This is a genomic window from Acinetobacter sp. WU_MDCI_Abxb74 (assembly GCF_025513915.1).
Taxonomy (GTDB): domain Bacteria; phylum Pseudomonadota; class Gammaproteobacteria; order Pseudomonadales; family Moraxellaceae; genus Acinetobacter; species Acinetobacter calcoaceticus_C.
The window spans coordinates 1-57,671 of sequence record NZ_JAHPRP010000005.1; the positions used below are offsets into that span (position 1 = coordinate 1).

The window sequence follows — 57,671 nt, forward strand, 5'->3', positions numbered from 1 at the left end:
GGTTTCCCATGTGAGAGTAAGTCATCGCCAGCTCATTATTCTAAAACACCCTCAACTGATGTTGGGGGTGTTTTTTTGTGTGGAAAGTAAACTGGAAATACCATGAAAGATTAAAGATTTATGCTATAAATAATTAAAAATTAATCTTTTAAATGCTGATTATAAGGGAAAAGTATCTATGGTAATTTACGGTGATGTAGGTTCGGGTAACTGTTATAAGATTAAACTAGTACTTTCCTTATTAAATATTAAGCATGTTTGGATTCATATTGATATTTTAAAAAAAGATACTCAAACAACAGAGTTTTTATCCTTAAACCCTAATGGAAAAATACCTGTATTAGTTCTGGAAGATGGACGTGTTTTGAGTGAATCGAATGCTATTTTAGGTTACGTAGCTGAGGGAACAAAATTTATTCCTAGAGATCCGTTTATTAAAGCCAAAATGTATCAGTGGATGTTTTTTGAGCAGTATAGCCATGAACCTTTTATTGCAGTTGCACGTTTTATTAATAAATATTTAGGTTTACCAGAAGATAGAAGAACCGAATATTATAATTTACAGCCAAAAGGGCATAAAGCATTATCTATTATGGATAAAGTATTAGCGGAGCACGACTATCTTACAGGACCACAACTCACTATTGCTGATATTGCGCTATATGCTTATACACATGTGGCTGATGAAGGTGGTTTTGATTTAAATTTATATCCCAACATTCAGGTATGGTGCCAAAGAATTCGAAAATATTCAGGTTATGTAGGTATGAGTTAATTAAAAAAGAACTCACAGGGAGTTCTTTTTAAGTATGAGAGAAATTTCGAGTTTTTCTGGTTTAGAAGTGAGCTTCTAAACCTACATATGGTCCTTTAAACTCAAACTTAAGATCGTTGTTATCGTAGTCATCTAAATCGATATTGAGTACGCGATAGCCTGCTGTTAAACCAAGATCAATGAGTAGATTATCTGCAAATTTATATTTTACTTCTGCTGATGCATCTGTGATTCGTGCATCGTCAAAGTTTGTATAAGTTGCTTCACCTTTAGCACTTAAGCCCGTAAATGGAAGTTTTACTTCACCAGACAAATAAGCAATAGGGTATGTTTTATCAATATCCACACGCTTGCCTGTATACGCAGTGATATCACCATTTAATACAGTTGCACCAAGTCCCGCATCTACACTCACAATATTGTCTAGTAATTCATAATAGAGAATAAAATCGCTATGATCTAAATCAACTTTATAATTAGCTTGACCTAAGGTTTCTGATTTAGTTTGAGTATCTAAATTTACATAACGAATTTTTGCATTTGGAATAAATGGAATCGGGTGTTCTACTGACAATGAGAGCTGAGCACTGCCTTTTTGATCTAAATCTTGATCATTAGGGAATTGAGAAGACATATTAGCTTTACCATCATAAAACCAGTAGCCTACGTCTCCTTTTACTCCAACAAAGTCTGCTTGAGCAAAGCCACTTAAGCCCATCCCGAGCGTTAATAAAGATATTTTTAATATTTTCACTTTGAACATCCGCATAAAAGAAATCTTTAAGCGCATGATATAGACATCTTGCTACAGATGCATTGATAAAAAACATGAGTCTGAAGCGTATATTGTTAATAATTTTTATAGTTAAGGAAAATATTAATTATTTCATATAATTAATATTTTTCTTTTAATTTGGATTATATAAACCCTTTACCGATTTTAGTATAAATTTTGTCATCTAAAAAAATAGGTATTATCAAATCCAATTGAAAATTGAAGAACAAATTAATGGATAAGTTGAGTAATTAAATAGGATTTTTTAGGAATTGGAAGAAAATATCATTGAACAATATTGAGTGCTTATATGCTTTAAGCGTAAAGATTAGCTGAAAAATAACCAATTGTGATAAAAACTCAGAAAATTCGTAAAATTTCTGACGGAAATTACAGTAAAAAGAAATAAAAACAGGTATTGTTCAGCTATATAGGAGCAAAAAATGGACAAAAATCTTTAAGGAAGAATTTTCTATTTTTGCTTGTTTGAAATGAAAATAAAAATACTCACAAGGTGTCTTTTATTCTCAATCAAACACAAAAGTATTCTTTTGGTTCTTTTTTTGCATGCGGAATAACAATCAACAATAGCAGTAAAAATAAGCAATCTTTTAACATTAGGTGTTCTATGACAGATTCTCGTGAAAACTGGACGTCACGATCTGGTTTTATTATTGCAGCCGTTGGTTCGGCTGTAGGCTTAGGTAATATTTGGCGCTTTCCATACGTTGCTTATGAAAATGGTGGTGGTGCGTTTCTTATTCCCTATTTATTAGCACTCATTACTGCTGGTTTACCTTTACTATTTTTAGATTATGCGGTTGGTCATCGTAGTACTGGTTCACCTCCTAAAGCGTATCGTGCCTTATTTAAAGGTGGAGAAACATTAGGATGGTGGCAGGTGTGTGTCTGTATCATCATTGGTTTGTATTATGCAAGCGTTCTGACGTGGGCAGGCAGTTACGTTTACTTTTCTATTGGTCAAATGTGGGGAAGTGATCCAGAAGGTTTCTTCTTTAATACTTATTTGCAAACCTCAAAAGCGACTGGTTTTGATCTACAGTTTGTAGGTCATTTATTCTGGCCGATTGTGGGGATTTGGGCACTTACTTTAATCATTCTTTATGGTGGCGTGAAAAAAGGTGTGGAATTATCAAATAAGATTTTCATGCCTTTATTATTCATTTTATTTACTATTTTAGTGGTTCAGTCATTGCGTTTACCAGGTGCAGCTCAAGGTTTGAATGCATTCTTTACGCCAAACTGGTCTGCAATGATGGATTATAAAGTTTGGTTAGCCGCGTATGGCCATACTTTCTTCTCACTATCTGTTGGTTTCGGGATTATGGTGACTTATTCATCTTATTTGAAACCGAAAACCAATTTAACTGGTTCTGGCTTAATCGTTGGTTTTGCTAATGCGTCAACAGAGATTTTGGCAGGTATTGGTATTTTTGCAGCGCTTGGCTTTATGGCACATGCGGCTGGTACTGAAGTTAAAGATGTAGTGAGTGGTGGGATTGGGTTAGCATTTATTGCATTCCCTAAAATTATTTCAAGTTTAGGTACAGGCGCCGATTTATTTGGTTTCTTATTCTTCTCTTCACTTTTCGTCGCAGGTATTTCTTCGATGGTCAGTATTTTGGAAGTGCCTATTGCAGCAATGCAAGATAAGTTGAAATGGGGCCGTAAAAAAGCTGTAACAATTATTGGCGGCGGTAGTGCGCTTGTATCGATTATCTTATTCTCAAGTGTAAACGCAATTAAACTTGTTGATATTGTTGACCACTTTATTAATAACATCGGGATTATTGGTGGTGCATTACTATCGATTATTAGTATAGCTTGGTTTAAGCGTTCTGCGTTGATGGAACTTCGTGATCATGTGAACCGTATCTCAACCATTCAATTGGGTAAGGGATGGGATTTTACTCTAACGGTCATTACGTCATTAATCTTGTTAACCACACTCAGTATGACTGTTTTTAATTTGATCAAAAATGGCTATGATACTTATAGTATGAGTTTGCAAGGTGTATTCGGCTGGGGCAGTGTGATTTTCTGTGCGGTCGTTGCAATCGCGTTAAGCAAAATGAAAGATCGCTAGGAGAATAGAATAATGAATACTTCAGCAATCGTAATGATGGTAATTTCGATGGTGTTTTTATGGGGTGGATTAGCTTTATCCATTCTGCATTTGTCGAAACATCCTGAAGAGTTAGATGATGTTTTAGAAGAGGTAAAAGATCAGCATACGCTTTGATACTGATCTAATAAAAAGCAGGCTCGAAGCCTGCTTTTTTTATGCGATTTTTTGAATTTTACAATAATAGAATCCATCACCAGACTGTGCTTGTGGTAGCAACTGTCGACCGTGAGTTTGTTCAATTCCCCAATCAGCTACAATCTTGATCTCTTTTGCATCTGTATGTTCAGCAAAAAAAGCCATCATTTGTTGCTCATTTTCGACTTTTAAAATCGAACAGGTAATATAGAGCAGCGTGCCTCCAACTTTAAGCTGTTGCCACATGTGCTCCAAAATCTGCTTTTGTAAATCGGCAGTTTGAGCAATATCTGTAGATTGGCGTAACAGACGTATATCAGGATGGCGGCGAATAACGCCTGTTGCAGAGCAAGGTGCATCTAGCACAATACAGTCTACTGGCTGTGCTGGAACCCATTCGGTTGCATCTGCTGCTAGAATTTCTGTATGGCTCTGATCAAGTGCTAAACGATTTAAATTTTCAGTCACACGGACTAAACGGTTAGAGTCCTGATCAATAGCAATCAGTTGTGCTGGCTTAAATTTTTCGAGTAAATGAGCTGTTTTTCCACCTGGTGCTGCACAGGCATCAATCACAGTTTTATTATTTAAGTCTGGCAAGAGTTCTGCACAAAGTTGAGCGTGTTCATCTTGTACAGAAACCCAGCCTTGTTCAAAACCAGGTAAGTGAGTAATTTGAACAGATTGTTCAAGGACGATACCTGCTTCAGATAAAATACACGCACGTGCTTGTATGTCTAAACTTTGTAGTTTGGCTAAATAAGCATCTCGATCAATATGGCGTTGATTAACCCTTAACGTTAAAGGAGCAATTTGTTTTAAAGATTGGCAAAGAGATTCGGTTTGTTCTCCCCAATCTTTTTTTACACGTTTATAAAGCCAACTCGGTAAGCCATGCGCTTGTTGTAAACCTTGTTGAAACTCATCTTCACGAGTAGCTCGACGTAAAATCGCATTAACAATGCCGCTGAGTGCGGGGAACCCAAGTTGTTTGGTAGCATCTACTGTTTCTGAGATCGCAGCGTGTGCGGCAATACGCGTGCATAAAATCTGGTAAAGACCCACATACAGACAAGTTTCAACAGTCTCATTATTTAATGGCTTACTGAGTAAAGGTAAGCTAATTGATTTAAGAGCAAACCATTGACGTAATGTTCCTAGAACAAGTTCATGAAATAGCGCACGGTCTCGTTCTGCGACTTGATTAAGCTGTGTATTTAAAATACTGGCAAGAGAGTGACCTTGCTGAACTTTTAATAGAGTCTGGACGACTTGAGCACGTAAGTTAAAACGTGACGAATGAGAAAAGGCCTGACTCATGGCAGAATTTGTCCTACATGAAGTTTCTGGGTTTGTGCAATTTGTTGGGCATTCATTGCTTTGCCGCCTGGCCATTGCACACTGGTCAGACAAATAAACGAGTCTTGACCACACGCAATATGTACACCTTGCTTATCAATTAAAATAATTTCACCAGCTTGGGCATTTGATTTAGTCTGAGCTGAAATTGTTGAGTTCCAGATACGTAGAGCATTGTTTTCATCAAGCTGAATGAAGGCAACTGGCCAAGGGTTGAAGGCGCGAATGTTTCGGTCAAGTTGAACAGCATCAATTGACCAGTCAATTCGAGCTTCCGACTTTACTAATTTATGTGCATATACCGTTAAGCTTTCATCTTGAACTTCGCGTTCTGCCAGATATTTTTGTAATGTTGCTTCTGATTCTAAAACTGCACAAATTGCTGATGCACCTTGAACAGCTAATTTGTCGTGTAGGCTGCCTGAGGTGTCTTCGTTAGTGATTGGACAAAAGGTCTTATACATCATATCGCCTGTATCTAAACCGGCAGCCATTTGCATAATCGTAATACCTGTTTCTTCATCACCTGTTGCAATCGCACGTTGAATTGGTGCGGCACCACGCCAACGTGGTAATAATGAACCGTGGATATTTAAACAGCCATATTTAGGTGTATCGAGCACAGCTTGTGGAAGAATCAAACCATAGGCAGCGACTACCATTACATCTGCACCTAAAGCTGCAAGTTCTTGTTGAGCTGCAAGCCCTTCTTCTGTAGACGCTTTAAAGTGAAGTGGCTGATAAACTGGAATATCATGCTCAAGGGCAAGCTGTTTTACGGAAGATGGTGTTAATTTTTGTCCGCGACCAGCTTTACGGTCTGGTTGGGTATAAACCGCGATAATTTCATGGGAAGTTTTTAATAAAGCCGCCAATGCTGTTGCAGCAAATTCAGGGGTGCCAGCAAAAATAATTTTCACAAATGCATTCCAAAAAGAGTTTGTGGGTAGTATACGTGAAAAACGATTGAAGCCCTAAACTCATAGCTATTGAGGCGTTTGGTTTTTAAATAGTGAACAAAAAATTATTCAAAAATTTTTATTGATAAAAAAAGGTTATGAAAAAATAAAAAATTATTCATGGAAGTTTTGCCAAATATTGACTGACTATTACTGTTCTTGGCTTTCAGAATATTATTTGCTTCTATAGAATGGAGAAAGATCAAATTATGATGATGAGTCAATATTCCGACTGATCTAACGCTATATCAGAATCATTCAGCCAGAGTGGGAGAAATTTCGCTCAAGCACAACTTGTTGGAAATACTAATGCCTGACTATCGTTCAAAAACATCGACACACGGAAGAAATATGGCTGGCGCACGTGGCTTATGGCGTGCAACAGGAATGAAAGATGAGGATTTCGGCAAACCGATTATTGCGGTGGTCAATTCATTTACTCAATTTGTTCCGGGCCATGTACATCTTAAAGATCTAGGGCAGCTTGTTGCAGCAGAAATTCAGGCATCAGGTGGTGTTGCTAAAGAGTTCAATACGATCGCAGTAGACGACGGGATCGCAATGGGGCATGACGGCATGCTTTATTCTTTACCATCACGTGATTTGATTGCTGATTCAGTAGAGTACATGGTGAATGCGCATTGTGCTGATGCTATGGTCTGTATTTCTAACTGTGACAAGATTACTCCGGGAATGCTCATGGCTGCGATGCGCCTGAATATTCCTGTGGTTTTTGTGTCTGGTGGACCAATGGAAGCAGGTAAGGTCAAATTCCGCGGTAATGAAAAAGCGATTGATCTTGTTGATGCAATGGTTGTTGCAGCTGATGAAAGTTATACAGACGAAGAAGTTGAAGAGTTTGAACGTTCAGCATGTCCAACCTGTGGTTCATGTTCAGGTATGTTCACTGCAAACTCAATGAACTGTTTAACCGAAGCGTTAGGTTTATCTTTACCAGGTAATGGTTCGATTGTCGCGACACATGCTAATCGTAAAAAATTATTCTTAAAAGCAGGTCAGCTTATTGTTGAATTGGCTAAGCGCTATTACGAACAAGAAGATGCAAGCATTTTACCTCGTTCAATTGCAACAAAGGCTGCATTTAAAAATGCCATGACGCTTGATATTGCAATGGGTGGATCAACCAATACCGTTCTACACTTATTGGCTGCGGCAAGTGAAGCGGAAGTTGACTTTACTATGGACGATATTGACGAGTTATCACGTCGCGTGCCTGTATTGTCTAAAGTAGCGCCTGCGAAACAAGATGTTCATATGGAAGATGTACACCGTGCAGGTGGCATTATGGCCATTTTAGGTGAACTTGATCGTGCGAATTTACTTGATGTATCACTACCAACAGTCCATGAGAAAACGTTAAAAGATGCGTTGGACAAGTGGGATATTATTCGTACTGAAGATGCAGACGTATATGAGTTCTATCGCTCATCTCCAGGTGGTGTACCAACACAAGTTGCATTCTCTCAAAATCGTTACTATGCAACTTTAGATGGCGATCGTGAAAAAGGCGTTATCCGCAATGCAGAACATGCATTCTCTAAAGATGGTGGTTTAGCTGTGCTATACGGCAACATCGCTCTTGATGGTTGTATTGTAAAAACTGCGGGTGTAGATGAATCTATTCTAAAATTTACCGGCACAGCGCGCGTGTTTGAGAGTCAAGATGCTGCTGTAGATGCAATCTTAGGTCATGATATTAAAGCTGGTGACGTCGTTGTTATTCGTTACGAAGGCCCACGTGGTGGACCGGGTATGCAAGAAATGCTTTACCCAACCAGCTATCTTAAATCGAAAGGTTTAGGAAAAGACTGTGCATTAGTTACAGATGGCCGTTTCTCTGGTGGTTCATCAGGTCTTTCGATTGGACATGTTTCGCCAGAAGCTGCTGAAGGTGGTGCAATTGGTTTGGTTGAAGATGGTGATACCATTGAAATTGATATTCCAAACCGTACCATTCACTTAAATGTTGATGATGCGACTATGGCGCACCGTCGTACAGTTCAAGAAGCGAAAGGCTGGCATCCAAAAGAAGAACGTAAACGTAAGGTATCAAAAGCGTTAAAAGTTTATGCAATGCATACAACAAGTGCAGCAAAAGGAGCTGTACGCGTTCTCTAAAATATTCAATTTTAATAATTGAGTAGAAAGCATGCACCTATCAACACGATGAATTGCTATCATGTTGAGGGTGCATTTTTCATGTCTGGTAAAAAAAATTAGCTTGTAGAAAAAGGTGTTTTTAGATCATTCTATGGGATTGACATAAAATGGTGATAAAATCTTCACCTACGCAGAAACTTGCTAAAAACATGGCTTATTTTCTGCGTGATCTTAGGTGGTCATACTTTCAATCTTGACTACTGTTATACCTTGACTATGATCAAAGCAATCTTTGATCTCGCTTAGGATTTATTTTTTAGAGGCACTATTCATGTCACTGCTACGCCGTTGGTTTGACCCTATCCGATCGAGTTGGTTTTACCAAAAACCGTCTCGTCAAGCGGTGTTACCCACGGAAAATGGTTTAAGTATTTATTTACGACTTGATGATGTATATAGCTATTTAGCTGTTCAGCAATTGTCTCAGCTCGATGAAATTTTAAGTGATGAGCTCAAACCTTTAAAAATTATTATTTCCCATACGGCTTCTGAACCTCCGAACAGTATGTCGCATGAAGAATGGCAAAATTATTGTTTAAATGATGCCAAAATATTGGCCAAACAACACCGTTTTGCTTTTGATGAATTTCCCGAAATCCCAAGCCAAGAATCTTTAAAACAAGCCGCTGTCATATTAAAAAGAACCCCATTACAAGGTCAGAATTTCTTACATTTATTAGAAGATATTTTTCACATGCTTTGGCAGCAACAATATGGAAAGCTGCGTACTTTACATGCCATGGCGGTTAAACATCAGCTTCCTCAACATTTTTCAGAACGTATTTTTACGGATGAGCCTGTAACGGCGGCATATTTTGAGTTTGGTGGACGTAAATATCATGCAGTAGATGATTTATTGCGTTTAACCCGTCGTCTAAAACAGCAAAAACTGCTTACAGGCAATCCAATTTTTTTAATTAATCATATCGAATGGCGTGAACATTTGATTAATGATGCTGAGGCACTGACTGAGATTCAGACACTTCATCCTGAACTCGATATATATATTGCTTTAGAAGATCCGATGAGTTGGCTGTTACTTGCCTATATTAAGGAAGAACTGGCTGATTATTACGACATTCAATTAAAAGTTTACCCTTTAAGCTATCAAGGCCGAGACTGGTTTGATTGGAGTTTGGCAACACGTGTTTCTAAACGAACAGATGTAGCTTTTACCCCTTTTTGTCGTCCTACAGAAGAAAGTACGCTTGAAATGGCAAAGCTTTTCTATAGTGTGCCGGAAAATCAGCAAATCGATACGATATTTAGTATTTTGCAAGCAGTCTGGACGAAAGGAAAAGACTTATCTTTCCAAAAGCATTTCCAAGAATTACAGCAACAGTTGGGAATTGAGCAGTTAACCGAACAGGATGTACCATCTGTTCTAGCGCAAAATGATGCACTTTGCAAAGATAAGCATCAGCCTGATTTACCAGTTTTAGAGTTGCGTATTAATGATCAAAGCTATGTCTTTAATAGCTTGTACAGAGTTTGGATGATTGAAAGTATTTTTAGCAATGTATTAGAAGAAAAATATAAAACGGCCTCAACTTCTAATTGAGGCCTTCTCCTAAAAACAAGAATAGGGCAAAGCCTGTTTTTTCCGTAGCATAACCTTGTAAGGAATCGGAGATAAACAGTGACTTTTTTAGCAATTATTATGGTGGTGTTTGCCTTTGCTGGCATGATTAAAGGTATGATCGGTTTAGGTTTGCCTGCTGTATCGATGGGCCTACTCACTATAGCAATGAGCCCATTTCAAGCAGCTTCACTTCTGATCGTTCCTTCAATGGTGACCAATGTCTGGCAGCTTTTTGCTGAAGGTCATGTCTGGTCTTTTATTCGCCGTTTCTGGACTTTGCTCGTCGGTATTGTGGTTGGGTCAATATGGAGCTTTTTACCTACTTTAAATCAAAGCCATGGGCACAGTAGTGAGATTTTGTTGGGCTGTATGCTAGCTTTATATGGGGTGTATGGCCTATGCGTTAAAAAGCTTCCGCACTTAGGGACGTATGAGCGTTGGTTATCTCCTGTGATTGGGTATATTGGTGGAGCAGTCACTGTCGCAACTGGAGTCATTATTATTCCTGTCGTACCTTATTTGCAGTCTTTACATTTAAAACGTGATGAATTAGTACAGGCTTTGGGGCTGACTTTTACGGTATCAACTATTTGTCTGGCAGTCTTTTTACAGCATAACCCTATGTCAGGAATAACACTGGATTATCGTTTATCTTTCGCGGCTTTATTGGCGGCATTAGTAGGAATGTGGATAGGTAAAAAAATCCGCTATCGACTCAATGAGCAGATATTTCGCCGTATATTTTTTATAGGTTTAATGTCGTTGGGAATATATATGATTTTGCACTAACGTCCGTCTTCTTGAGGACGATGTTGTAGTAAAAACTTGGAAAACAATTGATAGCTTTGAGGGAGTTGAGCAAAATTTTGGGTGGCTAATAACAATTTACGATTTGCCCATGCTCCGAGTAATTGAATTGAATGGAAACGATAGCCAGGTTGCAAGCGTTGAGTAGCACGGGCTGGCATAATGGCAATTCCAACTCCCTTAGCAACAACTTCTGCAATTGCGCCAAAATTAGGTAAACGTAAACGATACTGTATGTTAAAACCTAATAGCTTGGCTTGGGTTTCAATGGATTGTTGCAAAGAGTGATGCGGCATAAGGCCAATAAAGCCATAGTTCAAAGCATCTACCAAATTCAGTTCTTGGTATTGTGCTAAAGCATGTTCGGCGGGGCAGATCAAAACCAAAGGATCACTAGCGAATTCTTGTGTCTGTAAATGCCGAGTGTCAAAAAAGCTTGAAACGAGCCCTAATCTGGCCACACCTTTAGTTAATGCTTCTATAATTTCGGAGCTTTCAGCTTCATGTAAATCGATATTAATTTCGGGATGAAGTACCAGATATCGAGGCAAGAGAGGGGGTAAATATTCACTTTGTGCCGAGGAGTTACACCAAAGCGTCAATGATTCTGGAGCTTTTTGTCTAAAGCGCTGCATTTCTTGTTCTAGTTGATCTTTTTGTGCCATAAGCTGACGAGCATGTTCGACAAAGGCATGTCCAGCAGATGTTAACTCGAGGCCAGTGGTATGGCGAATAAATAAAGGTGTATCAAAATATTGTTCGAGTTTTTTAATGCGTTCGCTAGCAGCTTGAAGGGAAATAGCAGAACGGTTAGCACCTTTGGTCAAGCTACCTGTAGAGACAATATGAAGAACCAGTTGTAAATCGAAAAAATCAAAACGCATAATAGGAACGTATTGAAATACAAAAATTCATCATACTAAAAACTGGAATAGAAAGGTGGTGAAAAATAATAATAAAAAAGGCAACGGATGCTGCCTTTAGGAACTCAAGTTTTATCTTTTAAACTAAATAACCAGTTCAAAATAATGGCTGCAAAAGTTGCTGTACCAATGCCGCCTAAATTGAAATTACCAAACGTCAATTCAAAGTTTCCGGCACCTAAAATAATTGTTACAGAAGCAACAATCAGGTTTTTATTGTTAGAAAAATCGACTTTATTTTCAATCCAGATTTTTGCACCAGCAATGGTAATTAAACCAAACACGACAATAGATGCACCTGTTAAAACAGCATTTGGGATGGTACTAATCACTGCACCAAATTTTGGAGATAAACCCAAGAAAATTGCGAAGACGCCAGCAATAACAAAAACAATGGTTGAATAGACACGAGTGACTGCCATGACCCCAATGTTTTCGCCATAAGTCGTCATGCCCGGTGCGCCAACGCTACCAGAGAGCGTGGTTGCCAAGCCATCAGCGACAAATGCTTTGCCTAATTGTGGAGTTAGGTTTTCACCAGTCATCGCGCCTACAGCTTTAATATGCCCTAGATTTTCTGCCACTAAAATAAGAGCAACGGGTGCAATAATTAGCATGGCTTTAGTGTCAAAAGTAGGGTGTGAAAAACTTGGGATGCCGAACCATGCAGCTGCTGAAATCTGGCTAAAATCGATTGGTTTACCAAAACCTAAACCATTGGTCGTAATGGCATAAATCACGTAGGCCAAAATTAGACCGACCAATAGAAGTAGACGTTGTAATAAACCGCGTGTAAATACAGCAATGCTCCCCATACAAAGTACGGTAATGAGTGCCATCCACATTTCAAAAGGTTGGCCTGCAACACCTTTAATGGTAACGGGCGCAAGGTTTAAACCAATGATCATTACAATGGCGCCAGTAACGACAGGTGGCATGAGTTTTTCAATCCAGCGTGTACCAGTGAGCATCACAATAAAACCGATGAGGGCGTAAAACACACCACACGCTACGATTCCACCTAACGCCATAGACAGATTTGGATTTGCGCCAGAACCTGTAATATGCCCAGTTGCTGCTGCAACAACCCCAATAAAAGCAAAGCTTGAACCTAAATAACTTGGAACACGGCCACCTGTAATTAAGAAGAACAGGATGGTGCAGATTCCAGACATTAAAATGGCAAGATTTGGGTTAAAACCCATGAGTAATGGTGCTAAAACGGTTGCTCCAAACATGGCAAAAGCATGCTGGATACCTAAAATAGCACTTTGAACTGGTGGGAGATATTCATTGGTAGAGACCGGTCGGTGGTCAATATCACCTTGGTAAGGCTGCCATTTTGGAAACCAATTGGACATAAAATAAGCTCATTATTCTTTAATTGGTGCAATGATACTCTTTCTTGAGAATGCATTTAATCTCTAGAGAGAAGTATGTGAGTGAAAAATAATTATTTTTTAACGATTGGTATAATGCTATGAATTCTAAATATAAGGAATTAGTTATTTTTTTCTCATAAAGACTAATTTTTTGATTTTAAAAAAATATTCTAAAAAATAGAAAATCGAGGAAAATTTAAGAAAAATAGAGAATTTTGCAAGTAAAAAGCAGCACATCAAGATGTACTGCTTTGTCAAACGATCGGTAAAATCAGCTTAGCCTGTATTACGTAAACCAGCAGCAATACCTGCAATACTCACCATAAGCGCATGATCAACAGGTGTGTTTTCTGCCTGACGTTCAGCAAGATAATCGCGCCGACGTTTCATCAGTTCAGCCTGTAAAAGATGCAAAGGAAGTAAATATGGCTTACGAACCTGCATAGACTGATCAAGAACTTCATTATTACTCAGCAGTTTTGATTCATCTTTTAATGCAAGCAGGGTTTCAACAGCATCTTTTAAACGCTGGCGTAATTCATTGCCCAATATTTTTAAATCTTCATCTTCAGTCAGATGTGACTCGTAATAGAGCGCAATATTGGCGTCAGATTTAGACAATACCATTTCCAGCATATCAATGAGGGTCTGGAAATAAGGCCATTGCTGTAGCATTTCATCGAGTGTTGCTTTTTGCTGGTCTGCGATCACTTCATTAATAGCGGCCCCCGTGCCTAGCCATGCAGGTAGCATTAAACGGATTTGGGTCCATGCAAACACCCAAGGAATCGCACGTAAAGATTCAATACCACCACTGACTTTACGTTTTGCTGGGCGTGAGCCTAATGGCAGCATTTGTAATTCAAGCTCAGGTGTGACGGTACGTAAATATTTAACGAAGTGTGGATTTTCACGCACTGTTTGACGATATACCTTCACGGAGTGATCTGTCATACGGTTCATGATTTCACGCCACTCAGCTTTAGGTTCTGGCGGTGGGAGTAAGGTCGCTTCGAGTGTTGCTGCGGTATAGATTTCAAGGTTTTGCATGGCAATCCCTTCTAAACCGAACTTGAAGCGAATCATTTCACCTTGTTCTGTGACACGAATTGCACCAGAAATCGAACCAGGGGGTTGTGAAAATAATGCTTGTTGTGTTGGTGCACCACCACGACTAATTGAGCCACCACGGCCGTGGAATAGAGTCAACTGTACGCCGTGTTTTTGAGCAATTGCAGTTAGCTCTTCTTGAGCACGATACTGCGCCCAGTTAGCTGACATAAAACCGGCATCTTTTGCAGAGTCGGAGTAACCGATCATGACTTCGTGTTTACCCTGAATGTGCTGTTTATACCAATGCATATTGAACAGCGTGTTCATGGTAGTTGCAGCGCCATCTAAATCTTTTAAGGTTTCAAATAGGGGAACTACACGTAGAGGGTGCTGAATGCCAGCTTCTTTTTGCAATAACAATACAGCTAAAACATCGCTTGGATATTCAGCCATAGAAATAATATAGGCCCCTAAAGATTCAGGCGGTTGGTCTGCCAAAGTCCGCATGGTCGCAAATACTTCTTGAACATCTGGGTGTCCAATCAAACTGCCTTCAGGCTCATTAATATATTTTGGTAAAAGTGGTCGTTTGCTTTGTAGTTCCTGAATCAGGAAGTTTTGGCGCGCTTGTTCGGTCCACGATTCAAAGTTTCCTAAACCTAAATATTCGGTAATTGCTGAAATGGCTTGGCGATGACGACCTGATTCTTGGCGAATGTCGAGTTTAAGTAGTTCAATACCAAAACAGTTCACACGATAGATAAAGTCGAGCAATTGACCATTGGCAATTTCTGGTAGGTTACTGTCGATTAAAGAGCGGTAGCACAGCAAAAGAGGTTGTAAAAGTTCATCTTTGCTTTTAATGACATTGCTGTCGTCTGCTTCTAAGCCTTGCAAACGTTGAGCTAACCAGTGACGAGTCGCTTTTAAGCGTTCTCGTGTTGCACGTAAATACTCACGATAAGGTTCTGCATGCTGGTTACCAATGGCCTGAATCATTTCTTCAGAGCAGGTTTGAATTGAGAGTTCCCAACGCAAGTTTTCGATATCTCTTAAATAGAGATCGGCAGCTTGCCAGCGCGATAACCACAGCACTTCTTGTGTAATTTGATGGGTAACATTTGGGTTGCCGTCACGGTCTCCACCCATCCAAGATGCAAAACGCACTGGTGCAATGTTAAGGGGTAAGTTTTGTTGGCAATTTTCTTGAACCAACTCATTTAACTCTCGAATAAATTTAGGTACTGCATTCCAGAGCGTTTGCTCAATCGTCGCAAAGCCCCATTTTGCTTCATCAACAGGAGTCGGGCGGTGCTGCCTGATTTCATCGGTTTGCCATGCCGAACTAATTTGTTGCTTTAGGTTCGCAAGTGCACTTTGACGCTCACGTGGAGTGAGTTTTTGCTGATCAAGCTGTGATAGACAAGCATTAATATCATCATATTTCTGAATGAGTGTACGACGACTGACTTCAGTTGGATGTGCCGTAAGTACCAGCTCAATATCAAGATCACAAACTTGTTGGAATAGTTTTTCTGTTGAAATACTTTTATCTTTGAATTTTTCAAATAGGTGAACAAGAGGATTCGGAGAGTTGGCATCCGAATCGAATTCTGCTTGTCTACGGCTACGGACCACATGATATTGCTCGGCAATATTGGCAAAATTTAGGAAATGAGAAAAAGCTCGGGTAAGGGGAAGTAGTTCATCGTCGGGTAGATTTAAAAATAATTGTTCTAGTTGCTTTTGGGCTTCAGCTTGGCCATCACGTGCACCTTTAGCAAGGGCACGAATTTGCTCGATCTGATTAAACAGCTCTTGTCCTGCATGTTGCTTTAGGGTTTCACCTAATAAATTACCAAGTAAGCGGACATCCTCGCGCAGTGGCGCATCGATTTGCTGAACCATGCTATTTTCTCCTGTTCTTATCCTTATCGAATATAGCGTGATTAACAAACATTCCAAGCTTTGAGCGTAAGAAAATGTGAATTTTTGCTTAAAAAATAACATTTAATTTGCATGCGATGCTGTTAACGATGGCATGCACTCAGTACAACTTTTGGCAATGGTACTTTGGTTTAAGTCCGATATTTGAGCAGGAATAAAGCAATTGCATCTTGAATAATTTGCTCAAGCTCATGAGCATTTGGTACAGCAATGATCCCAAGTAAAACCTTCTGGTGGCGTACGCCAAGCAATAAGGACATAAGAAGCTCGGTTTGATAAGTAGGATTATCGGTTTTAATAAAACCTAATTGAGCCGCTTTTTGCAAAAACTCAGCTAATTGATTTTGCAGTCGGGTATGAGATGCATCAAAAAACTGTAGGGCGAGTGGACTTTGTTCTGCTGCAAGTTCAAATAAAACGTGTTCAAGTTTAAGTGCTTCAGGTGAGTAAATAATTTGCAAGGCGCGTGAACACACAATAAAGAGTGCTTGATAAAAGTCTGCCGATGCGTCTAATTCAAATTGTTTAGTACACAGTGTCTCTTCACAGGTTTCTGTAATCGCACAGATAAACAGGTTGGCTTTATCTTGAAAGTGATTATAAACCGTGAGCTTAGTGACTCCTGCTTCCTGTGCAATCTGGTTCATGCTGGTACCGTGATAACCAGATTTTAAAAAAATGGCTTTTGCTGCTTGCAGAACACGAGCACGTTTTTCTAGATCTTTGGGGCGACCACTTTGATTAACTGTTTGCACGAAATCCTCTAATAAAAATTTAAAAAAATAGCGATTTATAAGTTTTTCTTTAATTAGTATACCCGTGGGTATATTAATTAAAAAACAAACAATTTATGATGCAAGCATATTGTGCCTTAAAAAATCAGTTTGAATAAGAGCGATAAGATATGAATCTGTTAAAACCTCTCATCATGAGTATGGTGATTGTTTGTACGGTCACATTAATGGGGTGCAGTAAAGAGGCCCCCAAAACAGAAGAAATACCCTATGTGATGGTGGCTCAACCCTTGACCACGCTCAATGAACAAAAAAGCTATGCAGGGGATGTACAGGCCAGACAACAAACGGCTTTAGCGTTTCGAGTTGGTGGGCAAGTTACGGCACGTTACGTGGACGTTGGTGATCGAGTTAAGGTTGGACAAGTTTTAGCAAAACTTGACGTGGCAGATGCTCAGCTACAGTTAAATGCTGCTAAAGCCCAACTGGACAATGCACAGGCAGCAGCAAAAACGGCATCAGATGAGTTAAAACGTTTTCAGCAATTACTGCCAATTAATGCGGTTAGCCGTTCACAATATGACACAGTAAAAAATCAATATGACTCGGCGCAAGCAGCTTTACAGCAAGCTCGTTCTAACTATGAAGTTTCTGCCAATCAGACAGGCTATAACCAGCTAATTTCTAATAAAAACGGGGTGATTACTGCGCGAAACATTGAAATTGGACAAGTGGTTGCAGCGGGTCAAGCCGCTTATCAACTGGCAATTGATGGAGAGCGTGAAGTTGTCATTGGCGTACCAGAACAAGCGGTTGCCGAGATCAAGGTTGGTCAGGCAGCTTGGGTCACTTTATGGTCTAAACCGAATGATCGATTTGCTGGTTATGTACGCGAAGTTTCCCCAGCAGCTGATCAGTCTCGTACATTTACAGTCAAGGTTGCACTCAAAGAAGGTCAATCTGTTATTCAGCTTGGACAAAGTGCACGCGTATTTTTTAGCTCGACTCAAACCAATGTGATGAGTGTGCCACTTTCGAGTGTCTCAGCAACAGATAATCAACCTTACGTATGGGTTGTTAATGTGAATCAGACATTGCGTAAAGTACCTGTAACGATTGGTGCATATGGCAAAGATAGTGTGCCGGTATTATCTGGCTTGGCCCCAAATGATTGGGTTGTGATTGGTGGCGTACATTTGCTACGTGATAAACAGAAGATTCATCCGATTGATCGTGAAAACCGTGGGGTGAAAATTCAGGGAGCAACCCAGCCATGAAATTTAATCTCTCGGAATGGGCATTAAATAATAAAGGCATCGTCCTTTATTTTATGCTGTTGCTTGGCATTATCGGTGCGATCTCTTATTCAAAATTATCACAAAGTGAAGACCCGCCCTTTACCTTTAAGGTCATGGTGGTACAGACCTACTGGCCTGGGGCGACTGCCAAAGAAGTTTCTACTTTAGTTACGGACCGTATCGAAAAGGAACTCATGACAACAGGGCAGTATGACAAGATTATGGCTTACTCCCGTCCAGGCGAGTCATTAGTTACTTTTGTGGCTAAAGATTCACTTACTTCTGACAAGATTCCAGATGTTTGGTACAACGTTCGTAAGAAGGTGAATGACATACGCCATGAACTACCAAATGGTGTACAAGGTCCATTTTTCAATGACGAATTTGGAGACACTTACGGCAATATTTATGTACTGACAGGCAAAGACTTTGACTATGCACTTCTAAAAGAATATGCAGATCGTTTGCAATTACAGCTTCAACGCGTCAAGGATGTCAGTAAGGTCGAATTAATTGGTCTGCAAGATCAAAAAATCTGGATTGAGATTTCTAACACCAAAGCAGTACAGCTCGGTATTCCAGTTACAGCGATTCAAGAGGCCTTACAAAAGCAAAATAGTATGGCAAGTGCTGGCTTTTTTGAAACAGGCACAGACCGTATTCAGATTCGGGTAAGTGGTCATTTACAAAACGTTGATGAAATTAAGAAAATGCCTTTGCTGGTAGGTGATAAAACCATCCAGCTTGGTGATGTCGCTGATGTCTATCGTGGTTTTAGTCAACCTGCTCAGCCACGTATGCGTTTCATGGGTGAAAATGGCATTGGTATTGCTCTATCGATGCGTAAGGGTGGCGACATTATTGCCCTAGGTAAAAATCTCGACACAGAATTTGCCCAACTGCAAAAAACTTTGCCTTTAGGCATGAAGCTGCAAAAAGTTTCTGACCAACCTGTCGCAGTACAACGCAGTATTCAAGAGTTTATAAAGGTACTCGCTGAAGCAGTTATTATTGTCTTGTTAGTGAGTTTTTTCTCTTTAGGTTTTCGCACGGGATTAGTTGTCGCTTTTTCTATTCCTTTAGTTTTAGCAATGACTTTTGCAGGTATGAGTCTATTCGATGTCGGCCTGCATAAGATTTCACTCGGTGCTCTGATCTTGGCTCTAGGTTTGTTAGTCGATGATGCCATTATTGCCGTCGAGATGATGGCAATTAAGATGGAGCAGGGTTATAGCCGAATTAAAGCCGCCGGATTTACGTGGAAAACAACAGCATTTCCGATGCTCACTGGAACACTGATTACCGCGGCTGGTTTCTTACCCATCGCTACGGCTCAGTCTGGTACAGGTGAATACACTCGTTCTATCTTTCAGGTAGTCACGATTGCTTTGCTTGTATCTTGGGTCGCGGCAGTTTTATTCGTACCTTATTTAGGTGAAAAGCTATTACCCGATTTTACCAAAACAGGTCATCAGGCACCTTGGTATGTCCGTTTATGGGCGAGATTAACTAAAAAGCCGCAACCGCAAACTGTAGCCATTTCACAGGACCATCACTACGATCCTTATCAATCTAGCTTCTATTTACGTTTTAGGAAGATGGTTGAGTTTTGTGTGACCTATCGTAAAACCGTAATTGCGACAACGGTAGGTATTTTTGTGCTATCTGTGCTGATGTTTAAGATAGTTCCTCAGCAGTTTTTCCCACCTTCAAATCGTGCCGAGATTTTAGTCGATTTAAAACTTGAAGAAGGCGCTTCTTTAACAGCGACAGAACAAGCTGTGAAAAAGGTTGAAAAATTCCTGTCTAAACAAAAAGGTATTGATAACTATGTGGCATATGTCGGTACAGGTTCACCACGTTTTTATTTACCTTTAGATCAGCAACTGCCACAAGCCAGCTTTGCGCAGTTTGTTGTACTCGCATCATCACTTGATGATCGTGATGAAATTCGTCGCTCGTTAGAAACACAAATTAAACAACTACTTCCGCAAGTTCGTACTCGCGTGTCATTACTGGAAAATGGCCCACCTGTTGGTTATCCGTTGCAATATCGTGTGTCGGGTGAAGATCAAAATCAGGTACGTCAAGAAGCACAGAAAGTCGCTAAACTAGTTAGCGAAAATCCGAACACGACCAATGTGCATTTAGATTGGGGTGAGCCGAGTAAGATTATTTCAATTCAAATTGACCAAGATCGTGCTCGACAAATGGGTGTCTCTAGTCTGGATTTAGCGAACTTCATTAATGCATCAATTACAGGTAGTGCGATTGAGCAATATCGTGAAAAGCGTGAGCTTATTGAAATCCGTTTACGTGGCGATCAGTCTGAACGTGTTGAAGTGGCTTCACTGGCAAGTTTAGCTGTCCCAACGACCAATGGAACGACTGTGCCTTTAGCTCAAATCGCTAAAATTGAATATAAGTTTGAAGATGGTTTAATTTGGCATCGTAACCGCTTACCAACCATTACTGTTCGCGCAGATATTCGAACTCAATTACAGCCAGCTACAGTGGTAGGCGAATTAGCCGAATCAATGGATAAGTTACGTGCTGAATTACCAAGTGGCTATCTTGTTGAAGTCGGTGGAACCGTAGAAGAGTCTGCACGTGGGCAAAATTCCGTTAATGCGGGGATGCCACTTTTCTTGGCTGTGGTAATGACATTACTGATGATTCAGCTCAAAAGCTTATCTCGCGCGACCATTGTGTTATTAACAGCTCCGCTGGGTTTGATTGGTGTGGTTTTATTCTTACTTCTATTTAACAAACCGTTCGGCTTTGTGGCTATGTTGGGCACAATTGCGCTCTCTGGCATGATCATGCGCAACTCGCTTATTTTGATTGATCAAATTGAACAAGACAGGCAGGCAGGTCATCCAACATGGGAAGCGATTATTGAGGCGACAGTACGTCGATTCCGTCCGATTATTTTGACTGCCTTGGCTGCCGTTTTAGCAATGATCCCACTTTCAAGGAGTATTTTCTTTGGTCCGATGGCAGTTGCGATCATGGGTGGATTGATTGTTGCCACCTTACTGACATTATTTTTCTTACCTGCGCTCTACGCAGCGTGGTTTAAGGTGAAAAAAACCGCATAAAATACATAAATTTTTTGTGAATAAAGGTGCGAAATATTGAAAACTCCAATATAGTAGCACCTGTCTTTACACAAAAAATACAGGATTATTTCACTGCATAAAAAATAGGCAAAATGCAGTGAATTGAGGTGAAATACAGATGGGGCAAGACCATATCCAACAGCATCGCCGTTATATTGTAATTTCTTATGTATTCATGTTTCTTGCATTATTTACGGTTATTTTTGCGGCCTTTGCTTATTTGGTTGCGCGTAAAGTGGCTGTTGTAGATAATGCAGAAGTCTGGATTCATGCACATGCGCTATGGATTATGCGCAACGGAATTCTATTTCTTTGTATGGCAATTTTTGCTGTGGTCTGGTTTATTCCGCTCTTCTTTTTTGCATGGGACAGTAATCTTTGGGTAACTGCCTCTACGGTTGCTGGTGTAGTTTTTAGCGCCATTGCGTGGTTATTCCTATTAAATGCATGGTTAAAAGGCTTGTCTAAATATTTAAAAAATAAGGCAGTTTTTTAATATATCTATTTTTTAAACATTTTCCCCTTGTAAATTCGGCTAAAGCACCCCATTTAGTCGGCAATAGAGTATTGATAAAATTCCGTGAGGAGCACCGCCAAAAATGGCTAAACGTGATTATTATGAGGTTTTAGGCGTTTCAAAAACCGCAAGTGATGATGAGATCAAAAAAGCCTACCGTAAATTGGCGATGAAATATCATCCTGATAGAAACCCTGACAATGCCGAAGCTGAAGAGAAATTTAAAGAAGCTGCTGAAGCTTATGAAGTTTTATCGGACAGCGAAAAGCGAAGCATGTACGATCGCATGGGACATAATGCGTTCGAAGGTGGCTTTGGCGGCGGCGGCGGTGGTGGCTTTGGCGGATTTAGTGCAGAAGACATTTTTAGCCAGTTCGGTGATATCTTCGGTGGCGCATTCGGTGGCGGTGGACGTCAACAACGTCAACGTCGCGGATCAGATTTACGCTATGTAATGGAACTTACCCTTGAAGAAGCTGTAAAAGGGGTGAAAAAAACTATTACTTTTACTGCTCCAGCACCATGTGATGTGTGTGATGGTAAAGGTTCAAAAAATCCAAAAGATGTTGAAACCTGTAAAACTTGTCATGGTTCAGGACAAGTGCGTATGCAGCAAGGTTTCTTCTCTGTACAACAAACATGTGGTACTTGTCGTGGTCAAGGTAAAATTATTAAAAACCCTTGTCAGGCATGTCATGGTTCAGGTGTAGCTGATCGCCAGCAAACGTTGGAAGTTACCATTCCAGCGGGTGTGGATAATGGTGACCGCGTTCGTCTGAGTGGTAAAGGCGAAGCAATTCGTGATGGCCAATCAGGTGACTTGTACGTTGAAGTGGTTGTTCGCGAACACGAAATTTTCCAACGTGATGGTGCCGACCTTTATATGGATGTACCAGTGAGCATTGCTGATGCTGCACTTGGTAAAGAAATTGAAATTCCAACATTGGAAGGTCGTGTTAGCTTGAAGATTCCTGAGGGAACTCAAACAGGCAAATTATTCCGTTTACGTGGCAAAGGCGTTCGTCCAGTTCGTAGCAGCATGGTGGGTGATTTGCTTTGCCGTATTGTGATAGAAACACCTGTGAACTTGAATGCTCGCCAACGTGAATTACTTAAAGAGTTGCAAGCTTCTTTTGATGGTGAAGACAGTGCTTCTTCTCCAAAGAAAAAATCATTCTTTGATCGTTTGTTCGATTAATACTTGATTAGATAAGAAATTAAAAAGAAGGCGGATATTGATAAAATATCCGCCTTTTTATTGCGCTGATTCATCTTATTATTTTTATTCTACTTAAAAGAAAATTACTTCTGCTTACTCTGTAGGGTGAGCAACATCAATATCTTCAACACTTATAGTCGGTTCACTAGAAGCAAGAGTAGGTGCATTTTCGATAATTGATACTGCCGCAGCTTCTACACTGGCTTGAGTAAGTGATTGTATGGTTACTTTGGGAGTTTCAGCTGTTTTTTCTTCAATAATCGGATCAATATCTTCAACTTTAACGTCGGTATTGGCATCGCTTGCTACGCTCGTTTGAGCTGTAGGCGTTGCTGTTTGAGTATTTACGTTAGTCGTAATACGCGCTTTAGATAAGCTCTCTAATGTGTCCCCTAGCTGAATTGCAGGTTCTGCAAATGCCATTGAACTCATAATCCCCATTATCACTGTAAAGCCAATAACTCTCGAATGCATGCTGAACTCCTTATAGTCATCTTTTTTTCATTCGTGGCTGAGTAGTGTGCCGATCAATTCTTTAACTTTTGTGAAAACAGATTAAATTTCAGCTCATTTCAAAAAATAATTTTTACTTTTTATCGTGAGCAAAGAGTTTTGATATAGTAGACAAATTACGTAAAACAGAAGATTGGAAAGGATTATGTCAGCAGCTCCACGCATTGGTGTTTTAGGTGCAGGCGGTCGTATGGGCCGTACGCTTATTCAAGCAGTTCAACAGGCAGGCTATCAATTGGCTGCTGCGGTAGAGCGTCCAGAAAGTAGTTTGGTCGGCACTGACGCAGGTGAGCTTGCTGGTATTGGTTCAGTGGGTGTGAAGGTTTCAGGAAGTTTGGCAGATGTTCTGAAAGACTGCGATGTAATCATTGATTTTACCGCACCAGTTGCGACTGCTCAGCATTTGAAGCTTTGCCGTGAAGCAGGGGTTGCCATGGTCATTGGCACAACAGGCATGTCAGATGAGCAAAAAGCTGAGCTAGATGAAGCTGCTACTCACACACCTGTGGTTTATGCTGCGAACTATTCGGTTGGTGTAAATGTATCAATCAAGTTACTTGAGCTTGCAGCAAAAGTATTTGGCGATACAGTAGATATCGAAGTGATTGAAGCTCATCACCGTCATAAAGTAGATGCGCCATCAGGTACAGCGTTAATGATGGGTGAAGCGATTGCAGATACTTTAGGCCGTAACTTAAAAGAAGTTGCTGTTTATGGACGTGAAGGACATACAGGCCCACGTGACCGTCAAACGATTGGTTTCGAAACCATTCGTGGTGGTGATATTGTTGGCGAACACACTGTTATGTTCATTGGTGAAGGTGAGCGCGTTGAAGTGACTCATAAAGCCACTAACCGTATGAACTTTGCTGCTGGTGCAGTGCGAGCTGCGGCATGGGTTGTGGGCCGTGAAGCGCGTAAATATGATATGAAAGATGTTTTAGGATTGAACGACGTACAGGTTTAAAACCCTGTCCGTATTCCATGTGTAGCGAGAAAAAAAAGATAGAGCAGAACATGAATAAAAAACAAATTGCCTTGACCACTCTTCTTTGCTTGAGCAGCCTCTGGACGGGGGCTGCTTCTACGGAAAAAGCTAAACTCAGCTTGGACCGTAATAATATTAAAGTCTGGACTTATCAAAAGAATGATAATCCAGTCTTTCAATATAAAGCAGAAACGACATTTGATGTGCCACTCGAACGCGCTGTTGCAGTGATTTTAGATGTAAATCGTGCTGATCAGTGGGTACCTTATATGGGCAAGGTTCAGATGTTGTCTCAAGATGAGAAAAAGGGTGAATTCACACTCTACATGGTGTTGGATTTTCCGTTTCCTTTGAAAGATCGCGATGTCGTTGTAAAAGGAAAAATGAGCAAGGCTGCAAATGGCGTTGTGACAATTAAAAATACTGCAATTAGCGGAAATTACCCGATACAACCCGATGTGGTGCGCTTAACACGCTATGAAGGAGACTGGACATTCCAGAAACTTGTAAATAATAAGGTGAAAGTTACTACGAGTGGTTATGCGGACCCTGCGGGTGCAATTCCATTAAGTTTTGTGAATATGTTTGTTCAACAGCAGCCTTACCAGATGTTGCTGAAAATGAAGCGCGAAGTGACCAGTCCGATTTATGAACAACCGAAATTACCAGATATTTTAAAATAAATAACTTTAATAAAAAAGCGCCTGAAATCAGGCGCTTTTTTATTAATCTGAACATTGTTGCAAGGCGGGAGTGGGGCTGCTTTCGCGTTTGATTTGGAATAAAACCAATAACAAACCTAACCCAGCCAGTAAAGCACCAGCAAATGAAACTGCGCTATAACCCCAACCTAAATCGAGTACTAACGCACCTGCTGCTGCTCCTACTGCGTTACCGAGGTTAAACGCACCAATATTTACTGAAGAGGCAAGGCCTGGTGCTTCGTGAGCGACTGACATTACACGCATTTGCAAAGGTGGAACTAAAGCAAAAGTGGCTGCGCCCCAGATCACTAATGCAACGGCTGCTCCAATCTGGCTTTGTGCAAGAATTGGGAAAGTCACCATCATCACAATCAACAGAACCAAGAAACCAATTAGGGTTTTGTTGATAGATAAATCTGCAAAGCGGCCACCTAAATGGTTACCAATCGAGAAACCGACACCAATTAACATCAGCATAAAAGTAATGAAGATAGGTGAAGCATGGGTAAACTCAGTCAAACTTGGCGCAATATAGGTATATAGCGTAAACATTGCCCCCGCACTGAGTACTGTAGTGAGCAATGCAAGTATTACAGGCATGCGCTTTAATACTTTCAATTCAGCTTTCACATTTGGTTTTTGGGCAACCATACCTTGTGGTAGGGCTTTCCATAAAGCGAGCATGGTAATGATGCCAAGCACGGAGATCGCAAGGAAAGACATGCGCCAACCAATATTTTGCCCAACCCATGTTGCCAAAGGCACACCGCCAATGTTGGCAATGGTTAAGCCCATAAACATAGTGGCTACAGCACTGGCTTGTTTATGTGCGGGCACAATGCTTGCTGCTACAACAGAGCCAATCCCGAAGAAAGCACCATGGTTAAGGCTGGTGATGAGACGCGCACCTAATAAGCTCATATAACTTGGTGAAAACGCCGCTATCAAGTTACCTACCGTAAAGATCGCCATGAGAAAAATAAGTGCATTACGTCGTGCAAAACCACCAAACCACAAGGTCATGAAAGGTGCACCTAGCATTACGCCAAGTGCATAACCTGTAATTAACATTCCGGCCGTTGGAATTGAAATTCCTAAATCATTCGCGATATTCGGCAACAATCCCATTGGTGAAAATTCAGTGGTACCAATGGCAAAGGCACCAATGGCTAATGCCAATAAAGAAAACGCTGTATTTGATTGAGTATTCATGAGTTTAGTCCCAAACAGGTGCCCATGGCTCTGGGCTAACTTCACGACTGTTACGATCAAGTTCGGCAATCAGTTGCATTTCAGCCGAAGTTAACTCGATATCCTGTGCTTTTAAATTGCTCATCAGGTTTTCACGTTTAGTCGAAGATGGAATGACCGCAAAACCACGTTGCAATGCCCATGCCAGTGCAATTTGCGCTGTTGTTGCTTGATGAGCTGCTGCAATTTCAGCTAGAACTGGGTCTTGAAGCACCTTGCCGTATGCAAGCGTCATATATGAAGTGACATCAATATTCTTATCTTGTAAGAAGTTCACAAGTTTGTGGTTTTGAAGATAAGGACTTAGTTCAATCTGGTTGGTTGCAATATGCTCTGCGCCAATTGTGTCAATTGCTTGTTGGGTAAGCTCAATATTGAAGTTTGAGATCCCAATTTGTTTGGTTAGGCCTTGTTGTTTTGCTTCAAGTAAAAGCTGCATGATTTCGGGAATCGAAACGCCTAAGTCCGGTGCTGGCCAGTGAATCAAAGTTAAATCGACATGGTCAGTACGAAGCTTTTGTAAGCTTTCTTTTAAGCTTGGAATAAACTTATCTTGAGCAAAATTATCTACCCAGATTTTTGTAGTTAGAAATAAGTCCTGACGTGATACACCGCTTTCGGCAATGGCTTGGCCAATTGCTACTTCATTGTCATAAATTTGGGCCGTATCAATTGCACGGTAACCTACATCTAAAGCATTTTTAACAGAATCAATCACCGCTTGCTCTTTTAGACGGAAAGTTCCTAGACCAAAACGTGGGATATTCATGTATTCACCTGAATTTAAATAATTGTTTAACTTGAGGTGCATTTTGCTCGGATTATTGTTGCGAAAAAATAGATGAATAAGCAAAATATCTTTGATGATTAATCAATAATAGAATAAGCCATGAAATCAACAATTGAAGAACTTGTTGCCTTTATCACAATTATTGATACAGGTTCGTTTGTCGCTGCCGCAGAACATTTAAAACAGACACCTTCGGGGATTAGTCGATCTTTAACACGCTTAGAGACTAAGTTAGATGTCACCTTGTTAGAGCGAACAACACGTAAGTTGAAATTGACTCAAGAAGGGCAACAGTTTCTGGTAAAGGCTCGTAAAATCTTAAATGAGCTTAATGCAGCTGAAGAAGAACTACAAAAATCTGATCAGGGTACTGCGGGCCTCATTCGCATTGATTCGGCTACCCCGTTTGTTTTACACGTGATTGCACCATTAATGCATAAGTTTCGTGAGTGCTATCCAGATATTGAAATTGAGTTAAATAGTAATGATCAAGTGATTGACTTATTGCAGCATAAAACTGATGTAGCATTTCGATTTGGGGAACTTAATGATTCGAGTCTTCATGCAAAATTAGTTTGCAAAAGCCGTTTATATATTGTGGCAAGTCCGGATTATTTGGCGGTTAAAGGCACACCCACACAACCAGAAGAACTCGAACAACATGATTTGATTGGATTCACTAGACCTGCCTATATTAATAGCTGGCCGATTAAAGTCGGTGATGAATATTTCTTTGCACAATCAAAAATTAAAGCATCGAGTGGAGAGACGGTACGTCAACTTACCATTAGAGGGCATGGCATTGCGCGGTTATCTGAATTTGAAATTTGGAAAGATATTCAAGAAGGGCGATTGATTGCATTATTTGAAGATCAAATTGAACATCAATATCAAAGCATCCATGCTGTGTATTATCAACAAGAGCATCTACCAAAAAGAATCCGTTTATTCATTGAATTTTTGGCAGAACAGTTAAAAGATGGTTTTAAAAACGCTCTCTAAAATTAACATATGCATTACTTGGAAAATGAACTTCTAAAACTGGGGTGGTTTGCCCTTCTGATGAATGCTGTGCCAGAAAATAGCTTTTTTGCTGTTGGCGGCAACTAAAATATAATTTGGAATAAACCGAGTTCACCATCACAACTTCATTTGAGCTATTACGCTTATATTGATAATGAGAAATCGTACTGGTCTCATCATCAGTGCGCTGCTCCATTTTATAGTCTTGTTGATTCGTCATTTTTAAATAACCCTCAATCAGACTTTGGCAAACCGTATGTCTGTGCTGTTCATTTTTTGGTTGGGGTTGGCAACCTGCTAAAACAATAGTAGATAAAAATATAGCGTTTAATTTCATGATCTTGCTACTCTTTGAGTTGATTTCTATAGCGTAAAGGTGTTCTATAAACCAGTACAGATACAGAAATTTTTAAAAAAGCAGTACAGAATGACTTTTCAATATCAGGTTCTTGCCAATCAATTAGCACATCGTATTTATCAAGATGAGCTTAAACCCCATCAGAAGCTTATTTCTTTACGAGATTTTGCTCGTCAGCACAGTATTAGCTTAAGCACGGCAAAAAGTTGTTATGAATTGCTTGAGGCGAGGGGACTCATTTATGTAAAGCCAAAGTCAGGTTATTTTGTGGTGGCTCGCACCCAATCGAGTCCTATTCCTGATAGCCCAGATTTTTTGTCTTTACCTCGACAAGTCTCAAATCTGGAGTTGCATAACCAAATTCAAGAGGCTGCCTTACAAAGTCATCTTGTACCGTTGGGTTCGATCCAGTTGACGCCCCATTTCATTCCCGTGGAAGGCTTACGCCGCTCTATTCAACGTGCTTTAAAAAACTGTCAGCCACAAGACTTTCTCTACTGTAATAAACAAGGACATGAGCAATTAAGAAAAGCGCTTTCTGATCATTGGCGTGAAGATGGTATTTACATTGCTCCGGAAGAAATTTTTATTACCAATGGCTGTATGCCTGCTTTGTCTTTAGTGGTTCAGAAGCTCACTGAAGTGGGCGATAGTATCCTTATTCCTACACCTACCTATAATGGTCATTTACAGTTATTAGCAAGTTTAAAAAGACAGATTGTTGAGATTCCAGCAGATCATCGTGGAATCGATCTTGAGCGCTTAGAGTCATTGATGCAGCAGGGTTTGGCGAAGGTTTGTTTAATGACAGCTAACTATCAAAATCCTTTGGGATATTGTTTTAGCAATGCAGAAAAACAAAAGATTGCTGAATTAGCTGCAAAGTATCAGTGTTTTATTATTGAAGACGATATTTTTGGTGAGTGTGGTTACAGTAATGAACGCCCACTACCGATTCGCTATTGGGACCGTGAAGGCTATGTTATTTGGTGTGGGTCGGTTTCCAAGTCGCTGTCGAGCGCGTATCGGGTAGGGTGGTTTTGTTTAAGTGCAAAGCTACAGCATTTAAGACTTGAGCTGTTAGCAAGCAATATTGGTGTGAATACGCCCTTACAATTAGGTCTGGCAGATTTTATTTATAGCCGTGGTTATCGAGAGCATTTAGAACAGCTACGGCCCAATCTGATGCGACAAGTCGAGCAGTATCGTATTTGTATTTTAAGAGCCTTTGAAGGCCTTCCAATTGCTCTGAGCCAACCAGAAGGAGGCTATGCACTCTGGATACAGTTACCTAAGAATGTAGATACCTTAGCGCTGTATTACACTGCAAAAGCTGAAGGAATTACTGTGGTTCCAGGTCATGTTTTTGGTGAAGATGAACGTTATCGACATTTCATTCGTTTAAACGCTGGTCATGAATTAACAGCAGATGTCCGCCAAGCGATTAGTGACTTGGCAGACTGGTCACGGCAACAGATGAAAACAGTAAATTAGTTTTATTCTGCAAAGTCTGCTTTAAGCACAATACGGTAGCGTGCTTGACCTGAGTGTAAACGTTCAATTGCTTCATTGAGCTGTGACATTGGAAATAGCTCAATTTGAGGCGCAATTTGTTTACGTGCAGCGAACTTTAAAAGTTGACGCAGTGCGGCGGGTGAACCTGTGGGTGAGCCTGTTACTGACTTGGCACCGTCAATAAGCGAACCGACAGAAACTGGAACAGGTTCGAGCGTAAGCCCCAAGAAATGTAAAGAGCCGTTTGGTGCTAGTGTAGAAATAAAAGCGCGCCAATTTAAGGTCACATTCACGGTACTCAGCAATAAATCAAATTTACCTTTTTGTGCTTTTACCGCGTCTGTGTCGCGGCTATTCACCACATGATCGGCGCCCATTGCTTTGAGCTCTTCAGTTTTATCAGGATTAGAACTAAATGCTGTGATTTCACAGCCCCAAGCTTTAAGTAGCTTAATGGCCATATGACCTAAACCACCAATCCCAATTACGCCTACATGGTGTGTTGCCTGAATTCTGTGTTTGAGTAGTGGATCAAAAACGGTAATCCCGCCACAAAGTAAAGGGCCTGCACTTTCTGGGTCTAAATCATCGGGAAGGGGAATAATCCACTGCCAGCCTGCACGTACTTTATCGGCAAAGCCACCGGCATGCCCCACGATTGTTGCTACATTTTCACCCGTACAAAGGACTTGCTGGCCACCAATACATTCATCACATGCTTGGCAGCTTTCAGCGGTCCAGCCAATGCCCACACGTTGTCCAATTTGTAGACCTTTAGCTTCTGAGCCCAAAGCAACAATTCGTCCAATAATTTCATGGCCTGCAATAACAGGGTACACAGTTGAACGCCATTCATTGTTTAGAACAGAAATATCAGAATGACATAAACCACAATATTCAACTTTGACTTCAACCTGATGAGGCTGTAATTCACCTGCATCAAATTGGTAAGGAACCAGTTTTTCACCTGCCTGCATAGCGGCATAAGCTTGAATTGTATTATTGCTCATCGGAAACTCCTTAAGCGGATTTGAACCGTTATGGTGGGTTATGAAGCTTTAAATTGACAATTGTTTTCATGATCATTGACCATGCCCACTGCTTGCATAAAAGCATAACAGGTGGTTGGACCAACGAATTTGAAGCCATTCTTTTTGAGTGTTTTGGAAAGTTTTACGCTGAGTTCGGTTTGTGCTGGTGCCCGACGATAATCTTCAACATCATTTTGCTTTGGTGCAGCATCTACAAATTGCCAAAGCCATGTAGTCACATCACCGACTTGTGCTTTGAGTACTTGCCAAGCAATGGCATTATCACGAATGGCTTTAAGTTTGCCTAAGTGGCGAATTAAACCCGCATCGGATAATTTGAGTTCTAAAAAGTCATCTGTGAATGAGGCAATTTCTGCAATTGGGTGATTAAAGAAGTGCTCTCGGTAACTTTCTCTTTTTTTGAGTACGGTAATCCAAGATAAGCCCGCTTGCTGACCTTCCAGACAAAGCATTTCAAATAATCGTGCTTCATCATGTTCTGGTTTTCCCCATTCTTCATCGTGATAGGCAATATAGAGAGGATCGTTGGAGCACCATCCGCAGCGTTGAATTTTCATGATGATGCTCCTTATATTTATCTTAGAATTTTAAAGTTTAAATAACACCCATTCATTTGGGCGCGTATCCCAATAATACAGTTCAGCTTGAGTTAAGTCTTCAAACTTTAGCCAAAAGTCTTTGCCCACTTTATCTGAAAAACCGGTACTGATTAGCAGGGCATCGTCGCTGATTTCCATGATCCAGCCTTGATAGCTATTGCCATTTAAAATGATCTTTTGCTGATTGCCTGACTCGGCAAACTCTACTAAGCGATTGATCAGCGCTTCCGACATACAATGTTCCTAGCGTAAATAAGAATAAGGGTTAACAGCACCACGCCCTTTACCATCTAGATAAAGACCATAATGCAAATGAGGTGAAGTATAACGTGCATTGCCAGTATTGCCGACATAACCGATCAGATCACCTTTTTTGACATAATCACCAACATTTAGTCCACGTTTGTGACCATCTAGGTGAGCATAATAATGCCATGTTCCTGCTGGACCTAAAATCCAGATGACTTTACCACCGAGATTATTATTACGCAGATCTGCAACAAGCCCTTCGGTCGCACTGTACACTTTGGTTCCACGTGGAGCCAAAATATCAATTCCTTCATGACTACGGCCCTGACTGCGTGCAGCTCCCCACGTATCTTTTAACTCATCTCGGTCGACACCTTTCACAGGCACAGGAAGTCGATTTGCGAGTTGCATACTTTTAAGCTTGCTGACTTGAGCTGGTGAGAGTGGGGCTGGTTTTTTAGGTGCACTGGCACAGGCAGCCAATAGAAGAATTAAAAAACCAAGTGAGAAATGAGAAACAAATCGTCGCACAAAATACTCCCTGTCACAGCCATATCAAAATTATTTTGCTCACTATGTCACGAACGACTCGTCGAGATCAATTTTTTCATGGCTGTTGGAACGCCCTTGGCAACAGCTTGTTCTGGGCTCAGCCATTGTCCTTCGAGTTCAATTGCCAGATGTTCTTTTTGATCAGGTTCCACGTGGAACGTGTGAGCATTAAGTAGCCATGTAAAATGAGTGAAACTATGACTGATCTGAAAGCTTTGCGTTTGAGGTTGCAGTTTAAATTGCTGACTTAAGCTAAGACGTTCGTGTTCAATTTCTAAAATCGGTAAACAGAATAGACCACCCCACAAACCATGAGATTGTCGTTGTTGCCAGAACCATTCATCTTCACACTGGATGATAAGAACATCTGCTGTTCTAACAGGCGGTGTTTTTTTCGGTTTCTTAAAAGGTAATTCTTGTTCTAAACCTTGCTGGTAAGCTTGGCAATGAGCTTGCATTGGGCAATATAAACAAAGAGGCTTTTTAGGCGTACAGATGGTTGCACCCAAGTCCATAATGGCTTGAGTGTAGTCATGGTTGCGCTGAGTTGGACAAAGTTGCCCAGCTAATTTCCACATTTCACGTTCATGTTGGGGCTTACTTAAATCATCTTCAATAGCAAAAAAACGGGCTAATACACGTTTTACATTACCATCCATAATGACGCCGTACTGACGTAATCCCAAAGACATCAGCGCGCCTGCGGTAGAGGGGCCAATACCAGGTAGGGCAATCCATTCTTCTAGTGTTTCAGGAAACTTACCTTGCTGAGTGACAAGGCCAGCCGCTTTATGCAAATTGCGTGCACGAGCGTAATAACCTAATCCAGCCCAGTAAGGAGCTACTTCATCCCAAGTTGCATGGCCTAGGGCTTCTACTGTTGGAAAACGCTCCATAAAGCGGTCAAAGTATTGCAGAACTGTTTTTACCTGAGTCTGCTGCAACATGATTTCAGAAACCCAGACTTTATATGGATCATCTACGACTTGCCACGGCAAATCATGACGACCATGTTGATCGAACCAGCTTAAAAGGGCATCAGAAAAAGAAAATTCAGGCATGAACAGCTAAAGAAGAAAAGAGAGGGCTAAATTATAGCTGAAATTTTGATTAAAGCAGACAATGAACAAGAGAGTGTTAAAACAGAGATTACCTGATAATGAGCAATCTCTGTTTCAATAATAAAAAGGATTAATCCTTTTGTATGCCCCAACGTTGGTCAAGTTTCAACGGTTGGTTTTTATAGTATGGAATGACATGAATGTGGAAATGATCTGAATTTTGTCCAAACACTTCACCATCATTGAAGCTAATATGGAAACCGGCTGGTTGATGGCGAAGCTGTGTTTCATGGCGCGCAATTTCAAGAAGTGTAAGCAGGCCTTGATGTTCTTTAGAAGTGATGTCAAAAAAAGAACGAACATGGCGCAGTGGTGTTACCACACAGTGGCCTTTAGATAACGGATTAGAATCAGGTAAAATTACAGCAAATTCATTCTTATCAATGATGTCATATTCATCAAATTCGCAATACGGACATTTCTTGTCAGTCATTGTTGTATCCTCTCATGTTATTCCATTAAACCCCGAGTGCGGGAAATAAGACTAGGCTTTGCTCTAGCTCAACGGGAGTATAGTTATTGAAGTATGGTTTAAAAAATACAGTAAAAATATTGCAAAGTCATAAACATTTAAGGGAGCAAATGCGAAAAAACATTTGCTCCAAATTTGCTTCTTTTATTTTAAAGTACGATCTAACAAAGCGTACATTTTAGCAAGGCCTTGTTTTTCCGCTTCGCTATTGTAGCCAAGATCTACACCGTTCGCTTTAGCTTTTTCATCTGCAAGCGGGTTACTAAAGCCATGTTTAGCACCTTCTAAAACCACTACTTCGTGTTTAACCTCAGCAGCTTGCATCTCTTTTTCAAAATTAGCAACATCTTCTAAGGTGACCATACTGTCTAATTCACCATGTAGTACTAAAACTTCACCTTGAATGTTGCCTTTTTGAGCAGGTGCTTTAGGCGTTAATGTGCCATGGAATGTTGCAACTGCTTTCAGTGGAGCACCTGAGCGAGCGAGGTCTAACACGACTTTACCGCCATAGCAAAAACCAATAGCGGCAAGTTTTTCACTATTTACTTCTGGCTGAGCAGCTAGAGTTTGAAGCGCTGCATTGGCACGATCAGTAACTGTGTCTAAATTTTCAAATGTCTGCATCATCCATTCATAGGCTTGAGCTGCAGTCGTGGTTACTTTTTTATCGCCGTACATATCAATTGCAAGCGCAGCATAACCATGTTCGGCAAGCTCACGTGCACGTTGTTCGGTATATTCGTTACGACCCCACCACTCAGGACCAACAATCACACCCGCAACAGGTGTTTCACTATCTGGAGCCGCAAAGTAGCCAATTAAATGGCTGCCATCTGGTGCAGTATATTGAATTTCACGGGTTTTAATTGCTGTACTCATGACCTTAATCCTGAAATTTAAAGAGATTTAAACACGCTTGATTAAAGCATAAAAAGATAAAAGTGATATAAATAACTATGTAAGAATCTACATCAAAAGAAAAAGAGAAATATTTCAGCGCAATAAAAAAGAAGGAAACCAGTTCCTTCTTTTTATGGGGTGATGCTTAAACTTAAGTCCGGCCTCGGGAAATGAACCCAATTACAGCTAGAATTACAGCCACAACTAATAAAATCACGGCAAAGTCTTTAGATAGTCCTGCAACACCACCAAACCCTAATAGACTGGCAATGAGTGCAATCACTGCAAAAATTATCGCCCAACGGAACATATGTTGTTCTCCTTATTTTTTCATTGTCGTTTTACTATATAGCGTGTTTTTTGCAGCGAATGTGTCGTTTATGTGGTTGAAATGTATATTAAACAATCATTTTGTGATTCTAAAAATTTATCTTGTTTTTAGGCACGGCATACTTCAATGCTATACTTACACATTGTTTCATCTATTCAGCCGTTGAAAACTTATGTCTACCGAGACCTCACTTCGCCCATTATTTTGGAAAAATTACACGCTTGAGCAACTGACTCAGGCTGAGTGGGAAGCTTTATGTGATGGTTGCGGTTTGTGTTGTCTAGTAAAGCTTGAAGATGAAGATACCCATGAGGTGGCTTATACCAAAGTGGCGTGTAAGTTACTTGATTGCAGTACAGGAGGTTGTTCGGACTATTCCAATCGTCAGCAACAAGTACCGGATTGCTTACAGTTAACGGTTGAGTCTTTAAAAACAATTCACTGGTTGCCATCAAGTTGTGCCTATAAGCGTTTGAATGAAGGTAAAAATTTACCTTCTTGGCATTACTTGAATACAGGCTCTAGACAAAGTGTGGTGAAAGCGAAAAAGTCAGTTGCAGGACGTTGTATTTCTGAAGTTAATGTCCATGAGGATGATCTTGAAGATTATGTGGTACGTTGGGTTCGTTAATTGAATCTTCAAAAGACAGGTCTAATTACAGCGTATAATAAAGTAACACTTTTATTGTAAATTTTTTGCTCATCTCCGTTATATAACAATAAAAGCAAAAGGAGATAAAAATGATGAGACGATTAGCAGCCCCTTTATTATGTAGTAGTTTCTTATTGTTGATGGCCTGTGGCTCAAATAATACCAATTCAAAAGATCTAGAACAAAAAACCTCGGCTAAAACAGAACAATCTAATTCAGTCAAACCATCTTATCAGGTTGAAACGGTTGCACATTTTGATGAACCTTGGGCAATAACAAGTTTGCCAGATCAGCGTTTATTGGTCACTGAACGCCAAGGAAAATTAAAACTTTTTAATCCTAAAAATAAACAAATGTTGGATGTCTCTGGTGTTCCGACAGTGAATTATGGCGGACAAGGTGGATTAGGTGATGTGGTTTTACATCCTGACTTTGCCAAAAACCATTGGATTTATCTGAGCTATGCAACAAAAGGGCAAGGAGGATCTGGTGCAGTTATTTCACGCGCGAAACTAGATTTATCTAACCCCAAACAGCCAAAACTTACAGATGTGAAGCCGATTTGGCAGCAAGTACCCAAAGTTTCAGGTCAAGGCCATTATGGACATCGGATGCTTTTTGGTACGGATGGAAAACTTTGGGTGAGTTCAGGTGAGCGACAAAAGTTTGATCCTGCTCAAAACATGAAAAGTAATTTAGGTAAAATCTTGCGCTTAAATGAGGATGGTACAGCGGCCGTAGGTAACCCTTTTTATAAGCAAGGCGGGGTCACTGCTGAAATATGGTCACTGGGACACCGTAATCCGTTAGGAATGGCCTTTGATGCTCAAGGACAACTATGGGTGGTTGAGATGGGACCTAAAGGTGGTGATGAGCTTAATATCATCACAAAAGGTGAAAATTACGGTTATCCAATCGTTTCAAATGGAGACCATTATTCGGGTCAGCCTATTCCAGATCATCACACTCGCCCAGAATTTAAAGCACCTGAAATTGACTGGACTCCTGTAATCTCTCCATCGAGTATGATTATTTATCGCGGCCAACAATTTCCTGCATGGCAAAATAAAGCCTTAATTGGCGGGTTATCTTCTGAAGCAATTATTGTTGTGGATTTAGAGCATAAACCTGTGAAAGAAGTGCAAAGACTAGATATGAAGCAACGTATTCGTGGTTTGCATGAAGCACAAGACGGTTCGATTTGGGTCATTGAAGATGGTCCAAAGGCACGCTTACTTAGGTTAAGTAAGAAAGCATCTTAAGGCGATAAAACCGCCTGTAAATAAAGGCCGTGTCTCATAGATTAAAATTGTAGATTTCTGTGAGACACAATAGACTATAGATAAAAGACGATAAAGCTATTTGAAATGTCAGACACTCATATTCCACTTCCCGAACGCCTACGCCCGAGAGACTTGTCTGAAATTATTGGGCAAGATCATTTATTGGGTGAAAACGCGCCTCTGCGTCAAATGATTGATCAGGGACATTTACCTTCTATTATTTTTTGGGGGCCACCGGGCGTTGGTAAAACAACAATTGCTTTGCTGTTAGCTCAGGCGATAGACCGACCATTTGTGAGCTTATCTGCGCTGAATACGGGTGTGAAAGAATTACGTGAAATCATTGCGGAAAGTGGTGATTTACTGACCCCTGTAGTTTTTATTGATGAAATTCATCGATTTAATAAATCACAGCAAGATGCTTTATTGGGTGCAGTTGAAAAAGGAAAAATTACCTTAGTTGGAGCGACCACCGAAAACCCGTCTTTTGAGGTGAATAGTGCGCTTTTATCACGCTGTCAGGTTTATACCTTAAACAGTCTAGACAGTGAGGCAATCCAGACGCTCATTAATAATGCGCTTCAAGCCGATAAATTCTTAAAAGAACGCTATATTCATATTGAAGAATATGATGCACTTATTCAATTCGCTGCAGGTGATGCCCGTAAGGCACTGAATTTACTTGACCTGATTGCCAGTACATTTGAACCAGAGATTGAAAACACGATTACCAATGCTGTGGTAGTGAAAGTAGCGCAGCAAAATATTGCACGTTATGACAAATCTGGGGAGCAGCATTACGATTTAGTTTCTGCATTTATTAAATCGATTCGGGGCAGTGATCCAGATGCAACTCTGTATTGGATGGCACGTATGCTCAAAGGCGGGGAAGATCCGGTTTTTATTGCCAGACGTATGCTCATTGCAGCCTCTGAAGATATTGGAAATTCTAACCCGAATGCATTATTACTTGCAGGTGAATGCTTCCGCTCTGTACAAGCTGTGGGGATGCCTGAGGCGCGAATTATTCTGGGCCAAACGGCAGTTTATTTAGCAACGAGTGCAAAAAGTAATAGCACTTATCTCGCGATTAATCGAGCTTTAGAACTTGCAGAAAAAACAGCTAATTTACCCGTGCCTTTACATTTAAGAAATGCACCAACCAAGCTCATGAAACAGCAAGGTTATGGAATTAATTATCTCTATCCTCACGATTACCCAGAGCACTTTGTGCTGCAAGACTATTTGCCGCCAGAGTTAAAGGGAACCAAGGTTTATGAGTCTGCGAGAAACAAGCGTGAAGTTGAAGGTGAGCGCTTGCAGCAACGCAGATGGCAGCAGGAACAGTAATAACCTATTCGTTGTATCAAGCTATACCTAACGATGATCATGTTGTTCCAGTTCTTCAGTCACCTGACCATAAATCAGTAGGGTAAACACGCCTGTACCACCAATAATGTTGCCAATGGTGGTGGGGATCAGGAAAGTAAACAGATATTGGTTAATAGAAGCATCTCCTTGCCAGACCAGATAGGACATTTCGGTAGAGCCAACCACTACATGGGTAAAGTCGCCTAGTCCTATCAGATAAGTCATGAAAAAGATGAGCAGGAATTTATTACTGACTGAGGGTAGCATCCAGACCAATGCTGCAATTAACAGCCCAGACATAATACCTTTCAGCATATTCTGGGTTGCAGAAAAGGAACCTACATGATGGGCGAGTTCATCGAGTGCTTGGTCAATACCGGGAGTAAACAGGTGAGTCGTTAGGAAAAATAAACTCGCCAAACCTGTTCCAATGATATTGCATAGAATCACAATCCCCCATAAGCGACCTACTGCTCGTAATTTATCCAAGGTAAAGGGTTTGAATAAAGGTACAACTGTAGTGATGGTATTCTCGGTAAAGAGCTGCATGTGACCCAAAATAGCGATCAGGAAACCAATGGTATAACCGATATTGGTGATTAAATCGGCCCAGATCGCATCAGTCGGAATATAAGATGCGATAATCGCTTTAAATACAAATGAAAAACTGATGACCAAACCCGCGGCAATTCCTGAAAAGATCAGTGCGGCGGTTGGTCGATCCAATTCCTCGGCACCATCACGGCGAATAATTTCATAGACTAGTCGGGGTGAAAGTTTCTCATGTTCTTCAACCGCTATTTTTTCACGCCAGCTTAAGGTTTGATCGACTTTTTCTTCCTCTATTTTATGATCCATTTAGTTTACTCCCTGAATAAATATTTTATATTTCTCGTTTTTATTTATTGTTAAAGCAGTGTTCAGAATAAATCCAGTCTATTCCTAACAGCTTTCTGTGTTTTTTTATAAGTTGAATCATACTGTGACAGAAAAGAAGCAAAATACTGCATGAATAAGAGCAATCAGTCAGATGAAATACCAGTTAGAAGGGAAGATTAAGCAATTCGTGTGCTAATTTATTTTAATAGGCAAATCTGTCTACATTATTTTATTTTCTAACATACCTGATGTAAAAAAACCGGGCTAAAGCCCGGTTTTTCATGAAGTTTGAACGATCAGATAGCAGATAAATCTACGCCTAAACGAGCAGCAACTTCTTCATAAGCTTCAACAACACCACCTAAACCTTGACGGAAACGGTCTTTGTCGAGTTTCTTCTTAGAGTCTTTGTCCCATAGACGGCAGCCATCTGGAGAGAACTCATCACCAAGCACAATACGGTCATGGAAAACACCGAATTCAAGCTTGAAGTCCACCAAAATCATGTTACCTTCAGCAAATAATGCTTTTAATACATCGTTTACTTGGTAAGTTAACACTTTCATTTGCTCTAATTGTTCAGCAGTCGCCCAACCTAAAGCAATCGCTTGAGATTCGTTAACCATTGGGTCGCCTAGACCGTCATCTTTATAGAACAATTCAAATGTAGGAGGAGTTAACTCTTTACCTTCTTCTACACCTAAACGACGGCATAGAGAACCAGCTGCGTAGTTACGAATTACGCATTCAACAGGAATCATTTGAAGTTTTTTAACAAGCACTTCAGTTGGAGAAAGCAATTTTTCAAAATGCGTTTCAATACCCGCAGCAGCAAGTTTTTCCATGATGAAGGCGTTAAAAAGGTTGTTCACCTTGCCTTTACGATCTAGCTGTTCGATTTTTTCGCCGTTGAACGCAGAGGCATCATCACGAAAGACTAAAATCAGATGGTCGGCATTGTCTGTTTCATATACAGATTTTGCTTTACCAGTATAGAGCAAGGTTTGTTTTAACATGAGGGAACCTTTTAAAAAAAAATGCCTAGTAAATGACTAGGCTGGCCAATTTTGGTAAATCTGGTTTAACACTTCAGCCGCCACATCTGGGCTTGCGAAAGTGTTGTCTACATTAAATAGAGCAAGAGTATGACTAGAACCCACACCAGTCAGCTTAAGCACATAAGTATTGTCATTTACTTTAATTGTCGCCTGATTACTGCCTTGGGCGATGATGTTGTAATTTAAAGTACTTAATGTCGCTTTGGTGTATTGCCAGATCTCGGTCGTATTCCCATCAACTTTTAACAATGGGTTTTTATTACCGTCGGTCACAAGCTGAGGGCGTCCAAGCGCAGACGTCGTTTGAGCAGATGCATCTGCCGTTGCATTGCTACTCTGTGTTTGTTCAGGACGTGGCAATGCAAAACGGTTGCCACGCTGGTTTTCAAACTTCGGCGCGTGCTCAATAGCGAGCTGGTCTACAGTTGGGGCTGGATACAAAGGTGTCGCTGGTCGTACAGTTGCATCGGCAGGATACTCAAGCGGGGCAAGTTGCTTGGCATTTTTATAATCTAAAGAGTGATTATTAATTGCGAAGCGACCACAACCAGCTAAACTCAAGGCTGAAACTGCAAGGACTAAACCAAGACGTAATTGCATCATAAATTGCTCTTATTAAATAATTCCCGCATCTTTTAGGGCATTGCGGAGAGGTTCGCGATATTGCTCAGCGAGAGGAGTGAGTGGTAAACGAATACCAACATCAATCAGTCCCATCTCATGTAGTGCCCATTTCACAGGAATTGGGTTTGATTCGCAAAATAGAATATTGTGTAAATTTGCAATCTTATTGTTAATCGTCTTCGCTTGTTGTTCATCTTTGGCAATCGCAACAGCACATACTTCGCTCATTACTTTAGGCGCAACATTTGCTGTAACAGAGATATTACCGTCTGCACCAAGAAGCATAAGTTCCCATGCAGTCTCATCATCACCTGAATATACAGCCATCTTGCCGTCTAAAGCGTCAATTAAAGCTTTACCACGAGGTACATCACCTGTTGCATCTTTAATGCCGACAATATTAGGGATCTCTGCTAAACGTACAGCTGTATCGTTTGCAAGATCTACACCCGTACGGCCAGGTACGTTATAAAGAATAAGTGGTAATTCTACGGCTTCAGCAATCGCTTTATAGTGTTGGTAGAGGCCTTCTTGAGTTGGCTTATTATAATATGGAGTAACAAGTAAGGCTGCATCTGCGCCTAAATCTTTGGCAGCTTTTGTTAATTCGATTGCTTCGCGGGTTGAGTTTGCACCAGTACCGGCAATAATTGGAATACGTTTATTGGCTACACGAATAATTTCTTTAATAACCTGTGTGTGCTCTTCCATGCTCAATGTTGAGGCTTCGCCGGTAGTACCGACGGCTACAATACTGTTTGTACCTTGTTCTATGTGCCACTCAACCAGCTTCTCAAGACCCTTCCAATCTACACCACCATCTTTCAACATTGGTGTGACGATTGCGACGATTGAGCCTTGAATGGTCTGTGCTTGCTGAGTCATTTTTAAAAATATCCTATTTATCCATCCGAATCTGAGGTAAGAAAAACAAAATGTGGGATGGTTGCAGTATTTTGATTGTCCAGTTCTAACAATAACAGATTGTTGAATGACAATTATGCAAATTATGACTGATCAGACGCATAAGAACAATACGCCTAATGGATAATCGCTAGGTAAACTTGAGGAAAAGATAGGATGTTCTCATTATTGCAGGGGTGAGAAGGGCTAGTAAATATAACAATACAGCTTGATTCAACTGAGCCTTACTTAATATCGGCTTTTTTTATGGCAAGATAGAATGCAATTTTCCCGGTTGGGATTGAAGATGACATGAAAATGAATAAACAACCACAAAATGCGGCTTTAATCGTAGTTGATGTACAAAATGGTTTTACACCGGGTGGAAATTTAGCAGTTGCCAATGCCGATACTATTATTCCAATAATTAACCAACTTGCTGATTGTTTTGAAAATGTTGTTCTAACGCAAGACTGGCATCCAGATCATCATATTTCTTTTGCAGAAAATCATGAAAATAAGCAACCATTTGAAACCATTGAACTCGACTATGGACTGCAAGTGCTTTGGCCTAAGCATTGTGTACAGGGTACTAAAGATGCCGAGTTTCATCCTGATTTAAATATTCCGAAAGCTCAACTCATTATTCGAAAGGGCTTTCATGCTCATATTGATAGCTACTCGGCTTTTATGGAAGCAGATCAGTCCACAATGACTGGTTTAACCAGTTACTTAAAAGAGCGTGGTATTGATACGGTATATGTGGTGGGGATTGCCACGGACTTTTGTGTGGCGTGGACCGCTTTAGATGCAGTAAAACAAGGTTTTAAAACTTTAGTGGTTGAAGATGCTTGTAAAGGGATTGACCTAAATGGTTCGTTAGAGCAAGCGTGGCAAACCATGCAGCAACAAGGTGTTGCCCGTATTCAATCTAGTGATTTGCTGAGTGAGCGCTAAATTTATTGGTCTCGTGTTTTGACTTTGATATTTTAATTTTTAGGGAACGAAAATATGTCTGCATTCCTGCGCTTTACCCAATTTATTCAAAAAACTTTTGCCCTATGGGTCATTGTTTTTGCCGCATTAGCGCTATGGCAGCCTGATTTTTTTGTCTGGATGAAAGCGTACATTCCATGGATTTTGGGCATTATTATGCTTGGTATGGGAATGACCATGACCATCGATGATTTTAAAGGGGTATTACAAAGCCCTAAAGCGGTGTTGATTGGAGTAGTGGCGCAGTTTGTGGTGATGCCCGGTTTGGCATACGGTTTGTGTAAATTATTTAATTTGCCTCCTGAAATTGCGGTTGGTGTCATTTTAGTGGGATGTTGCCCCGGTGGAACGGCTTCGAATGTGATTACCTATATGGCTAAAGGCAATGTGGCTTTATCGGTGGCCTGTACTTCAGTTTCAACACTTTTAGCACCTATTTTAACGCCCGCTATTTTTTATTTGCTTGCTAGTCAGTGGCTAAAAATTGATGCAGCTTCGATGTTCGTTTCAATTTTGCAGGTGGTATTACTTCCTATCGTGATTGGTCTGATTTTAAGAACATGGCTAAAACGTCAGGTCGAGTCCTATATTCAAGTCATGCCTTTAGTTTCAGTCATTGCAATTGTAGCGATTGTTGCAGCCATTATTGGTGGGAGTAAAGCGGCCATTCTACAGTCGGGTTTGCTCATTTTAGCTGTTGTAATATTGCATAATGGATTGGGATATTTGTTAGGATTTACCGCAGCACGGTTCTTTAAATTACCTTATGCAGATAGTAAGGCAATTGCGGTTGAGGTGGGTATGCAGAACTCGGGCTTAGGTGTTGCTCTCGCAGCAGTACATTTTGCGGCTTCTCCGATTACGGCAGTGCCAAGTGCTATTTTTAGTCTTTGGCATAATATTTCTGGCCCAGCACTTGCGACTTATTGGGCGAGCCGTAAAGATGTAAATGAAGTAGCTAAAATTAAAGCTGAGTAGCTATATTTAAATTGGATTGGTGGCTAACCAATCTTCAATTTCATTTTCAGAAATAACTTCAAAACCATGGCGCTGTAAAAGTGCTGTGGTGACTCCAGTTCCAACAACTTTTTCGCCTTGAAACGTACCGTTATAAATTTTTTGACTACCACAAGAAGGGCTATTTTCTTTTAAAACCACGCAGGTTGCTTTTATTTGCTGAGCAATTTCTAAAGTACGGTAGGCGCCTTTCAAATAAAGCCGAGTCACATCTAAACCAGATGAATCAGTAATTTTCGCTTTGCCATCGAGCACATCTTGTCCCGTTCCTCCCACAATTTCTGCGGGTAAGCGCGGTATGGTAAAACCACCTAATAACTCTGGGCAAAGTGCATGGGCTTTTTTATCAAGAAGAAGCTGCTTAAGCTTACCATGCAGACAAGATCGCCCATCGTAACGAACAGGTTCACCAATTAAACATGCGCTGACTAAAAGCATAGTTTTCCAAACCCAAAGCAAGTGAGGTTTTTTTGAAGATAAAGAATCATAAACAGAATATGAAATATGACAATTCATTTTAAAAACAGACAAATTAAAAGATTACTAAAATTATGCAATTCATAATTAAGTTATGTATTGCATAATTTAATTGTTTTTAGTAGCATCTAATTCAAGGTAAATGGCCATTGGAGATCCAACAAGGATGTTGGTCTCCATAAATCTATAAATGATTTTTAGGAAAAGACGATTTTTAAGGGTTTAGTGAAAAATCTCAATCGTACTTTTAGATAAGAAAGGGCAGTGTGTATGGAAAACAAACACCAAATGGAACGGGAATTAATCATCAAAAGCTTCACGTTCATCATATCTTCGTTTTAGTAATTCGTTTTTTTCTCATAGGATGCGTTGGGTTAAGGCATTTTGACGGTTCAAATACTCCCCAATCAATACGTATTCTATAGAGAAAGGAGCTGAGTTGATCAGCAATAGAGATAAACGGAACAGGTAATCACCAGAGGGAAACTAGATGGATATTTTAGAGAACCCATTAGAATTATGCGGTTTTGCATTTATTGAGTTTGTTTCAAAAGAAAATGAATTAGATCCAGTTTTTGAAACAATCGGCTTTTCAAAAGTAGCCAAACATAGATCGAAAGAAGCGTACTTATGGCGTCAAGGAAATATCAATATTATCCTGAATTATCAGCCAGAATCTTATGCTTCATTCTTCTTTAATGAACATGGCCCATCAGCATGTGCAATGGGTTTTAAAACACGTGATGCAGCAAAAGCTTTCCAAAAAGCAGTAGAGCTTGGTGCTGAACCGATGTATTCAAAAGTTGGGCCAATGGAGCTCAACATTCCGGCAATTAAAGGTATTGGTGGCATGCCAATCTTTTTAGTTGACCGCGATATTTATGAAAATGACTTTGTTTTCTTTGATGATGCGCAAAGACATCCAGTGGGTGCAGGCTTAAACGAAATTGACCATTTAACTCATAACGTCTACAAAGGCCGTATGGAGTATTGGGCAAACTTCTATGAAAAAATCTTTAACTTCCAAGAAATTCGCTACTTTGATATTAAAGGCGAATATACAGGTTTAACGTCTAAAGCATTAACTGCGCCAGACGGCATGATCCGTATTCCATTAAATGAAGATTCGGACAAAGGAAACGGTCAAATTGCAGAGTTCCTGTCTGACTTTAATGGCGAAGGGATTCAGCATATTGCGTTTATTTGTGACGACTTAATTTCGACTTGGGATAAGTTAAAAGGCTTAGGTCTGAAATTTATGACACCGCCACCAAATACGTATTATGAAATGCTACCAGAACGTTTACCCGAGCATGGTGAGCCGACTGACGAGTTAAAACAGCGTGGTATTTTGCTAGATGGCAATACTAAAGATGGTCAGAAGAAACTTTTATTGCAAATTTTCTCTGAAAACATGATTGGTCCAGTCTTCTTCGAATTTATTCAACGTAAAGATGATGATGGTTTTGGTGAAGGTAACTTCAAGGCATTATTTGAGTCGATTGAACGTGACCAGATTCGCCGTGGTGTTCTCGAAACTAAATAAGCTGAGCTTTGTTTCTGATCTAAAAAAACCAAGAGTTTGATCTCTTGGTTTTTTTATGGCGATTAATTAGCGACTTTTAATATATTGATTGATGAGCTTCACTTCATTTTTTAAGATTTCAATCGTTTTACTTTGTGGGTCAACTGGTAAAAACATTTCGCTATCAAGCGCAACAATACAAAACTCGATGCTCTGATTCGAGTTGAACACAGGTAAACCAACAGCGTTAATGCCTGTCAGTAAATCACCTTTTGCTGCCGACATTTCTTGCTGGCGAATGGTTTCTTTGAGCTCGGTAAATGCCTGCCAGTTTTGTGGTGCGATGTTTAGACCGAGTTCTTGATGCTTTTGCCATTCTGCTTCCATTAATGGACGAACAAAATGCTCAGGAAGGTAAGAAGCAAATAGGCGTCCTGCAGCAGAATTGACTAAAGGCATAATCGAGCCGACTTTAGTAACAATCGAAATAGGGTGGTTAGATTCAATCGATTGAACAACCACAGGGCCTTTCGGTGACCATTTACTGATTTGTATGCCGCAACCAATTTTGTTTTGTAGGTCGTAAATTAAATGCTGTACCAGTTGTAGGGTGTCGCTATGTTGAACACAGTTTAGACCTAAGCGCCATGCCTGATCGCCTAAAGCATATTGACCATCATCAAGCTGTTTTGCATATTCCATGCGAATAAGGCTGACCAAATAGCGGTGTACCTTAGCAGGATGCATTTCTAGCTTACTGGACAGGTCTTTGAGAATAATAGGTTGATTGTGTTCTAAAAGAGCATTTAGTACAGATAAACCGACTTCAAGTGATTGAACCCCCCCAGATACTTTTTCTTCAATCATTTAAATACCCTTAATAAATTTACTTCAACTGTTAAACAGTGATGTTCAAAACATAAATTGAAATTGCTGCGTTTTACATCATGCCTGAGCCTATTGAAAAATAGAAATCACCTTTTTCTATTAGCGAAATTGACATGTTTAATAATCAACAATTTTCGAAAATCAAATTGCTCTCATTTATAGCGCAATTTTCTAGCAATTTAGCAGATTTAAATAATATAAATCGGCATTGATATAGAACAGTTCATGCAAACCATTCTAATCAATGCCGACTTTTTAGATCGATCTTTAAAATTAGGTTCCTAACTCTTCTTCATGCAAGAAATGTGTGTGGTGAGGCGCGCGTTTAGTTTTGCTCCATTCCTCTAACATTTCTGCTTTCATCTCTTCAGTAATTTTTGCAATTTTTTCTTCAGCGCGTACATCGTTATAAGTAAGTTCTAAACGGTGTCCATTTGGGTCAAAGAAGTAAATTGAGTGGAAAATACCATGATTGGTTACGCCCAAAACTTTCACACCATTTTCTTCTAAATGTTGCTTCGCAGCCATCAGCGCATTTACATCTTCGACTTCAAAAGCAATATGCTGTACCCATTGAGGCGTATTTTCATCTCGGCCCATTTCTGGTTGAGTCGGCAATTCAAAAAATGCCAAAACGTTGCCTTGACCTGCATCTAAGAATAAGTGCATATATGGATCAAAAGCTTTAGTTGATGGGACATGGTCTTCAGCAAAAGCTAAAATGAAATCCATGTTGAGCATTTTTTTATACCACTCAACAGTTTCTTTCGCATCCTTACAACGATATGCAACGTGATGTATTTTTTTAATGGCAAATGTCATATTAAAACTCCTTTTTACTATTCCCAATCTGGTTGTTGTTCTGGCGCCGCGTTATAAAAGGCTGGGATAGACAAACAATGGTGATAAATCGATTCAATTTTTGGAAACGCAGATAAATCAATCTTGAAGCGTTTCGCGTTGTAAACCTGTGGAATCAGACAGCAATCGGCAATTGTTGCTTCTTGTCCAAAGCAAAATTGGCCATTTGAATTTTGTAGTTGCTGTTCCAGATTTTGAAAACCTTCAAGAATCCAGTGTTGATACCAATAATTTTTTTGCTCATCTGAAACATTTAACTCATTTTTTAAATATTTCAGAATGCGCAGGTTATTTAATGGGTGCATATCACAAGCAATAGCTTGTGCAAAAGCACGGACTTTGGCACGTTCTTGCACATCTCTTGGGAGTAATTTGGTTTCTGGATATTGTTCATCCAGATATTCCAAAATACTTAACGATTGAGACAAGGTTAAATCGCCGTCAATTAAAGTCGGGACCAGAGCACTAGGGTTTAACTTTAAATAGTCTTCGCTTTGCTGTTCATTTTTTACCAGATGAACTGGAACAGTCTCATAAGCTAAACCTTTAATGTTTAGGCCAATCCGTACTCTATAGGCTGCAGAGCTACGAAAGTAACTATACAGCTTCATAGTCAGGCTCCGAAGTTTCTGCAAAATTGAAAGTTAATGCAGGAAGAACGGTATTTTTCACTTCACCAAAGCCGACACGGATTCCATTTTTCTCACAGTGGCCTTTCATGATGAGCGTATCGCCATCTTGTAAGAAACCACGAGTTTCACCGTTGGCAAGTGTTAACGGCTTGGTGGTGTTCCATGTAAGCTCAAGCAAACTGCCATACGAATCTGGTGTAGAACCTGAAATCGTTCCTGAACCCATTAAGTCACCAACCTGAACATTACAACCAGCAATGGTATGGTGGGTGAGCTGTTGAGACATAGACCAATACATATATTTGAAATTGGTTTTACAGATCACGTCAGTTTGTGTCGATTTCGGCGTTTGAATTTCAACACTCAAATTAATGTCGTAACTGTTGGCGATATTTTCTTGTAAATAGCCCATTGGCTTCGGGTCTTGTTTCGGGCCTTCAACTTTAAATGGTTCAAGTGCTTCAAGCGTCACGACCCAAGGTGAAATCGAACTGGCAAAAGTTTTAGCGTTAAAAGGGCCGAGTGGAACATATTCCCATTGCTGGATATCGCGTGCTGACCAGTCATTGAGCAATACCATTCCAAAAATATGATCCCAAGCATCTTCAATAGCGATAGGCTGACCGAGCTGCGTTGGTTTACCCACAATAAACGCTGTTTCAAGTTCAAAATCGAGTTTACGCGTTGCAGAAAAAACTGGGCGCTCTTCATTTGGGAGTTTAATTTGACCAGATGGGCGTACGACTTGAGTGCCACTGACTACTACAGAGCTAGCACGGCCATTATAACCAACAGGCAATTCAGTCCAGTTTGGAAGTAAGGCATTTTTTGGGTCGCGGAACATACAACCCACATTGGTCGCATGTTCTTTAGAAGAATAGAAATCGGTGTAACCAGGTACTTGAACAGGTAAATGCAAAGTAACGCTGTCTTGCTTAACCAGAACTTCCTGACGCAATGCTTCATTTTCTTGAAGCGTTAAATTATCAGCCGAGAGAAGAGACTGTAGTGTCTTACGCACTTTTGACCAGTTTGCTTTGCCAGACTCAATAAATTTATTCAGTGTCGGTTGATTAAAGTAAGTATCTTGATCTGAAATTTTTAAAAGACCGTGCTTTTCAAGAGCAGCTAGATCAATGACCCAATCACCAATAGCTACACCCACTTGGCGTTCGCTTTCAGCAGTTCTGCTAAAAATACCATAAGGTAAATTATGAATAGTGAAATCAGATTGAGGTGAAACTTCAATAAAAGAATTTAGGTTTTGTTCCATTTTCGCGTCCTTGTCTTCATCTCAGGTCTTATATAAATAAAAGTTCGGTCTAGGACTGAGCTACTCAATAAGTTTTTTAATCTTTATTTAGATCAACTTTTGTCTTATGAGTTTGATATAGACCGAGCACAACCAATTGCTTCATGTCCTTATAATACTGAATTCATAAAATTACGCAATACATAATTTGATTACACATTTCATAATAATTGTCATTTCTTGTATTTTCTGTTTTCATTCGCGGTCATGAGAAAAGTCACGCAATTATTTTTTCATCAATCTCTATGAAAGTTTGATCAATTTATGATATACGTAATTTATTGGAAAAAAATTACGTGACAAGGATGAGAATAATCATATGTCAGCACAAGAGCAAGGAAACCTGAAACATGGTTTGAGTAATCGGCACATCCAACTTATTGCATTGGGTGGGGCGATTGGCACAGGGCTTTTTCTTGGTATATCACAATCGATTAAATTAGCAGGTCCATCGGTCATCCTTGGCTATGCGATTGCAGGATTTATTGCTTTTTTAATGATGCGTCAGCTTGGCGAGATGGTGGTTGAAGAGCCAGTAAGTGGGTCTTTTAGTCATTTTGCCTACAAATACTGGGGACCATTTGCTGGGTTCATGTCTGGATGGAATTACTGGGTACTGAATGTCCTTGTCTGTATGGCAGAACTGAGTGCAATTGGTCTTTACATACAATATTGGTGGCCGCAAATCCCAACGTGGGCATCTGCTTTAACTTTCTTTGTCTTAATTAATGGCATTAATTTACTCCATGTTAAGTTTTTTGGCGAAATGGAATTCTGGTTTTCTATTGTCAAAATCTTGGCGATTCTGGGAATGATTGGTTTCGGTTCATATTTACTAGCAACTGGTACAGCTGGCCCACAAGCGAGTATTAGCAACCTTTGGGCACTCGGTGGTTTTTTCCCATTTGGTGTTGAAGGCTTAGTGATGGCAATGGCGGTCATTATTTTTGCTTTTGGCGGTATTGAGCTTTTTGGTATTACTGCTGCTGAAGCACGTGATCCGGACAAAACCTTACCTAAAGCTGTGAATCAAATTATTTACCGTATTTTGATTTTCTATATTGCGACACTTTTTGTTTTATTCTCGCTATTTCCATGGAACCAGATGGCTGAAGGCGGTAGCCCGTTTGTGATGGTCTTTGCTTCTTTAGATAGCCAAGGCATTGCAACGTTGCTGAATTTTGTGATTTTGACTGCTGCGGTTTCAGTTTATAACGGGACAAGTTATTGCAGTAGCCGTATGCTATTGGGCCTTGCACAACAAGGAAATGCACCAAAAGTATTTGGACACATTAATAAACGTGGTATTCCAACCAATGCAGTGATCCTTTCTGCTGCGGTGACTATTTTATGTGTGTTGTTAAATTATATTTTCCCTGAAAAAGCATTTGGTTTGCTCATGATGCTCGTGGTTGCAGCCATTGTGATTAACTGGGTTGTGATTTCATGGACACATTTAAAATTCCGTAAATACATGCAAAGCCAAGGTCAAACGACTAAGTTCCCAAGCTTTATGTATCCATTTAGCAACTATCTATGCATCGTGTTTATGTTGGGCATTTTAGTTGTAATGTCTTTAACACCAGACATGCGTATTGCAGTCATGATGATTCCTGGCTGGATTTTGTGTTTAATGATGGCTTATCAATTTAAACGTCGTAAGCTGAAAGCAGAGCAGTCTTTAACTGCTGTAGAAGCAGATATTTAATAAAATTTTAAGTTGTAGCTATAAAAGGACGTATCTCATACGTCCTTTTTTATTTTTAAATTTTAATAACAGAAATTAAAAGATTTTATAGTTGTTATAATATAACATTTCTTGAATTTAATGATGAGCATCTTTCCCATGATTGGTGAAGATAGAGCATATTTATGAAGCGTTATTTAGGTTTAATTTTATTATCTCTCACAGCTTGTAGCACTCAACCACCCAAGTCAACGACTCCTCCGCACACGCAGACTTTACCTCAACCTACAAAAAAAGTAGTCAGAATAAAACAGCAACCCGAAGATTATGTTGCTTGGGTAGCAACCGCAGATCATGGACAGTCTGTACAAGCTTATAAGCAGTTTCTTAAGCAAAAAGGGCTCGCAGATTTAATTCCAGACCATGAATTATTGCGTTCAGCTCGAGATTGGCAAAAATGTGGAGTTGAACCCTATGCAGTGCCTCCACGCGAGATTTGGTCCAATATTGTTCCGACACTCAGCATTTTAAAAGCATTGGTTGACGATGGGGTAATTAATGATTTTGAGGTGACATCGGCCTATCGAGCTTTATCTTTAAACCGCTGTGCTGGGGGTGCCGATGCATCTCGACATGTCTTTAATGCAGCGCTTGATTTCCGAATTGGGCCAGAACAACCTAGTGATTTAGATCAGTTCAATATCCAACAAACCAAAACCAAACTTTGTCAGTTCTGGGCAACCAAAGGCCAAATACTCAATATGGGCCTTGGTGTTTATGCTTCAGGACAAATTCATATTGATAGTCAAGGATTCCGTGCGTGGGGGCCTGACCATCACTATAAAACGTCAATTTGCCAAGGTTTTTAAATATTAAATCTTCCCTTTTGTTAACTCAAACGAGACAAGGAGGAAGATAAAAAACTTGATTAATAGTTATGTTATAACATAACATAACATTATTGTGGTTTAGAAATGAATACCTCCTGTGAGTAGATCGTTTAAATCATCAGTGATGACCAAGTTTTCAATATTATTAAGAGATTAAGCCATGCCAACTGCAAACGCCAAGTCATCTGCCAAGCTTCCTGTTACCGTTTTATCTGGCTTTTTGGGGGCAGGAAAGACCACGGTACTCAACCATATTCTAAATAATCGCGAAGGTCGCCGTATTGCCGTGATTGTGAATGATATGTCTGAAGTCAATATTGATGCGGCATTAGTACGCGAAGGTGGGGCGGAGCTTTCAAGAACAGATGAAAAGCTGGTTGAAATGAGTAATGGCTGTATCTGCTGTACGCTACGAGAAGATTTATTGGTTGAGGTGAGACGTTTAGCCGATGAAGGGCGCTTTGACCAATTAGTGATTGAATCAACAGGCATTTCAGAACCGTTGCCTGTTGCAGAAACCTTTACTTTTGAAGACGAAGATGGAAATTCTTTAAATGAGTTTGCTCGACTAGACACCATGGTAACCGTGGTCGATGCTTTTAACTTCCTTAAAGATTACAGCTCTCTGGACTCACTACAGCAACGCGGAGAGTCGCTAGGCGAACAAGATGAACGAACTGTGGTGGATCTTCTTATCGATCAGATTGAGTTTTGTGATGTGATTGTGCTGAATAAAATTGATTTGATTGACCAAGCTCAGCAAGAGCAGCTCACCGCAATTCTAAAGACATTAAACCCCCGTGCCCGAATTGAAATTGCTCAATTTGGACAGATTGCTTTGAATAAAATTTTAAATACACAGTTATTCGATTTTGATGAAGCAGCACAAGCGCCGAGATGGTTAAAAGAATTGCGTGGCGAACATACGCCAGAGACCCAAGAGTATGGAATCAGTAGCTTTGTTTACCGCGCGCGCCGACCTTTTCATCCAGAGCGTTTTTATGATTTGGTACAGGCTGAATGGCTGGGTGTTGTACGTTCTAAAGGTTTTTTCTGGTTGGCTGCCGAACCGACATTGGCTTATTCATGGTCGCAAGCGGGCGCAATGGCACGGCACGGCTTAGCAGGTTATTGGTGGGCTGCTGTTGCAGAAGAAGACTGGCCGAGTGACTTAGATAGCATCGAACAAATTAAAAAGGTTTGGGATGCAAAAACAGGTGATGCACGTCAGGAACTGGTTTTAATTGGTATGCAAATGGATGAGCAAGCTTTAATAGAAAAATTAGACTATTGTTTATTAAATGATGAAGAAATGGCTTTAGGTCCACAAGTTTGGCAGAGCTGGTCGAATCCTTTTAAACAAGAAGATGAAACCATGTTGATCGCTTAACAAAGAAAAGCCCCTATTTAAAAGGGGCTTATTTTTATGATTTATCTTTGATAAATATCTTACGAATGTAGCTGTTAAGTGGGGTGGAATAATATTTTTCAATTGCTGCACTAATGATGAAAGTCACAATGAGATAGGCAATTAAAAGCATAATTTTGATGCTAGAGTCGGTTTGAGCTGGAATAAAAGCAACCTTCATGAGACCAAGCACCACCAGATGAAACAAATAAGTTTCATAACTTCTTTGCCCCAACCAGACCATCACTTTTGTAAACAGACTATGTGTTTGCGTTCCCGCAGGATGCTGAAAACATAAAATGAGTAAAGCTGAGGCGAAAGCAAATAAGCTAATACCCCATGTACTGACTTCTTTAATGGGAGCATATAAATAAAGGGCTGTCATACTCAAAATAATGAACCAAGAAAGAGGTTTTTTATAGGTCCAATTTGGTCGATATGTATGAGAAAATATCGCTGTTAAACAACCAATAGCTATGCCGTCAAAACTCGAAAAATAATGATATAAATAGGCACCGCTTTCTTCTCCAAAATGTAGAGATCTAAAATAAGGTCCGTATAAAATTACTCCAACAAGTACAGCAATAAATACCTTATTACTACGCGTGAGCAGGCACAATAATGGAAACACAAAGTAGAAAACTTCTTCTACAGAGAGTGACCACAACACGCCCAAAGCGTAGTTTACCCAACCAAATTTGATAATCAGGATATTCATCCAGAAGGTTAAAGCTGCAAATATAGTTAAGGGATATGAGACCTCAATGCCATTGGGGGCTTGGTTTATAAAGGGTTTTAAGTCAAATGACCCAAGTAAACTTACACCTAGAATGAGTAAAACCAGACACGGTAAAATGCGGGCTGCTCGTCGGATATAAAAATGCTTGAGGTTAATTGCGGAGAATTGTTTGTCTCTTTTTAAAGTGTGATGGGTAATTAAAAAACCCGAAATCACAAAAAACATGGTGACGCCATAATTTCCATTTCTTGCAAGTAAGGTGCTAAATGCTTCACCCAAGAAATTAAAACCTAACCATGTGTCTTTAAGTTTATAGGGAATATTAAAATGATGTAAAAGAACCAAAAGGATAGAGATTCCTCGCAGAATATCTATTTTATAATTACGCATTCGATGTGCTTCCAGTTTATTAATATACTGTGTGGCAGAAGAATACTATCGATCAGTTATTTTAAATAAAATTTTTAAGTATCATTGAGTAATTAAAATAATACGAATAGAAAACAGTTGAATTGGGCAAAGCTTAAGGCGACTAACTGCTTAAATGAAAATATTGATAAGATATTAATATAATTGAATTTCTCTACATAAAACTTTAAATTAGCTTATATTGTATTTGGCTTGTTTTTTAGCCAGATTAAATCTTTTATTTTTATTCATTCACATGTTGTATTTGGTTGTATATACATAACATGTCAACTAAAATATAACTTTGCCTGCTGCCTTTTTGAGACTTTGCTATGCCCAGAACATCAAAACAAGAACATGCTGAGCTTTCGATTGAAGCTGATAGTCCAGTTCCTTTATATCAACGCGTCAAACAGCTGATTTCACAAAAGATTTATGAAGGCTCTTGGGCTGTAAATAAAAAAATTCCTTCTGAAAGTGAGTTGGTCAATCAACTTGGTTGCAGTCGCATGACAGTCAATCGTGCGCTACGCGAATTAACGACTGAGGGTTTATTGGTACGTATACAGGGTGTTGGTTCTTTTGTTGCTGAAGGGCAAGGCCGAACCGCGCTTTTTCAAATTAATAATATTGCCGAAGAGATTGTTGCACGAAACCATAAGCACCATGCGGAAGTTTTAATTTTAGAACAAATTTATGCAAATGCAGAACAAAGTGTATTAATGCAGACTCGCGAAGGGCAAAAGCTATTTCATTCAATTATTGTGCATTATGAAAATGATGTGCCAGTTCAGGTCGAAGATCGTTTGGTTGATGCAGCACTCATCCCAGATTATTTAGAACAAGATTTTAAAACCATTACTCCAAATGCATACTTAATGGCGAAAGCACCTGTGACAGAAGGCGAGCATATTGTTGAAGCCGTTTTAGCATCTCCGCAAGAGTGTAAGTGGTTAAAAATTACTAAAACTGAACCATGTTTACTGATCCGTCGCCGTACGTGGTCAAACAAACAACTCATTTCTAGTGCCCGTCTGACTTATCCCGGCAGTCGTTATTATCTCGAAGGCAAATTTACGCAATGATTGAAGTACTCAAGGCAGACCAATATACAAAAATGCTTTGGAAAAATGGTGCAGGCTATACTTTAGAAATTGCGCGAAGCCTAGGTGATCTTGATTTCGACTGGCGAATTTCGATGGCAGATGTGACAACTTCTGGACCATTTTCCTTGTTCCCAAATAAGCAGCGAATTATTACTGTACTTGATGGGAAAGGTATTGAATTACATGTCGATGATCTGCCTGCTAGGTCGTTAAAGCTGGGCGATATTTTTGCTTTCCACGGCGAAAGTCAGGTACAAAGTGAACTGGTTGATGGTGCAATTCGAGATTTAAATCTAATTTATGATTCTGCAAAATTTCATGCCCGCTTTCAGAGAGTAGATGGTACAGAAGCACAGACTTTTTTAAGCTCGGCAGACCTGATTTTTATTTTTAATAGTGGTTCAGAAACAGAAGTAGCGATTGAGGATAAAACCTTTGTACTCACTGCTCACGAGACTTTAAAAATTGAGAAAACCACTGCGATTACATCAGTTCATTTTCCTCAAAATTGGGCAAAAAATTGTTATGTTATTGAGTTAACTCAACGTTAAAATTTAAAAAATAGCTTTTTAAAAGCACATGTCTAGTGAAAGGATGTGTGCTTTTTTTATGCAAATTATAAAAATAAATTATTTTAATTCAATAGCTTATTAAGTTTTTTAAAAAAATATTTGAAACCCTCTTCACGTTTTAAAATATTTGTGTAGTATATGGATGTATATACAAGTTAATACATTACTATACAAATGCAGAAACAAGTGATGTTCTGCTGATGTAAGCTCAAAGGAAGGAGTCCGCCTGTGACAACAACGACAACAAAATTTCGTGATGTAGAAATTCGTGCGCCACGCGGCACTGAATTGACAGCTAAAAGTTGGTTAACTGAAGCGCCATTACGCATGTTGATGAATAACCTTGATCCGGACGTTGCAGAAAACCCGAAAGAGTTGGTTGTATACGGTGGTATTGGCCGTGCTGCACGTAACTGGGAATGTTTTGATAAAATTGTAGATACTTTAAAAAATCTAGAAATTGATGAAACTCTATTGGTTCAATCAGGCAAACCAGTAGGTGTATTTAAAACTCATAAAGATGCGCCACGTGTTTTAATTGCAAACTCAAACCTTGTACCGCACTGGGCAAACTGGGAACACTTTAACGAGTTAGATGCAAAAGCTTTAGCAATGTACGGTCAAATGACAGCAGGTTCATGGATCTATATTGGTAGCCAAGGCATTGTACAAGGTACTTACGAAACTTTCGTTGAAGCAGGTCGTCAACACTACAACGGCGATTTAAACGGTCGTTGGGTTCTTACTGCCGGTTTAGGTGGCATGGGTGGCGCTCAACCTTTAGCTGCAACACTTGCAGGGGCTTGTTCTTTAAACATTGAATGCCAACAAGCAAGCATCGATTTCCGTTTACGCACACGTTATGTAGATGAACAAGCAACTGATTTAGATGACGCTTTAGCGCGTATTGATCGTTACACGAAAGAAGGCAAAGTAATTTCAATTGCACTTCATGGCAATGCTGCAGAGATTTTACCTGAGCTTGTTCGCCGTGGTGTGCGTCCAGACATGGTGACAGACCAAACAAGTGCACACGATCCACTCA

At 40.0% G+C, this 57,671-nt stretch carries 55 protein-coding genes (1 of these 55 running past the window's edge); 26 read left to right on the top strand and 29 right to left on the bottom strand.

Going from position 1 to position 57,671, the window contains the following annotated elements; genetic code table 11:
• Positions 1–178: 178 nt before the first annotated feature.
• On the top strand, positions 179–775 hold the full coding sequence (locus KTH84_RS10125; protein WP_262473029.1) for a glutathione S-transferase family protein: 597 nt from the start codon (positions 179–181) through the stop codon (positions 773–775).
• 61 nt (positions 776–836) lie between these two features.
• On the opposite strand, the gene KTH84_RS10130 is transcribed toward KTH84_RS10125, so the two are convergent.
• Positions 837–1,538 carry a TIGR04219 family outer membrane beta-barrel protein gene (locus KTH84_RS10130; protein ID WP_262473167.1) on the bottom strand — a complete coding sequence of 234 codons (702 nt, stop codon included), beginning with the start codon at positions 1,536–1,538 and terminating at the stop codon, positions 837–839.
• A 640-nt stretch (positions 1,539–2,178) separates the two neighbouring features.
• Here KTH84_RS10130 and KTH84_RS10135 point away from each other — a divergent pair.
• Positions 2,179–3,657, top strand: a complete 1,479-nt coding sequence (locus KTH84_RS10135; protein WP_133971052.1) for a sodium-dependent transporter — start codon at positions 2,179–2,181, stop codon at positions 3,655–3,657.
• 12 nt (positions 3,658–3,669) lie between these two features.
• Complete coding sequence (locus KTH84_RS10140; protein WP_003654330.1) at positions 3,670–3,813, top strand: methionine/alanine import family NSS transporter small subunit; 144 nt, start codon at positions 3,670–3,672, stop codon at positions 3,811–3,813.
• 39 nt (positions 3,814–3,852) lie between these two features.
• Here the strand turns inward: KTH84_RS10140 and rsmB are convergent, their stop codons facing one another.
• Both rsmB and fmt read right to left on the bottom strand, forming a co-directional pair.
• Positions 3,853–5,154 carry a 16S rRNA (cytosine(967)-C(5))-methyltransferase RsmB gene (gene rsmB, locus KTH84_RS10145; protein ID WP_133971054.1) on the bottom strand — a complete coding sequence of 434 codons (1,302 nt, stop codon included), beginning with the start codon at positions 5,152–5,154 and terminating at the stop codon, positions 3,853–3,855.
• Entirely contained in the window at positions 5,151–6,113 is a 963-nt protein-coding gene (fmt, locus tag KTH84_RS10150; RefSeq protein WP_133971056.1) for a methionyl-tRNA formyltransferase, read from the bottom strand. The genes rsmB and fmt overlap by 4 nt, the downstream gene beginning before the upstream one ends.
• A gap of 348 nt (positions 6,114–6,461) precedes the next feature.
• Here fmt and ilvD point away from each other — a divergent pair, with 348 nt between their 5' ends.
• The 3 genes from ilvD (at position 6,462) to KTH84_RS10165 (ending at position 10,704) form a co-directional block, all read left to right on the top strand.
• Positions 6,462–8,291 (top strand): dihydroxy-acid dehydratase, encoded by a 1,830-nt coding sequence (gene ilvD, locus KTH84_RS10155; protein WP_003654323.1) that lies wholly within the window; start codon positions 6,462–6,464, stop codon positions 8,289–8,291.
• 313 nt (positions 8,292–8,604) lie between these two features.
• Positions 8,605–9,894, top strand: a complete 1,290-nt coding sequence (locus KTH84_RS10160; protein ID WP_042895986.1) for a hypothetical protein — start codon at positions 8,605–8,607, stop codon at positions 9,892–9,894.
• Between the two features lie 78 nt (positions 9,895–9,972).
• A complete protein-coding gene (locus KTH84_RS10165; RefSeq protein WP_262473032.1) occupies positions 9,973–10,704 on the top strand; it encodes a sulfite exporter TauE/SafE family protein in 732 nt (243 codons plus the stop codon).
• Here KTH84_RS10165 and KTH84_RS10170 read toward each other — a convergent pair.
• The 4 genes from KTH84_RS10170 to KTH84_RS10185 form a co-directional block, all read right to left on the bottom strand.
• Entirely contained in the window at positions 10,701–11,606 is a 906-nt protein-coding gene (locus KTH84_RS10170; RefSeq protein ID WP_262473033.1) for a LysR family transcriptional regulator, read from the bottom strand. The two genes, KTH84_RS10165 and KTH84_RS10170, sit on opposite strands and share 4 nt — an antisense overlap.
• A 104-nt stretch (positions 11,607–11,710) precedes the next feature.
• Positions 11,711–13,006 (bottom strand): solute carrier family 23 protein, encoded by a 1,296-nt coding sequence (locus KTH84_RS10175; protein WP_262473034.1) that lies wholly within the window; start codon positions 13,004–13,006, stop codon positions 11,711–11,713.
• A gap of 297 nt (positions 13,007–13,303) precedes the next feature.
• Positions 13,304–15,988, bottom strand: coding sequence for a phosphoenolpyruvate carboxylase (gene ppc / locus KTH84_RS10180; protein WP_262473035.1), 2,685 nt, complete (start codon positions 15,986–15,988; stop codon positions 13,304–13,306).
• A 170-nt stretch (positions 15,989–16,158) separates the two neighbouring features.
• Complete coding sequence (locus KTH84_RS10185) at positions 16,159–16,782, bottom strand: TetR/AcrR family transcriptional regulator (protein WP_262473036.1); 624 nt, start codon at positions 16,780–16,782, stop codon at positions 16,159–16,161.
• 149 nt (positions 16,783–16,931) lie between these two features.
• On the opposite strand from KTH84_RS10185, the gene KTH84_RS10190 reads away from it, so the two are divergent.
• From KTH84_RS10190 to dnaJ, 4 genes are all read left to right on the top strand, one after another.
• Complete coding sequence (locus KTH84_RS10190) at positions 16,932–18,038, top strand: efflux RND transporter periplasmic adaptor subunit (protein ID WP_262473037.1); 1,107 nt, start codon at positions 16,932–16,934, stop codon at positions 18,036–18,038.
• Positions 18,035–21,160: an efflux RND transporter permease subunit gene (locus KTH84_RS10195; RefSeq protein ID WP_262473038.1), complete on the top strand. Its 3,126-nt coding sequence runs from the start codon at positions 18,035–18,037 to the stop codon at positions 21,158–21,160. The genes KTH84_RS10190 and KTH84_RS10195 overlap by 4 nt, the downstream gene beginning before the upstream one ends.
• A gap of 139 nt (positions 21,161–21,299) precedes the next feature.
• On the top strand, positions 21,300–21,677 hold the full coding sequence (locus tag KTH84_RS10200) for a hypothetical protein (protein ID WP_042895967.1): 378 nt from the start codon (positions 21,300–21,302) through the stop codon (positions 21,675–21,677).
• A 103-nt stretch (positions 21,678–21,780) separates the two neighbouring features.
• Complete coding sequence (dnaJ, locus tag KTH84_RS10205) at positions 21,781–22,896, top strand: molecular chaperone DnaJ (RefSeq protein WP_042895966.1); 1,116 nt, start codon at positions 21,781–21,783, stop codon at positions 22,894–22,896.
• A gap of 114 nt (positions 22,897–23,010) precedes the next feature.
• Here dnaJ and KTH84_RS10210 read toward each other — a convergent pair whose 3' ends face one another.
• Positions 23,011–23,391, bottom strand: coding sequence for a hypothetical protein (locus tag KTH84_RS10210; protein ID WP_262473039.1), 381 nt, complete (start codon positions 23,389–23,391; stop codon positions 23,011–23,013).
• A 184-nt stretch (positions 23,392–23,575) separates the two neighbouring features.
• Here KTH84_RS10210 and dapB point away from each other — a divergent pair, with 184 nt between their 5' ends.
• On the top strand, positions 23,576–24,397 hold the full coding sequence (dapB, locus tag KTH84_RS10215; RefSeq protein WP_262473040.1) for a 4-hydroxy-tetrahydrodipicolinate reductase: 822 nt from the start codon (positions 23,576–23,578) through the stop codon (positions 24,395–24,397).
• 50 nt (positions 24,398–24,447) lie between these two features.
• Entirely contained in the window at positions 24,448–25,101 is a 654-nt protein-coding gene (locus KTH84_RS10220; RefSeq protein ID WP_262473041.1) for an START domain-containing protein, read from the top strand.
• Between the two features lie 42 nt (positions 25,102–25,143).
• Here KTH84_RS10220 and KTH84_RS10225 read toward each other — a convergent pair whose 3' ends face one another.
• Together KTH84_RS10225 and dkgB are read right to left on the bottom strand one after the other, a co-directional pair.
• Positions 25,144–26,334, bottom strand: a complete 1,191-nt coding sequence (locus KTH84_RS10225; protein WP_262473042.1) for an MFS transporter — start codon at positions 26,332–26,334, stop codon at positions 25,144–25,146.
• 4 nt (positions 26,335–26,338) lie between these two features.
• Entirely contained in the window at positions 26,339–27,142 is an 804-nt protein-coding gene (gene dkgB / locus KTH84_RS10230) for a 2,5-didehydrogluconate reductase DkgB (protein ID WP_262473043.1), read from the bottom strand.
• A gap of 120 nt (positions 27,143–27,262) precedes the next feature.
• Between dkgB and KTH84_RS10235 the strand changes: the two genes are divergently transcribed.
• Entirely contained in the window at positions 27,263–28,165 is a 903-nt protein-coding gene (locus tag KTH84_RS10235; RefSeq protein WP_262473044.1) for a LysR family transcriptional regulator, read from the top strand.
• On the opposite strand, the gene KTH84_RS10240 is transcribed toward KTH84_RS10235, so the two are convergent.
• On the bottom strand, positions 28,149–28,523 hold the full coding sequence (locus tag KTH84_RS10240; RefSeq protein ID WP_262473045.1) for a hypothetical protein: 375 nt from the start codon (positions 28,521–28,523) through the stop codon (positions 28,149–28,151). The two genes, KTH84_RS10235 and KTH84_RS10240, sit on opposite strands and share 17 nt — an antisense overlap.
• Positions 28,524–28,613: 90 nt before the next feature.
• On the opposite strand from KTH84_RS10240, the gene KTH84_RS10250 reads away from it, so the two are divergent.
• Complete coding sequence (locus KTH84_RS10250) at positions 28,614–30,038, top strand: PLP-dependent aminotransferase family protein (protein ID WP_262473046.1); 1,425 nt, start codon at positions 28,614–28,616, stop codon at positions 30,036–30,038.
• A 2-nt stretch (positions 30,039–30,040) separates the two neighbouring features.
• Here the strand turns inward: KTH84_RS10250 and KTH84_RS10255 are convergent, their stop codons facing one another.
• From KTH84_RS10255 to KTH84_RS10290, 8 genes are all read right to left on the bottom strand, one after another.
• The gene (locus tag KTH84_RS10255; protein WP_262473047.1) at positions 30,041–31,069 is read right to left on the bottom strand and encodes an NAD(P)-dependent alcohol dehydrogenase; all 1,029 of its coding nucleotides are present in this window, start codon (positions 31,067–31,069) and stop codon (positions 30,041–30,043) included.
• Between the two features lie 38 nt (positions 31,070–31,107).
• A complete protein-coding gene (locus KTH84_RS10260) occupies positions 31,108–31,668 on the bottom strand; it encodes a DNA-3-methyladenine glycosylase I (RefSeq protein ID WP_262473048.1) in 561 nt (186 codons plus the stop codon).
• Between the two features lie 30 nt (positions 31,669–31,698).
• Positions 31,699–31,944 (bottom strand): hypothetical protein, encoded by a 246-nt coding sequence (locus KTH84_RS10265; RefSeq protein ID WP_001287364.1) that lies wholly within the window; start codon positions 31,942–31,944, stop codon positions 31,699–31,701.
• Positions 31,945–31,953: 9 nt separating this feature from the next.
• Complete coding sequence (locus KTH84_RS10270; protein ID WP_262473049.1) at positions 31,954–32,490, bottom strand: M23 family metallopeptidase; 537 nt, start codon at positions 32,488–32,490, stop codon at positions 31,954–31,956.
• Between the two features lie 47 nt (positions 32,491–32,537).
• Positions 32,538–33,572: an A/G-specific adenine glycosylase gene (mutY, locus tag KTH84_RS10275; RefSeq protein WP_133971093.1), complete on the bottom strand. Its 1,035-nt coding sequence runs from the start codon at positions 33,570–33,572 to the stop codon at positions 32,538–32,540.
• A 130-nt stretch (positions 33,573–33,702) separates the two neighbouring features.
• Entirely contained in the window at positions 33,703–34,065 is a 363-nt protein-coding gene (locus tag KTH84_RS10280) for an HIT family protein (RefSeq protein ID WP_042895935.1), read from the bottom strand.
• A 183-nt stretch (positions 34,066–34,248) separates the two neighbouring features.
• Entirely contained in the window at positions 34,249–34,986 is a 738-nt protein-coding gene (locus KTH84_RS10285; RefSeq protein WP_042895933.1) for a dienelactone hydrolase family protein, read from the bottom strand.
• Between the two features lie 172 nt (positions 34,987–35,158).
• Positions 35,159–35,317, bottom strand: a complete 159-nt coding sequence (locus KTH84_RS10290; protein ID WP_002053759.1) for a DUF1328 domain-containing protein — start codon at positions 35,315–35,317, stop codon at positions 35,159–35,161.
• Between the two features lie 193 nt (positions 35,318–35,510).
• On the opposite strand from KTH84_RS10290, the gene KTH84_RS10295 reads away from it, so the two are divergent.
• The 3 genes from KTH84_RS10295 to KTH84_RS10305 all read left to right on the top strand — a co-directional run bounded on the left by KTH84_RS10295 (position 35,511) and on the right by KTH84_RS10305 (position 38,623).
• Positions 35,511–35,969 carry a YcgN family cysteine cluster protein gene (locus KTH84_RS10295; protein ID WP_133971095.1) on the top strand — a complete coding sequence of 153 codons (459 nt, stop codon included), beginning with the start codon at positions 35,511–35,513 and terminating at the stop codon, positions 35,967–35,969.
• A gap of 110 nt (positions 35,970–36,079) precedes the next feature.
• Complete coding sequence (locus KTH84_RS10300) at positions 36,080–37,252, top strand: PQQ-dependent sugar dehydrogenase (RefSeq protein WP_262473050.1); 1,173 nt, start codon at positions 36,080–36,082, stop codon at positions 37,250–37,252.
• Between the two features lie 105 nt (positions 37,253–37,357).
• A complete protein-coding gene (locus KTH84_RS10305; protein WP_202743233.1) occupies positions 37,358–38,623 on the top strand; it encodes a replication-associated recombination protein A in 1,266 nt (421 codons plus the stop codon).
• Positions 38,624–38,650: 27 nt separating this feature from the next.
• Here the strand turns inward: KTH84_RS10305 and KTH84_RS10310 are convergent, their stop codons facing one another.
• The 4 genes from KTH84_RS10310 to dapA form a co-directional block, all read right to left on the bottom strand.
• Positions 38,651–39,502, bottom strand: coding sequence for a formate/nitrite transporter family protein (locus tag KTH84_RS10310; RefSeq protein ID WP_262473051.1), 852 nt, complete (start codon positions 39,500–39,502; stop codon positions 38,651–38,653).
• A 317-nt stretch (positions 39,503–39,819) separates the two neighbouring features.
• Positions 39,820–40,539, bottom strand: coding sequence for a phosphoribosylaminoimidazolesuccinocarboxamide synthase (gene purC, locus KTH84_RS10315; protein WP_133971101.1), 720 nt, complete (start codon positions 40,537–40,539; stop codon positions 39,820–39,822).
• 36 nt (positions 40,540–40,575) lie between these two features.
• Complete coding sequence (locus tag KTH84_RS10320) at positions 40,576–41,181, bottom strand: lipoprotein-34 precursor (NlpB) (RefSeq protein ID WP_262473168.1); 606 nt, start codon at positions 41,179–41,181, stop codon at positions 40,576–40,578.
• A gap of 15 nt (positions 41,182–41,196) precedes the next feature.
• Positions 41,197–42,090: a 4-hydroxy-tetrahydrodipicolinate synthase gene (gene dapA / locus KTH84_RS10325; RefSeq protein ID WP_262473052.1), complete on the bottom strand. Its 894-nt coding sequence runs from the start codon at positions 42,088–42,090 to the stop codon at positions 41,197–41,199.
• 330 nt (positions 42,091–42,420) lie between these two features.
• Here dapA and pncA point away from each other — a divergent pair, with 330 nt between their 5' ends.
• Entirely contained in the window at positions 42,421–43,065 is a 645-nt protein-coding gene (gene pncA / locus KTH84_RS10330) for a bifunctional nicotinamidase/pyrazinamidase (RefSeq protein WP_262473053.1), read from the top strand.
• Between the two features lie 54 nt (positions 43,066–43,119).
• On the top strand, positions 43,120–44,082 hold the full coding sequence (locus KTH84_RS10335) for a bile acid:sodium symporter family protein (RefSeq protein WP_133971107.1): 963 nt from the start codon (positions 43,120–43,122) through the stop codon (positions 44,080–44,082).
• A 6-nt stretch (positions 44,083–44,088) separates the two neighbouring features.
• Here the strand turns inward: KTH84_RS10335 and KTH84_RS10340 are convergent, their stop codons facing one another.
• A complete protein-coding gene (locus KTH84_RS10340) occupies positions 44,089–44,559 on the bottom strand; it encodes a DUF523 domain-containing protein (RefSeq protein ID WP_262473054.1) in 471 nt (156 codons plus the stop codon).
• A 529-nt stretch (positions 44,560–45,088) separates the two neighbouring features.
• Between KTH84_RS10340 and hppD the strand changes: the two genes are divergently transcribed.
• The gene (hppD, locus tag KTH84_RS10345; protein WP_042895913.1) at positions 45,089–46,144 is read left to right on the top strand and encodes a 4-hydroxyphenylpyruvate dioxygenase; all 1,056 of its coding nucleotides are present in this window, start codon (positions 45,089–45,091) and stop codon (positions 46,142–46,144) included.
• A 66-nt stretch (positions 46,145–46,210) separates the two neighbouring features.
• On the opposite strand, the gene KTH84_RS10350 is transcribed toward hppD, so the two are convergent.
• The 4 genes from KTH84_RS10350 to fahA all read right to left on the bottom strand — a co-directional run bounded on the left by KTH84_RS10350 (position 46,211) and on the right by fahA (position 49,777).
• Positions 46,211–46,990 carry an IclR family transcriptional regulator gene (locus KTH84_RS10350; protein ID WP_003654237.1) on the bottom strand — a complete coding sequence of 260 codons (780 nt, stop codon included), beginning with the start codon at positions 46,988–46,990 and terminating at the stop codon, positions 46,211–46,213.
• 294 nt (positions 46,991–47,284) lie between these two features.
• Positions 47,285–47,833, bottom strand: a complete 549-nt coding sequence (locus KTH84_RS10355) for a VOC family protein (protein ID WP_016139785.1) — start codon at positions 47,831–47,833, stop codon at positions 47,285–47,287.
• Positions 47,834–47,850: 17 nt separating this feature from the next.
• Positions 47,851–48,483 carry a maleylacetoacetate isomerase gene (gene maiA / locus KTH84_RS10360; RefSeq protein ID WP_262473055.1) on the bottom strand — a complete coding sequence of 211 codons (633 nt, stop codon included), beginning with the start codon at positions 48,481–48,483 and terminating at the stop codon, positions 47,851–47,853.
• Positions 48,470–49,777 (bottom strand): fumarylacetoacetase, encoded by a 1,308-nt coding sequence (gene fahA, locus KTH84_RS10365; RefSeq protein ID WP_262473056.1) that lies wholly within the window; start codon positions 49,775–49,777, stop codon positions 48,470–48,472. The genes maiA and fahA overlap by 14 nt, the downstream gene beginning before the upstream one ends.
• A 358-nt stretch (positions 49,778–50,135) precedes the next feature.
• Here fahA and KTH84_RS10370 point away from each other — a divergent pair, with 358 nt between their 5' ends.
• From KTH84_RS10370 to zigA, 3 genes are all read left to right on the top strand, one after another.
• The gene (locus KTH84_RS10370) at positions 50,136–51,524 is read left to right on the top strand and encodes an amino acid permease (protein ID WP_262473057.1); all 1,389 of its coding nucleotides are present in this window, start codon (positions 50,136–50,138) and stop codon (positions 51,522–51,524) included.
• Between the two features lie 164 nt (positions 51,525–51,688).
• A complete protein-coding gene (locus KTH84_RS10375; protein WP_262473058.1) occupies positions 51,689–52,372 on the top strand; it encodes a D-Ala-D-Ala carboxypeptidase family metallohydrolase in 684 nt (227 codons plus the stop codon).
• Positions 52,373–52,553: 181 nt separating this feature from the next.
• The gene (zigA, locus tag KTH84_RS10380; protein ID WP_262473059.1) at positions 52,554–53,783 is read left to right on the top strand and encodes a zinc metallochaperone GTPase ZigA; all 1,230 of its coding nucleotides are present in this window, start codon (positions 52,554–52,556) and stop codon (positions 53,781–53,783) included.
• A gap of 34 nt (positions 53,784–53,817) precedes the next feature.
• On the opposite strand, the gene KTH84_RS10385 is transcribed toward zigA, so the two are convergent.
• Positions 53,818–54,930 carry an acyltransferase family protein gene (locus KTH84_RS10385; protein WP_262473060.1) on the bottom strand — a complete coding sequence of 371 codons (1,113 nt, stop codon included), beginning with the start codon at positions 54,928–54,930 and terminating at the stop codon, positions 53,818–53,820.
• A gap of 350 nt (positions 54,931–55,280) precedes the next feature.
• Here KTH84_RS10385 and hutC point away from each other — a divergent pair, with 350 nt between their 5' ends.
• From hutC to hutU, 3 genes are all read left to right on the top strand, one after another.
• Positions 55,281–56,033, top strand: a complete 753-nt coding sequence (gene hutC / locus KTH84_RS10390) for a histidine utilization repressor (RefSeq protein WP_017391094.1) — start codon at positions 55,281–55,283, stop codon at positions 56,031–56,033.
• Positions 56,030–56,605 (top strand): HutD family protein, encoded by a 576-nt coding sequence (locus KTH84_RS10395; RefSeq protein WP_202743222.1) that lies wholly within the window; start codon positions 56,030–56,032, stop codon positions 56,603–56,605. Before hutC ends, KTH84_RS10395 begins: the two co-directional genes overlap by 4 nt.
• Before the next feature lie 249 nt (positions 56,606–56,854).
• A protein-coding gene (gene hutU / locus KTH84_RS10400; protein WP_133971127.1) for a urocanate hydratase crosses the window boundary here: on the top strand, positions 56,855–57,671 show its start. Its footprint extends 860 nt past the window's final position; the window shows 817 of its 1,677 coding nt (coding positions 1–817); it begins with the start codon at positions 56,855–56,857; its stop codon lies off the right edge, out of view.

Coding starts and splice junctions, on each gene's coding strand:
- dnaJ (WP_042895966.1), top strand. CDS start 21,781: ATGGCTAAACGTGATTATTATGAGGTTTTAGGCGTTTCAAAAACCGCA.
- KTH84_RS10130 (WP_262473167.1), bottom strand. CDS start 1,538: ATGTTCAAAGTGAAAATATTAAAAATATCTTTATTAACGCTCGGGATG.
- ppc (WP_262473035.1), bottom strand. CDS start 15,988: ATGGTTCAGCAAATCGATGCGCCACTGCGCGAGGATGTCCGCTTACTT.
- maiA (WP_262473055.1), bottom strand. CDS start 48,483: ATGAAGCTGTATAGTTACTTTCGTAGCTCTGCAGCCTATAGAGTACGG.
- ilvD (WP_003654323.1), top strand. CDS start 6,462: ATGCCTGACTATCGTTCAAAAACATCGACACACGGAAGAAATATGGCT.
- hutC (WP_017391094.1), top strand. CDS start 55,281: ATGCCCAGAACATCAAAACAAGAACATGCTGAGCTTTCGATTGAAGCT.
- KTH84_RS10385 (WP_262473060.1), bottom strand. CDS start 54,930: ATGCGTAATTATAAAATAGATATTCTGCGAGGAATCTCTATCCTTTTG.
- KTH84_RS10240 (WP_262473045.1), bottom strand. CDS start 28,523: ATGAAATTAAACGCTATATTTTTATCTACTATTGTTTTAGCAGGTTGC.
- KTH84_RS10175 (WP_262473034.1), bottom strand. CDS start 13,006: ATGTCCAATTGGTTTCCAAAATGGCAGCCTTACCAAGGTGATATTGAC.
- pncA (WP_262473053.1), top strand. CDS start 42,421: ATGAAAATGAATAAACAACCACAAAATGCGGCTTTAATCGTAGTTGAT.
- KTH84_RS10220 (WP_262473041.1), top strand. CDS start 24,448: ATGAATAAAAAACAAATTGCCTTGACCACTCTTCTTTGCTTGAGCAGC.
- KTH84_RS10395 (WP_202743222.1), top strand. CDS start 56,030: ATGATTGAAGTACTCAAGGCAGACCAATATACAAAAATGCTTTGGAAA.
- mutY (WP_133971093.1), bottom strand. CDS start 33,572: ATGCCTGAATTTTCTTTTTCTGATGCCCTTTTAAGCTGGTTCGATCAA.
- dkgB (WP_262473043.1), bottom strand. CDS start 27,142: ATGAATATCCCACGTTTTGGTCTAGGAACTTTCCGTCTAAAAGAGCAA.
- KTH84_RS10300 (WP_262473050.1), top strand. CDS start 36,080: ATGATGAGACGATTAGCAGCCCCTTTATTATGTAGTAGTTTCTTATTG.
- KTH84_RS10190 (WP_262473037.1), top strand. CDS start 16,932: ATGAATCTGTTAAAACCTCTCATCATGAGTATGGTGATTGTTTGTACG.
- KTH84_RS10210 (WP_262473039.1), bottom strand. CDS start 23,391: ATGCATTCGAGAGTTATTGGCTTTACAGTGATAATGGGGATTATGAGT.
- KTH84_RS10355 (WP_016139785.1), bottom strand. CDS start 47,833: ATGACATTTGCCATTAAAAAAATACATCACGTTGCATATCGTTGTAAG.
- KTH84_RS10285 (WP_042895933.1), bottom strand. CDS start 34,986: ATGAGTACAGCAATTAAAACCCGTGAAATTCAATATACTGCACCAGAT.
- KTH84_RS10350 (WP_003654237.1), bottom strand. CDS start 46,990: ATGATTGAAGAAAAAGTATCTGGGGGGGTTCAATCACTTGAAGTCGGT.
- KTH84_RS10260 (WP_262473048.1), bottom strand. CDS start 31,668: ATGAAAATTCAACGCTGCGGATGGTGCTCCAACGATCCTCTCTATATT.
- KTH84_RS10195 (WP_262473038.1), top strand. CDS start 18,035: ATGAAATTTAATCTCTCGGAATGGGCATTAAATAATAAAGGCATCGTC.
- KTH84_RS10295 (WP_133971095.1), top strand. CDS start 35,511: ATGTCTACCGAGACCTCACTTCGCCCATTATTTTGGAAAAATTACACG.
- zigA (WP_262473059.1), top strand. CDS start 52,554: ATGCCAACTGCAAACGCCAAGTCATCTGCCAAGCTTCCTGTTACCGTT.
- KTH84_RS10305 (WP_202743233.1), top strand. CDS start 37,358: ATGTCAGACACTCATATTCCACTTCCCGAACGCCTACGCCCGAGAGAC.
- KTH84_RS10225 (WP_262473042.1), bottom strand. CDS start 26,334: ATGAATACTCAATCAAATACAGCGTTTTCTTTATTGGCATTAGCCATT.
- dapA (WP_262473052.1), bottom strand. CDS start 42,090: ATGACTCAGCAAGCACAGACCATTCAAGGCTCAATCGTCGCAATCGTC.
- fahA (WP_262473056.1), bottom strand. CDS start 49,777: ATGGAACAAAACCTAAATTCTTTTATTGAAGTTTCACCTCAATCTGAT.
- KTH84_RS10255 (WP_262473047.1), bottom strand. CDS start 31,069: ATGAGCAATAATACAATTCAAGCTTATGCCGCTATGCAGGCAGGTGAA.
- KTH84_RS10335 (WP_133971107.1), top strand. CDS start 43,120: ATGTCTGCATTCCTGCGCTTTACCCAATTTATTCAAAAAACTTTTGCC.
- KTH84_RS10290 (WP_002053759.1), bottom strand. CDS start 35,317: ATGTTCCGTTGGGCGATAATTTTTGCAGTGATTGCACTCATTGCCAGT.
- dapB (WP_262473040.1), top strand. CDS start 23,576: ATGTCAGCAGCTCCACGCATTGGTGTTTTAGGTGCAGGCGGTCGTATG.
- KTH84_RS10320 (WP_262473168.1), bottom strand. CDS start 41,181: ATGCAATTACGTCTTGGTTTAGTCCTTGCAGTTTCAGCCTTGAGTTTA.
- KTH84_RS10170 (WP_262473033.1), bottom strand. CDS start 11,606: ATGCGTTTTGATTTTTTCGATTTACAACTGGTTCTTCATATTGTCTCT.
- KTH84_RS10250 (WP_262473046.1), top strand. CDS start 28,614: ATGACTTTTCAATATCAGGTTCTTGCCAATCAATTAGCACATCGTATT.
- rsmB (WP_133971054.1), bottom strand. CDS start 5,154: ATGAGTCAGGCCTTTTCTCATTCGTCACGTTTTAACTTACGTGCTCAA.
- KTH84_RS10340 (WP_262473054.1), bottom strand. CDS start 44,559: ATGCTTTTAGTCAGCGCATGTTTAATTGGTGAACCTGTTCGTTACGAT.
- KTH84_RS10370 (WP_262473057.1), top strand. CDS start 50,136: ATGTCAGCACAAGAGCAAGGAAACCTGAAACATGGTTTGAGTAATCGG.
- KTH84_RS10135 (WP_133971052.1), top strand. CDS start 2,179: ATGACAGATTCTCGTGAAAACTGGACGTCACGATCTGGTTTTATTATT.
- KTH84_RS10235 (WP_262473044.1), top strand. CDS start 27,263: ATGAAATCAACAATTGAAGAACTTGTTGCCTTTATCACAATTATTGAT.
- KTH84_RS10160 (WP_042895986.1), top strand. CDS start 8,605: ATGTCACTGCTACGCCGTTGGTTTGACCCTATCCGATCGAGTTGGTTT.
- KTH84_RS10140 (WP_003654330.1), top strand. CDS start 3,670: ATGAATACTTCAGCAATCGTAATGATGGTAATTTCGATGGTGTTTTTA.
- KTH84_RS10125 (WP_262473029.1), top strand. CDS start 179: ATGGTAATTTACGGTGATGTAGGTTCGGGTAACTGTTATAAGATTAAA.
- KTH84_RS10265 (WP_001287364.1), bottom strand. CDS start 31,944: ATGTCGGAAGCGCTGATCAATCGCTTAGTAGAGTTTGCCGAGTCAGGC.
- purC (WP_133971101.1), bottom strand. CDS start 40,539: ATGTTAAAACAAACCTTGCTCTATACTGGTAAAGCAAAATCTGTATAT.
- KTH84_RS10375 (WP_262473058.1), top strand. CDS start 51,689: ATGAAGCGTTATTTAGGTTTAATTTTATTATCTCTCACAGCTTGTAGC.
- KTH84_RS10310 (WP_262473051.1), bottom strand. CDS start 39,502: ATGGATCATAAAATAGAGGAAGAAAAAGTCGATCAAACCTTAAGCTGG.
- KTH84_RS10280 (WP_042895935.1), bottom strand. CDS start 34,065: ATGACTGACAAGAAATGTCCGTATTGCGAATTTGATGAATATGACATC.
- KTH84_RS10200 (WP_042895967.1), top strand. CDS start 21,300: ATGGGGCAAGACCATATCCAACAGCATCGCCGTTATATTGTAATTTCT.
- hppD (WP_042895913.1), top strand. CDS start 45,089: ATGGATATTTTAGAGAACCCATTAGAATTATGCGGTTTTGCATTTATT.